This is a genomic window from Mycolicibacterium neoaurum (genome assembly GCF_036946495.1).
GTDB classification, from domain to species: Bacteria; Actinomycetota; Actinomycetes; order Mycobacteriales; family Mycobacteriaceae; genus Mycobacterium; species Mycobacterium neoaurum_B.
The window spans coordinates 4,008,002-4,062,661 of the sequence record NZ_JAQIIX010000002.1; the positions used below are offsets into that span (position 1 = coordinate 4,008,002).

At 67.2% G+C, this 54,660-nt stretch carries 60 protein-coding genes and 1 pseudogene (2 of these 61 only partly in view); 30 read left to right on the forward strand and 31 right to left on the reverse strand.

The window, feature by feature from the left end; all coding sequences use genetic code 11:
- Positions 1-1,232, reverse strand: partial view of a molybdopterin-dependent oxidoreductase gene (locus PGN27_RS24690; protein ID WP_335328480.1) — the 5' portion only. 1,129 nt of this gene lie to the left of the window's left edge; only the first 1,232 of its 2,361 coding nucleotides appear in the window; it begins with the start codon at positions 1,230-1,232; the stop codon falls past the left edge of the window.
- 115 nt (positions 1,233-1,347) lie between these two features.
- Between PGN27_RS24690 and PGN27_RS24695 the strand changes: the two genes are divergently transcribed.
- Both PGN27_RS24695 and PGN27_RS24700 read left to right on the forward strand, forming a co-directional pair.
- A complete protein-coding gene (locus PGN27_RS24695) occupies positions 1,348-2,505 on the forward strand; it encodes an acyl-CoA dehydrogenase family protein (protein ID WP_335328481.1) in 1,158 nt (385 codons plus the stop codon).
- Between the two features lie 117 nt (positions 2,506-2,622).
- Entirely contained in the window at positions 2,623-4,788 is a 2,166-nt protein-coding gene (locus PGN27_RS24700) for an LGFP repeat-containing protein (protein WP_335328482.1), read from the forward strand.
- 15 nt (positions 4,789-4,803) lie between these two features.
- On the opposite strand, the gene lexA is transcribed toward PGN27_RS24700, so the two are convergent.
- The 3 genes from lexA to PGN27_RS24715 all read right to left on the reverse strand — a co-directional run bounded on the left by lexA (position 4,804) and on the right by PGN27_RS24715 (position 6,444).
- Positions 4,804-5,478, reverse strand: a complete 675-nt coding sequence (lexA, locus tag PGN27_RS24705; RefSeq protein WP_335328483.1) for a transcriptional repressor LexA — start codon at positions 5,476-5,478, stop codon at positions 4,804-4,806.
- Between the two features lie 86 nt (positions 5,479-5,564).
- The gene (locus tag PGN27_RS24710) at positions 5,565-5,987 is read right to left on the reverse strand and encodes an organic hydroperoxide resistance protein (RefSeq protein WP_335328484.1); all 423 of its coding nucleotides are present in this window, start codon (positions 5,985-5,987) and stop codon (positions 5,565-5,567) included.
- A 25-nt stretch (positions 5,988-6,012) separates the two neighbouring features.
- Positions 6,013-6,444 carry a MarR family winged helix-turn-helix transcriptional regulator gene (locus tag PGN27_RS24715; RefSeq protein WP_335328485.1) on the reverse strand — a complete coding sequence of 144 codons (432 nt, stop codon included), beginning with the start codon at positions 6,442-6,444 and terminating at the stop codon, positions 6,013-6,015.
- 195 nt (positions 6,445-6,639) lie between these two features.
- On the opposite strand from PGN27_RS24715, the gene PGN27_RS24720 reads away from it, so the two are divergent.
- Together PGN27_RS24720 and nrdR are read left to right on the forward strand one after the other, a co-directional pair.
- Positions 6,640-7,152 (forward strand): LysM peptidoglycan-binding domain-containing protein, encoded by a 513-nt coding sequence (locus tag PGN27_RS24720; RefSeq protein ID WP_335328486.1) that lies wholly within the window; start codon positions 6,640-6,642, stop codon positions 7,150-7,152.
- A 100-nt stretch (positions 7,153-7,252) separates the two neighbouring features.
- Positions 7,253-7,717, forward strand: a complete 465-nt coding sequence (gene nrdR, locus PGN27_RS24725; RefSeq protein ID WP_023985646.1) for a transcriptional regulator NrdR — start codon at positions 7,253-7,255, stop codon at positions 7,715-7,717.
- 6 nt (positions 7,718-7,723) lie between these two features.
- Here the strand turns inward: nrdR and PGN27_RS24730 are convergent, their stop codons facing one another.
- The 4 genes from PGN27_RS24730 to sthA form a co-directional block, all read right to left on the reverse strand.
- Positions 7,724-8,413 carry a PhzF family protein gene (locus tag PGN27_RS24730; RefSeq protein ID WP_335328487.1) on the reverse strand — a complete coding sequence of 230 codons (690 nt, stop codon included), beginning with the start codon at positions 8,411-8,413 and terminating at the stop codon, positions 7,724-7,726.
- 25 nt (positions 8,414-8,438) lie between these two features.
- The gene (locus tag PGN27_RS24735) at positions 8,439-9,461 is read right to left on the reverse strand and encodes an alpha/beta fold hydrolase (RefSeq protein ID WP_335328488.1); all 1,023 of its coding nucleotides are present in this window, start codon (positions 9,459-9,461) and stop codon (positions 8,439-8,441) included.
- A gap of 28 nt (positions 9,462-9,489) precedes the next feature.
- Positions 9,490-10,479 (reverse strand): proteasome assembly chaperone family protein, encoded by a 990-nt coding sequence (locus PGN27_RS24740; RefSeq protein ID WP_335328489.1) that lies wholly within the window; start codon positions 10,477-10,479, stop codon positions 9,490-9,492.
- Between the two features lie 104 nt (positions 10,480-10,583).
- A complete protein-coding gene (sthA, locus tag PGN27_RS24745) occupies positions 10,584-11,999 on the reverse strand; it encodes a Si-specific NAD(P)(+) transhydrogenase (protein WP_335328490.1) in 1,416 nt (471 codons plus the stop codon).
- A gap of 250 nt (positions 12,000-12,249) precedes the next feature.
- On the opposite strand from sthA, the gene PGN27_RS24750 reads away from it, so the two are divergent.
- The 3 genes from PGN27_RS24750 (at position 12,250) to PGN27_RS24760 (ending at position 15,755) form a co-directional block, all read left to right on the forward strand.
- Positions 12,250-13,635 (forward strand): hemolysin family protein, encoded by a 1,386-nt coding sequence (locus tag PGN27_RS24750; RefSeq protein WP_335328491.1) that lies wholly within the window; start codon positions 12,250-12,252, stop codon positions 13,633-13,635.
- Positions 13,628-14,644, forward strand: coding sequence for a hemolysin family protein (locus PGN27_RS24755; protein WP_335328492.1), 1,017 nt, complete (start codon positions 13,628-13,630; stop codon positions 14,642-14,644). Before PGN27_RS24750 ends, PGN27_RS24755 begins: the two co-directional genes overlap by 8 nt.
- Positions 14,645-14,735: 91 nt before the next feature.
- Positions 14,736-15,755, forward strand: a complete 1,020-nt coding sequence (locus PGN27_RS24760; RefSeq protein ID WP_335328493.1) for a DUF4192 domain-containing protein — start codon at positions 14,736-14,738, stop codon at positions 15,753-15,755.
- Here PGN27_RS24760 and PGN27_RS24765 read toward each other — a convergent pair.
- The 3 genes from PGN27_RS24765 to PGN27_RS24775 form a co-directional block, all read right to left on the reverse strand.
- On the reverse strand, positions 15,752-16,453 hold the full coding sequence (locus PGN27_RS24765) for an iron-dependent transcriptional repressor DtxR (protein ID WP_335328494.1): 702 nt from the start codon (positions 16,451-16,453) through the stop codon (positions 15,752-15,754). The two genes, PGN27_RS24760 and PGN27_RS24765, sit on opposite strands and share 4 nt — an antisense overlap.
- 157 nt (positions 16,454-16,610) lie before the next feature.
- Positions 16,611-17,570, reverse strand: a complete 960-nt coding sequence (locus PGN27_RS24770; protein ID WP_030135098.1) for a sigma-70 family RNA polymerase sigma factor — start codon at positions 17,568-17,570, stop codon at positions 16,611-16,613.
- A 147-nt stretch (positions 17,571-17,717) separates the two neighbouring features.
- The gene (locus PGN27_RS24775) at positions 17,718-18,128 is read right to left on the reverse strand and encodes a DUF3099 domain-containing protein (protein ID WP_335328495.1); all 411 of its coding nucleotides are present in this window, start codon (positions 18,126-18,128) and stop codon (positions 17,718-17,720) included.
- 56 nt (positions 18,129-18,184) lie between these two features.
- Here PGN27_RS24775 and PGN27_RS24780 point away from each other — a divergent pair, with 56 nt between their 5' ends.
- Positions 18,185-18,421 (forward strand): DUF3039 domain-containing protein, encoded by a 237-nt coding sequence (locus PGN27_RS24780; RefSeq protein WP_030135100.1) that lies wholly within the window; start codon positions 18,185-18,187, stop codon positions 18,419-18,421.
- Here PGN27_RS24780 and PGN27_RS24785 read toward each other — a convergent pair.
- The gene (locus PGN27_RS24785) at positions 18,411-19,385 is read right to left on the reverse strand and encodes a YihY/virulence factor BrkB family protein (protein ID WP_335328496.1); all 975 of its coding nucleotides are present in this window, start codon (positions 19,383-19,385) and stop codon (positions 18,411-18,413) included. The two genes, PGN27_RS24780 and PGN27_RS24785, sit on opposite strands and share 11 nt — an antisense overlap.
- Before the next feature lie 61 nt (positions 19,386-19,446).
- Positions 19,447-19,638, reverse strand: a complete 192-nt coding sequence (locus PGN27_RS24790; RefSeq protein WP_023985651.1) for a DUF7455 domain-containing protein — start codon at positions 19,636-19,638, stop codon at positions 19,447-19,449.
- Positions 19,639-19,773: 135 nt separating this feature from the next.
- Here PGN27_RS24790 and PGN27_RS24795 point away from each other — a divergent pair, with 135 nt between their 5' ends.
- Together PGN27_RS24795 and PGN27_RS24800 are read left to right on the forward strand one after the other, a co-directional pair.
- Positions 19,774-20,130: a DUF952 domain-containing protein gene (locus PGN27_RS24795; RefSeq protein ID WP_335328497.1), complete on the forward strand. Its 357-nt coding sequence runs from the start codon at positions 19,774-19,776 to the stop codon at positions 20,128-20,130.
- 49 nt (positions 20,131-20,179) lie between these two features.
- Entirely contained in the window at positions 20,180-20,983 is an 804-nt protein-coding gene (locus PGN27_RS24800; protein WP_335328853.1) for an SDR family NAD(P)-dependent oxidoreductase, read from the forward strand.
- A 10-nt stretch (positions 20,984-20,993) separates the two neighbouring features.
- On the opposite strand, the gene PGN27_RS24805 is transcribed toward PGN27_RS24800, so the two are convergent.
- A complete protein-coding gene (locus PGN27_RS24805; protein WP_335328498.1) occupies positions 20,994-22,397 on the reverse strand; it encodes an RNA polymerase sigma factor in 1,404 nt (467 codons plus the stop codon).
- 185 nt (positions 22,398-22,582) lie between these two features.
- Positions 22,583-23,344 (reverse strand): polyphosphate--glucose phosphotransferase, encoded by a 762-nt coding sequence (gene ppgK, locus PGN27_RS24810; RefSeq protein ID WP_335328499.1) that lies wholly within the window; start codon positions 23,342-23,344, stop codon positions 22,583-22,585.
- A gap of 70 nt (positions 23,345-23,414) precedes the next feature.
- On the opposite strand from ppgK, the gene PGN27_RS24815 reads away from it, so the two are divergent.
- A complete protein-coding gene (locus tag PGN27_RS24815) occupies positions 23,415-24,215 on the forward strand; it encodes an inositol monophosphatase family protein (protein WP_335328500.1) in 801 nt (266 codons plus the stop codon).
- A 4-nt stretch (positions 24,216-24,219) separates the two neighbouring features.
- Here PGN27_RS24815 and cei read toward each other — a convergent pair whose 3' ends face one another.
- Positions 24,220-24,870 (reverse strand): envelope integrity protein Cei, encoded by a 651-nt coding sequence (gene cei, locus PGN27_RS24820; RefSeq protein WP_036461741.1) that lies wholly within the window; start codon positions 24,868-24,870, stop codon positions 24,220-24,222.
- A gap of 170 nt (positions 24,871-25,040) precedes the next feature.
- On the opposite strand from cei, the gene PGN27_RS24825 reads away from it, so the two are divergent.
- Entirely contained in the window at positions 25,041-25,343 is a 303-nt protein-coding gene (locus PGN27_RS24825) for a DUF4193 domain-containing protein (RefSeq protein ID WP_015306517.1), read from the forward strand.
- Between the two features lie 33 nt (positions 25,344-25,376).
- On the opposite strand, the gene PGN27_RS24830 is transcribed toward PGN27_RS24825, so the two are convergent.
- Complete coding sequence (locus PGN27_RS24830) at positions 25,377-25,865, reverse strand: DUF3093 domain-containing protein (protein WP_030135108.1); 489 nt, start codon at positions 25,863-25,865, stop codon at positions 25,377-25,379.
- A gap of 25 nt (positions 25,866-25,890) precedes the next feature.
- On the opposite strand from PGN27_RS24830, the gene dut reads away from it, so the two are divergent.
- Positions 25,891-26,355: a dUTP diphosphatase gene (gene dut / locus PGN27_RS24835; RefSeq protein WP_335328501.1), complete on the forward strand. Its 465-nt coding sequence runs from the start codon at positions 25,891-25,893 to the stop codon at positions 26,353-26,355.
- Positions 26,355-27,062: a DUF3710 domain-containing protein gene (locus PGN27_RS24840; RefSeq protein ID WP_335328502.1), complete on the forward strand. Its 708-nt coding sequence runs from the start codon at positions 26,355-26,357 to the stop codon at positions 27,060-27,062. Before dut ends, PGN27_RS24840 begins: the two co-directional genes overlap by 1 nt.
- Here PGN27_RS24840 and PGN27_RS24845 read toward each other — a convergent pair.
- The gene (locus PGN27_RS24845; protein ID WP_335328503.1) at positions 27,059-27,760 is read right to left on the reverse strand and encodes an alpha/beta hydrolase; all 702 of its coding nucleotides are present in this window, start codon (positions 27,758-27,760) and stop codon (positions 27,059-27,061) included. The two genes, PGN27_RS24840 and PGN27_RS24845, sit on opposite strands and share 4 nt — an antisense overlap.
- Before the next feature lie 109 nt (positions 27,761-27,869).
- Between PGN27_RS24845 and PGN27_RS24850 the strand changes: the two genes are divergently transcribed.
- Entirely contained in the window at positions 27,870-28,241 is a 372-nt protein-coding gene (locus tag PGN27_RS24850; RefSeq protein WP_019512968.1) for an OB-fold nucleic acid binding domain-containing protein, read from the forward strand.
- A complete protein-coding gene (locus tag PGN27_RS24855) occupies positions 28,238-28,903 on the forward strand; it encodes a DUF3159 domain-containing protein (RefSeq protein ID WP_335328504.1) in 666 nt (221 codons plus the stop codon). The genes PGN27_RS24850 and PGN27_RS24855 overlap by 4 nt, the downstream gene beginning before the upstream one ends.
- Here PGN27_RS24855 and PGN27_RS24860 read toward each other — a convergent pair.
- Together PGN27_RS24860 and PGN27_RS24865 are read right to left on the reverse strand one after the other, a co-directional pair.
- Positions 28,877-29,542 (reverse strand): potassium channel family protein, encoded by a 666-nt coding sequence (locus PGN27_RS24860; RefSeq protein WP_335328505.1) that lies wholly within the window; start codon positions 29,540-29,542, stop codon positions 28,877-28,879. The genes PGN27_RS24855 and PGN27_RS24860 overlap by 27 nt on opposite strands.
- Positions 29,539-30,207, reverse strand: coding sequence for a potassium channel family protein (locus PGN27_RS24865; RefSeq protein WP_335328854.1), 669 nt, complete (start codon positions 30,205-30,207; stop codon positions 29,539-29,541). The genes PGN27_RS24860 and PGN27_RS24865 overlap by 4 nt, the downstream gene beginning before the upstream one ends.
- Before the next feature lie 102 nt (positions 30,208-30,309).
- Here PGN27_RS24865 and PGN27_RS24870 point away from each other — a divergent pair, with 102 nt between their 5' ends.
- A complete protein-coding gene (locus PGN27_RS24870) occupies positions 30,310-32,313 on the forward strand; it encodes an APC family permease (protein WP_335328506.1) in 2,004 nt (667 codons plus the stop codon).
- On the forward strand, positions 32,310-33,485 hold the full coding sequence (locus tag PGN27_RS24875) for a class I SAM-dependent RNA methyltransferase (RefSeq protein ID WP_335328507.1): 1,176 nt from the start codon (positions 32,310-32,312) through the stop codon (positions 33,483-33,485). Before PGN27_RS24870 ends, PGN27_RS24875 begins: the two co-directional genes overlap by 4 nt.
- Before the next feature lies 1 nt (position 33,486).
- On the opposite strand, the pseudogene PGN27_RS24880 reads toward PGN27_RS24875, so the two are convergent.
- Positions 33,487-34,752, reverse strand: a pseudogene (locus tag PGN27_RS24880) (HNH endonuclease).
- Between the two features lie 92 nt (positions 34,753-34,844).
- Here PGN27_RS24880 and PGN27_RS24885 point away from each other — a divergent pair.
- Genes PGN27_RS24885 through PGN27_RS24895 form a run of 3 tightly spaced genes read left to right on the forward strand, consistent with a single transcriptional unit; the run spans position 34,845 to position 36,005 of the window.
- Positions 34,845-35,147 (forward strand): hypothetical protein, encoded by a 303-nt coding sequence (locus PGN27_RS24885; RefSeq protein WP_335328508.1) that lies wholly within the window; start codon positions 34,845-34,847, stop codon positions 35,145-35,147.
- Positions 35,148-35,193: 46 nt separating this feature from the next.
- Entirely contained in the window at positions 35,194-35,469 is a 276-nt protein-coding gene (locus PGN27_RS24890) for a helix-turn-helix transcriptional regulator (RefSeq protein ID WP_019511809.1), read from the forward strand.
- 2 nt (positions 35,470-35,471) lie between these two features.
- The gene (locus PGN27_RS24895; protein ID WP_335328509.1) at positions 35,472-36,005 is read left to right on the forward strand and encodes a hypothetical protein; all 534 of its coding nucleotides are present in this window, start codon (positions 35,472-35,474) and stop codon (positions 36,003-36,005) included.
- A 2-nt stretch (positions 36,006-36,007) separates the two neighbouring features.
- Here PGN27_RS24895 and PGN27_RS24900 read toward each other — a convergent pair whose 3' ends face one another.
- The gene (locus PGN27_RS24900) at positions 36,008-36,550 is read right to left on the reverse strand and encodes a TetR/AcrR family transcriptional regulator (RefSeq protein WP_335328510.1); all 543 of its coding nucleotides are present in this window, start codon (positions 36,548-36,550) and stop codon (positions 36,008-36,010) included.
- 100 nt (positions 36,551-36,650) lie between these two features.
- Here PGN27_RS24900 and PGN27_RS24905 point away from each other — a divergent pair, with 100 nt between their 5' ends.
- From PGN27_RS24905 to dxs, 3 genes are all read left to right on the forward strand, one after another.
- Positions 36,651-36,971, forward strand: coding sequence for a hypothetical protein (locus PGN27_RS24905; protein ID WP_335328511.1), 321 nt, complete (start codon positions 36,651-36,653; stop codon positions 36,969-36,971).
- Positions 36,972-37,042: 71 nt separating this feature from the next.
- The gene (nhaA, locus tag PGN27_RS24910; protein ID WP_335328512.1) at positions 37,043-38,344 is read left to right on the forward strand and encodes a Na+/H+ antiporter NhaA; all 1,302 of its coding nucleotides are present in this window, start codon (positions 37,043-37,045) and stop codon (positions 38,342-38,344) included.
- Positions 38,345-38,371: 27 nt separating this feature from the next.
- Positions 38,372-40,282: a 1-deoxy-D-xylulose-5-phosphate synthase gene (gene dxs / locus PGN27_RS24915; RefSeq protein ID WP_335328513.1), complete on the forward strand. Its 1,911-nt coding sequence runs from the start codon at positions 38,372-38,374 to the stop codon at positions 40,280-40,282.
- A 12-nt stretch (positions 40,283-40,294) separates the two neighbouring features.
- Here the strand turns inward: dxs and PGN27_RS24920 are convergent, their stop codons facing one another.
- Genes PGN27_RS24920 through PGN27_RS24930 form a run of 3 tightly spaced genes read right to left on the reverse strand, consistent with a single transcriptional unit; the run spans position 40,295 to position 42,629 of the window.
- A complete protein-coding gene (locus tag PGN27_RS24920) occupies positions 40,295-40,786 on the reverse strand; it encodes a phosphate-starvation-inducible PsiE family protein (protein ID WP_030135124.1) in 492 nt (163 codons plus the stop codon).
- Between the two features lie 6 nt (positions 40,787-40,792).
- Positions 40,793-42,046, reverse strand: a complete 1,254-nt coding sequence (locus PGN27_RS24925) for an HRDC domain-containing protein (protein ID WP_335328514.1) — start codon at positions 42,044-42,046, stop codon at positions 40,793-40,795.
- Position 42,047: 1 nt separating this feature from the next.
- Entirely contained in the window at positions 42,048-42,629 is a 582-nt protein-coding gene (locus tag PGN27_RS24930) for a DUF3000 domain-containing protein (RefSeq protein WP_030135126.1), read from the reverse strand.
- Between the two features lie 79 nt (positions 42,630-42,708).
- Here PGN27_RS24930 and hemE point away from each other — a divergent pair, with 79 nt between their 5' ends.
- From hemE to PGN27_RS24950, 4 genes are read left to right on the forward strand one after another with little or no spacing between them, the layout of a single operon-like run.
- On the forward strand, positions 42,709-43,758 hold the full coding sequence (gene hemE, locus PGN27_RS24935; protein WP_335328515.1) for a uroporphyrinogen decarboxylase: 1,050 nt from the start codon (positions 42,709-42,711) through the stop codon (positions 43,756-43,758).
- Positions 43,755-45,095: a protoporphyrinogen oxidase gene (locus tag PGN27_RS24940; RefSeq protein ID WP_335328516.1), complete on the forward strand. Its 1,341-nt coding sequence runs from the start codon at positions 43,755-43,757 to the stop codon at positions 45,093-45,095. Before hemE ends, PGN27_RS24940 begins: the two co-directional genes overlap by 4 nt.
- Positions 45,096-45,099: 4 nt before the next feature.
- The gene (hemQ, locus tag PGN27_RS24945; protein WP_335328517.1) at positions 45,100-45,792 is read left to right on the forward strand and encodes a hydrogen peroxide-dependent heme synthase; all 693 of its coding nucleotides are present in this window, start codon (positions 45,100-45,102) and stop codon (positions 45,790-45,792) included.
- A 53-nt stretch (positions 45,793-45,845) separates the two neighbouring features.
- Positions 45,846-48,176 carry a putative bifunctional diguanylate cyclase/phosphodiesterase gene (locus PGN27_RS24950; RefSeq protein ID WP_335328518.1) on the forward strand — a complete coding sequence of 777 codons (2,331 nt, stop codon included), beginning with the start codon at positions 45,846-45,848 and terminating at the stop codon, positions 48,174-48,176.
- On the opposite strand, the gene msrB is transcribed toward PGN27_RS24950, so the two are convergent.
- From msrB to PGN27_RS24970, 4 genes are read right to left on the reverse strand one after another with little or no spacing between them, the layout of a single operon-like run.
- Positions 48,133-48,552 carry a peptide-methionine (R)-S-oxide reductase MsrB gene (gene msrB / locus PGN27_RS24955; protein ID WP_335328519.1) on the reverse strand — a complete coding sequence of 140 codons (420 nt, stop codon included), beginning with the start codon at positions 48,550-48,552 and terminating at the stop codon, positions 48,133-48,135. The genes PGN27_RS24950 and msrB overlap by 44 nt on opposite strands.
- A complete protein-coding gene (aftC, locus tag PGN27_RS24960; protein WP_335328520.1) occupies positions 48,549-49,820 on the reverse strand; it encodes an arabinofuranan 3-O-arabinosyltransferase in 1,272 nt (423 codons plus the stop codon). Before aftC ends, msrB begins: the two co-directional genes overlap by 4 nt.
- Positions 49,821-49,855: 35 nt before the next feature.
- Entirely contained in the window at positions 49,856-51,460 is a 1,605-nt protein-coding gene (locus tag PGN27_RS24965; protein WP_335328521.1) for an alpha/beta hydrolase, read from the reverse strand.
- Positions 51,461-51,491: 31 nt separating this feature from the next.
- Positions 51,492-52,262, reverse strand: a complete 771-nt coding sequence (locus tag PGN27_RS24970; RefSeq protein ID WP_335328522.1) for a pyrimidine reductase family protein — start codon at positions 52,260-52,262, stop codon at positions 51,492-51,494.
- Positions 52,263-52,297: 35 nt separating this feature from the next.
- Here PGN27_RS24970 and zapE point away from each other — a divergent pair, with 35 nt between their 5' ends.
- Together zapE and PGN27_RS24980 are read left to right on the forward strand one after the other, a co-directional pair.
- Positions 52,298-53,335, forward strand: a complete 1,038-nt coding sequence (zapE, locus tag PGN27_RS24975) for a cell division protein ZapE (protein WP_335328523.1) — start codon at positions 52,298-52,300, stop codon at positions 53,333-53,335.
- Positions 53,336-53,337: 2 nt separating this feature from the next.
- The gene (locus tag PGN27_RS24980; protein WP_335328524.1) at positions 53,338-54,063 is read left to right on the forward strand and encodes an alpha/beta fold hydrolase; all 726 of its coding nucleotides are present in this window, start codon (positions 53,338-53,340) and stop codon (positions 54,061-54,063) included.
- Here PGN27_RS24980 and PGN27_RS24985 read toward each other — a convergent pair.
- The gene (locus tag PGN27_RS24985; protein ID WP_335328525.1) at positions 54,050-54,607 is read right to left on the reverse strand and encodes a GNAT family N-acetyltransferase; all 558 of its coding nucleotides are present in this window, start codon (positions 54,605-54,607) and stop codon (positions 54,050-54,052) included. The two genes, PGN27_RS24980 and PGN27_RS24985, sit on opposite strands and share 14 nt — an antisense overlap.
- Positions 54,571-54,660, reverse strand: the 3' end of a protein-coding gene (locus tag PGN27_RS24990) for a hypothetical protein (RefSeq protein WP_023985668.1). The gene runs 435 nt beyond the window's last position; 90 of the gene's 525 nt are visible here — the last part of the coding sequence; its start codon lies beyond the right edge, outside the window; it ends in the stop codon at positions 54,571-54,573. Before PGN27_RS24990 ends, PGN27_RS24985 begins: the two co-directional genes overlap by 37 nt.

Here is a 54,660-nt window from a genome sequence, read left to right on the forward strand (position 1 = left end):
AGCCGGATATCGGGATAGTTGAGCCGACGGCCGTTGTAGTCGAAGGGTTCACCCGGGTGCAGCAGCATATCGCTGACCGCCGCCACCGGAATGAAGGTGTGCACCCGGTTCGCGCCCTGCGGCAGCACCGGCAGCGGCTGGCGCAGCGGCGGCAGGCCCGGTTCGTTCATCGAACCGTACCCGTGTCCGAAACCCGCTCCGGGCACACCGATCTGGCCCAGCATGGCCGCCAATGTCAGACCCATCCAGGGTGCCTGTTCGCCGTGTCGGATGCGTTGCAGTGACCAGCTGACGGTGACCAGTGTGCGTCCGGCGGCCATCCGGTGCGCCAACGCGGTGATATCGGCGGCGGACAGTCCGCTGATCTCGGCCGCCCACGCCGGCGTCTTGGGCACCCCGCCGTCGGTCCCCAAGAGATAGCGCTCGAACCGGTCGTAGCCGGTGCAGTACCCCTCGAGGAATTCGCGGTCGGCCAGCCCCTCGGTGGCCAGCACATGCGCCAACCCCAACATGATCGCCACATCGGTTCCCGGCACGGGCGCGTGCCATTCGCATTCGCCCTCCACGTCATCGCGCAGCGGCGAGAACGACACGATACGGCCGCCACGATCGCGTAACCGGCGCAGTGCGTCGCGGGCCGGATGCGCCGACGTGCCACCGTGATTGATGCCGGTGTTCTTCAGTGCCAGCCCGCCGAAGGCCACCAGCAGATCCGTGTGCTCGACGATGACATCCCAGGACGTCGAACGTTTGAACAGGTCGTCATGGGTGCCCACGACGCGGGGCATGATCACCCCGGTGGCGCCCAGGCTGTACGAGTGCCGCGAGGAGGTGTATCCGCCGAGCAATTTGAGGAACCGATGCACCTGGCTCTGGGCGTGATGAAAGCGCCCCGCGCTGGCCCATCCATACGAACCGCCGTAGATGGCCTCGTTGCCGTGGGCGTCGATGACCCGTCGCAGTTCATCGGCCAGCAGTTCGGTGAGTTCTGGCCAACTGACCGCGATGAATTCGTCGGCACCGCGCCGTTCGCTGGGCCCGGGTCCGTCGCGCAGCCAGCCTGCCCGCACCGCCGGTCCCGTGATGCGGGAACGATGTCGCAGCGAGCCCGGAAGATTCCCCAGCAGGGGAGAAGGATCGGCGTCACCGAGGGCGGGCGTCACCGCCGTGATTTCGCCATCGACCACATCGGCGGAGAAATGGCCCCAGTGGGCGAGGCTGCTGCGTGGCACCGGGCCATCGTAGGGCGATCGACACCACGTTCGACCGACCAGCGACGTTCGACCAACCACCCGGTTGGTATATGTTGGTCGTCACCCAACCGATAACCAGTACCGGAGGTCACAGATGGGCGCCGTCAAATACGACCGCACCTTGTTCGAACCCGAGCATGACTTGTTCCGTGAGTCGTACCGTGCCTTCCTGGAGCGCCATGCCGCGCCCTTCCGGGAGGAATGGGAGAAGGCGAAGATCGTCGACCGCGAGGTGTGGCGAGAGGCCGGCAAGCAGGGCTTTCTTGGGATGGCGGTACCCGAGGAGTACGGCGGCGGCGGCAATCCGGACTTCCGCTACAACGTCGTCGTCACCGAGGAGACGAGCGCGGGCCGGCACAGCGGCCTCGGGTTCACCTTGCAGAACGATGTCATCGCGCCGTACTTGATCGAGCTGACCACCGAGGAGCAGAAGCAACGCTGGCTGCCCGGGTTCTGCAGCGGCGAATTGATCACGGCGATCGCAATGACCGAACCGGGCACCGGCAGCGACCTGCAGGGGATCAAGGCCCGCGCCGTCCGCGATGGTGACCACTACGTCCTCAACGGGTCGAAGACATTCATCACCAACGGTATTCACGCCGACCTCGTGATCGTGGTGGCCTGCACCGACCCAGACAAGGGCGCGCAGGGCTTCTCGCTGTTGGTCGTCGAGCGCGGTATGGAGGGCTTCGAGCGGGGCAGGCATCTGGACAAGATCGGTCTGGAGGCCCAGGACACCGCCGAGCTCTCGTTCACCGATGTGCGGGTGCCGGTCGAGAACCTCCTCGGTCAGGAGGGCATGGGGTTCCTCTACCTGATGCAGAACCTGCCTCAGGAGCGCATCAGTATCGCGATCATGGCGGCCGCGGCGATGGAGTCCGCGCTGGAGGAGACCCTGCAGTACACCAAGGAGCGCAAGGCCTTCGGTAAGCCGATCGGGAGCTTCCAGAACAGCCGGTTCCTGCTCGCCGAGCTGGCCACCGAGGCCACCGCGATCCGGGTCATGGTCGACGAGTTCATCAAACTGCACCTCGACCGGAAGCTGACCGTGGAGCAGGCCGCGATGGCCAAGTGGTTCAGCACCGAAGCTCAGGTTCGTCTGGTGGACCGGTGCCTGCAGCTGCACGGCGGCTATGGCTACATGCGCGAATACCCGATCGCCCGGGCGTTCCTGGACTCCCGGATCCAGACGATTTACGGCGGCACCACCGAAATCATGAAGGAGATCATCGGTCGCAGTCTGGGGGTCTAGCTGGTCCGACACGCCGTCGCCGCAGGTGGCGATATCCCACGAGTTCGCCGACAACTGTCGCAGAGTTGACGAACACGATACTTTCGTGGGGTTTTGCACGACTTCCGGGAGGACCGAATGACCAGGCAGCGAACCCGACTCGGCAGCTTTGCCGGGCGGGCGGCAGCAGTGCTGGTAAGTGCCGGGCTGATGGCCGCGACGGTGCTGCTGGCGCCGCAGGCGTCGGCGACACCGGAAGGCGATGCCGATGCGGCGATCACCGCCGCGTGGGAGACCGCCGGCGGCGGCGCGGAGGGGCCGCTGGGTCCCAAGGACGGCGGTGTCTATCCGGCGGGACCGGGCTTCGGCCAGAACTTCGCCGGCGGCAAGATCTTCTTCACGCCGCAGACCGGCGCCCACATCATGTCCGGGGCCATCCTGGAGAAGTACGAATCCCTGGGTGGTCCCACCGGTGACCTGGGCTTCCCGACCATCGACGAGGGGCCCGGCCGGGCGGCCGACAGCCGCAACGTGACATTCAACGCGCCGGACAACCCGGTGATCTTCTGGACGCCGGGCACCGGTGCGCGGGTGGTGCGCGGTGCCATCAACAGCGCCTGGGATGCCTTGGGAGGTTCGGCCGGCGTGCTGGGCGTGCCCGCCGACGACGAGACCACCGACGGCGATGTCGTATCGCAGAAGTTCACCGGCGGCCAGATTTCCTGGGATCGCAAGACGCGGGTCTTCACGACCACGCCGCCCGAGCTGGCCGGTCAGCTCGGCGCGGTGCAGGTGCCCTCTGATGCGGCATCGGCCATCGCTGCGGCACGACGGGCTGCCGGTGGTGAGCTCGGCCCACTCGGTGCCGAAGAGGGAGCCCAGTACGCGATCGGCGCCGACGGTGTCGGTCAGAACTATGCCGGCGGCAAGATCTTCTACAGTCCGGCCACCGGCGCCAACGTGGTGACCGGCCAGATCCTGGCCAAGTACGAGAGCGTGGGCGGGCCGACCGGTGATCTCGGGTTCCCGACCGCGAGCGAGGCAGACGGCGGACTGGCTCCGCAGAGCGCGGTGGTGCCGTTCGCCGCCGAGGACAAGCCGGTCATCTTCTGGACCCCCGACTTCGGTGCGGTGATCGTCCGTGGGGCCATGAACGCCGCCTGGCAGAAACTGGGTGGCGCGACCGGTGAACTCGGCGCACCCAAGAGCGATCAGACCGACAACGGCGGTGTGATCAACCAACAGTTCAACGGCGGATCCATCTCGTGGGACAAGGCGGCGAATCGGTTCAGCACCGAGCCCGCGGGATTGCAATCGCAGCTGGCAGGCCTTCAGGTCCCGGGAGCGGATTCCCCGCAGGCGCCCACGGACGGACCCCAGGCCAATGGCGGCGGCGACAGCGGCGACAAGTGGTACACCTGGCGGTGGTGGTGGTTGCTCGGCCTCATCCCGCTGGTGGGTCTGATCGCGGTGATCGCCGTGGCGGTGCTACGCAATCGGCGATCCGGTGACGAGGACCGCTTCGACGACGAGTACGACGACGATCCGTACGAGCGTGGCTATTACGGCTATGACGGACGCGATGACCAGCGCGATGAACACGGCGCGGACCAACCCGTCGATCGCGAGGGCGGCTACGGACCGCCGCCGCAGGATCCGTGGGCATCGCTACCGCCGGTCGGTTCAGCCGGCTCCTACACCGTCGATCCAGACGATGACAGGGTCGGTGAGTACGTGGCCGACGGGCATGACACCGATGCGGATGCCGCTGGTGGGCCCGAGACCGACAGGCCGGAAGGACTGTTGCAGTTCAACGACGACGAGGACGACGTCGACACGGCCCCGACCCGGATCGAGACGCTGACACCGGAGCCTGCCGAGTCCGTCTTCGCCGAGTCCGTCTTTGCCGAGGCTGACTTCGCGGAGCCGGATGTCGAAGAGTCGGACTTCGCCGAGTCTGAGTTTGCGCAGTCTGAGTTCGCGCAGTCGGACTTTGCGGAGCCCGGGTTGGGTGCGTCGGCCTTCGACTCAGAGCCGACTCCGCTCGCCCCGGAGCCCGAGGTGACCGGCGGACGTCACGCCGCCGCAGGCGGCGACGACGATGACGATGACGCCGGTTGGACCTCCATGCGACTGGCGACAACCGATCGCTACCGTGCCCCGGAGGGATATCCGATCAAGGCCGATACCAAGACCGGTCTGTACTGGGCGCCCGGCAGCCGCGGTTACCGCGATACCGAGGCCGAGATCTGGTTCTCCAGTGAGGAGTTCGCGCGCGCGAACGGCTTCGTCCGCGCCGACTGATCGGCTGCTGACCGGTCAGACCTTGCGGATGACGGTGACGACCTTGCCGAGCACCACGGCGTCGTTACCGTCGATCGGTTCGAACGCCGGATTGTGCGGCATCAGCCATACCTGACCCTTGGTCCGCTTGAAGGTCTTGACCGTGGCCTCGCCGTCGATCATCGCCGCGACGATATCGCCGTTGTCGGCCACGTTCTGCTGACGCACGACCACCCAGTCGCCGTCGCAGATGGCCGCATCGACCATCGATTCGCCGACGACCTTGAGCAGGAACAGCGATCCCTCGCCGACCAGCTCCTTGGGCAGGGGAAACACATCCTCGACGGCTTCCTCGGCCAGTATCGGTCCGCCGGCGGCGATCCTGCCCAGCACGGGAACGAAGGTGGGCTCCGGTAGCGCATCGGAGCCTGCGACCTCCGTGGCGACGATCGGGGTGACCGTCTCGTCGGCGCCGCGCACATCCACCGCGCGTGGGCGGTTGGGGTCGCGGCGCAGATAGCCCTTGCGCTCAAGGGTGCGCAGCTGGTGGGCGACCGAGGAGGTGGAGGTGAGCCCCACCGCATCCCCGATCTCCCGGATGCTCGGTGGGTAACCACGAGTGGTCACCGACGAACGGATGACCTCCAAAATGGTGCGCTGACGCTCGGTCAGCCCGGAGCGTGCCTCAGGGGTGTCGCTGCTATCGCTCATGTCGCCGAATGTAGTCGCAGGCGTCTCGATAATCAAACATGTGTTCGAGGCGTGTCGCCGCTCAAGTGTCGGTCGATCGGTCGAGGTCACTCATCGGTGACCGTCAGTGTCACCTCGACGTTGCCGCGGGTGGCGTTGGAGTAGGGGCACACCCGGTGTGCGGCCTCGGCGAGTTCGGTGGCGGTGTCGTGGTCCACATTGGGCAGCACGATCTCCAGTTCGACGGCAAGGCCGAACGCACCGTCGTCGGCGGCACCGAGCGACACCCTGGCGCCGACGGCGGAGTCGGTGACATCGGCCTTGTGCTCACGGGCGACCAGTCGGAGGGCGGAGTGGAAGCATGCCGCATATCCGACGGCGAACAACTGCTCGGGATTGGTGCCCACGCCGGAGCCGCCCATCTCCTTGGGAATGCTCAGGGCGACATCGACTTTGCCGTCGGAGGTGCGGCCATGCCCGTCGCGTCCTTCGCCGGTTGCCAGCGCTTCGGCGGTATAGAGCTTCTTCATCGGTGGTGTCCTTTCGTCGTTTCGGTCAGTGCGGGGAGCTGAGCTGGTCGACAAGACCTCGGAGGGCGTCGCGCAATAAGCCGATCTGCTCGGGTTCGGCATCGGTGGAGGCCAGTAGGCGTTGCGGAATGCAGGCGGCGCGTTCCTCGAGCGCGCGCCCGGCTTGGGTGAGGGCGACCTCCACGCGCCGTTCGTCGGCGCTGGTGCGGTGGCGCACCACCAGGCCGGCGGCCTCCAGTCGTTTGATCAACGGTGAGAGCGTGCCGGAATCGAGGTACAGCCGCCGACCGAGGTCCCCGACGGTGCTGGGTTCGTTCTCCCACAGCGCCAGGAGCACCAAGTACTGCGGGTAGGTCAGGCCCAGTTCATCCAGCAGTGGGCGGTAGGCCGCGGTCATCAGGCGGGAAGCCGAGTACAGCGCGAAACACAGTTGTTCGTCGAGGCGTGCGGCGGGCATATCCGTAACTGTAGCTTCCAATTCAATTGTGGGCAATTGAATTGAGAGGGTCAGGTACGCGGCGCTCGCGGCCGTCCACTTGTCGGTGGGTGTCGATATCGTTCGCTAACAGTTCGATCACGTGTTCTATCGTTCGAACAGATGATCGACTACAGTTCGAACAAAGAAGCGAACACACCTCAAGGAGGCAGGCACATGACAATTCTGGAAGCACGGAGCGATGTGCGTGAGCGTCGGACGTCCGGCCCCACCCTGCGGCAGGAAGTCCTGCGTCGGAGCCCGTCGGAGGCCGAGGTGTGGCCGCTGCCTCGAGATGTCGTGGTCCGGCGGCGTCGGCGGTCGCAGGAGCGCCGTCCCGGCGGTGCGCCCCTCGGTCACCGCGGCACCGGCGTGCTGATGTCGCGCGCCTCACACCGCAGGCCGATCACCCCGACTGCGACAGTGCTCCTGGCCCTGCTGGCGGGCGCCTTCACGCTGTGGCTGGGATTCGTCGCCCATCTCGGCGGTGCCGTTGCCGAGCAGCCGGTCGAGATGCCCACCCGGCTGTCGGTCGTGGAGGTGCAGACCGGTGAGACGCTCCAGAGCATCGCGGCACGGGTGGCCCCCGATGTGCCCGCAGACTCCGTCGTCGAGCGGATCCGTGAACTGAACAAGCTGGACTCCGGCACCGTGCGGACCGGGCAGACCCTGATCGCGCCGATCGGCTGAGATCGTGCGCACCGGCACGGGGTCGCATGGCATCCGCGGCATGCAGGTACGCTCAGAAGCGTCAAATCTGGTGCAGCTGTGGTGCGGCGAAGGAGCGGTGATGCACTGTCCGTTCTGTCGTCACCCGGATTCGCGCGTCGTCGATTCCCGTGAGACCGACGAGGGTCAGGCCATCCGGCGGCGCCGGTCCTGCCCCGAATGCGGCAGGCGCTTCACCACCGTCGAGACCGCGGTGCTGGCAGTCGTCAAGCGCAGCGGCGTCACCGAGCCGTTCAGCAGGGAAAAGGTCATCAAGGGCGTGCGACGGGCATGCCAGGGCCGTCAGGTCGACGATGACGCCCTGAACCTCCTCGCCCAACAGGTGGAAGACGCCGTGCGAGCAGCCGGCTCTCCGGAAATCCCCAGCAACGAGGTCGGGCTGGCCATCTTGGGCCCGCTCCGCGACCTCGACGAGGTTGCCTACCTGCGCTTCGCCTCGGTGTATCGATCGTTTTCCTCTGCCGACGATTTCGAACGCGAAATCGAGGCCCTGCGTGCCCATCGGCGCGTCAACACCGCCGGCTGAGGTCGTTCATTCGAGCCGGCGCCGTCCGTCGTCCACCACCCGACCGGCGATCTTCACCCACCCGGTGGGATCCCACCAGGTCCTGATCTGCGAACCCTCGCCCTGGGTGATCACCAGATCACGGCTCAGATGGTCGGTCATCCGGACTGCTGCCGCGCCGGTCGCCTCGTCCTCGGGGATCCCCAGATGTGGAGCGAACATGCGGGAACGCAGCGATCCCTTCTCGCGATCGGTCCACGCCCACAGGTAATGCTCCACATCACCGACATAGTCGGTGGGATCGGCCGCCAGCACCTGCTCGGGCGAGTCGAGCTCGTAGATCGCCAGTTCCGGCGCCCACTCCGAACGGGCGCTGATGGCGGTGAACTCGTCGTCGACGTAGTCGACCTGCACCAGTCCGGCAGGAACCTGCAGCGTCCGCACCGGGATACCGCGATCCTTCAGCCACCAGGATGTCCCGACGGTGGGGTGCCCGGCGAACGGTATCTCGGCGGCCGGGGTGAAAATGCGGACATGGGCGCTGGCCGCGCCCACCTCGGGGATATCGACGAATACGGTTTCGCTGTAACCCAACTCGGTCGCGACCCGTTGGCGGTCGGCCGGATCGACAGTCGCGGCGTCGATCACGCCGAGCGGATTACCGAACTTTCCGTCCGCATCGGTGAACACCCGCAACACATCGACATCGACGGCCATGCACCGATTCTAGGCGTGACTCGCGTCAGGTGGCGCTACGTTCGTCGGCGCCCATCGCGTCGAGCACGGCGACCCGGGTGTCCAGCGAGCCGGTGATGGTGCGTTCGCGAATACCGGTGCGCAGCAGGGCGCGCAACATCTCGTGGTCGTGCACCGACGGAGCGGTGGTGTTGATGAATCGCTCGAAGAGGTCGACGAAGCGCTTGGGATCATCGTGGAAGGGGAAGTGTCCGGACTTATCGAAGATGTGCAGTTCCGAGCCGGGCATGGCGGCATGTGCCAAGTGGGCATGGCTGACCGGGATGACCGAATCCTGCTTGCCCCAGATTAATTGCACCGGAACAGATTCGGTCAGATAACAGCGGTCGAGCATGGTGACCACCTGACCGCGCCAGTCGACGACAGCGCGAAGAGTCCTGGCGAACGCCGAGGACGCGGTGGGCTCGGGCAGGTCGGCAAGCACCCGCAACATATCCGGAAGATCGCGTCCCACCCCGGTCGAGCCGAACACCGTGCCGCCGACGCGTCCGATCGCCTGCAGGGCGGGCAGCACCAAGGGCACCCGCAGCAGCGCCAACGATTCGCTGACCCCCGGCAACGCCGCGATGCGCAGGGCGATGTTGACATCCTTGGTGACCCCGCCCGCGCCGACGAGCACCAGGCGATCCACGAACTGCGGGAACTGATAGGCGAACTGCATCGCCACCCCGCCACCGAGGGAGTGCCCGACGACCGTCACCCGATCGATATCGAGCACACTGAGCAGATCGCGCATCCCGTTGGCATAGGCGGCCACCGAATAGTCCGCACGCGGCTTGTCCGATTGCCCGTGCCCGAGTAGGTCCGGTGCGATCACGGTGAACCGTCGCGCCAGCATCGTCTGCACCGTGTGCCACGTGGTGGAGTTGTCACCGATGCCGTGGATGAGCAGGACCGCGGGACCGGACCCGGCGATCCGGTACGCCCGTCGGTAGCCGTGGATGGTCTTGAACTTCAGATTCGGAGTGACCTCACGCACGCTGCGCAGAGTGGTTGTGCGATCGGCCATCTGCGCCACTCCTCGCTGGTGAGAGGCTTCAGGTACGGTCCCCGCCGTCGGGGAAACTGTCCGGGAAGCCGCCCCGTTTGTTGTCGTCCTGCTGGGCCAGGAACCGTTCGAACTCCGCGCCCAGCTCGTCGCCGCTGGGCAGGTCCTCATCGCGGGCGAGCAGCGAACGGTTTTCCTGTGCGGCAACGAATGCATCGTACTGACGCTCGAGCGCGGCCACCACCTGGGCGACCTCCGAGCTGGCCTCGACCTGTTCGTTGATCTTGGTGTGCACTTCGATTGCGGCCTCGCCGAGTGCGGTCAGCGGGATATCCAGCGAACCGGCGCGTGCCGCCTCGGCCAACAGCGTCTCGGCGGCCGGGGGATAGGCGGTCTGGGCAAGATAGTGCGGCACGTGAACGGTGAAACCCAGTGCGTCGTGGCCGTGCTGGCCCATCCGCAACTCCAGCAGGCTGGACACGCTGGCGGGAACCTGCACCTCGCCCACCCACGGCGTATGACCGGCGATCAGCTCGGAGTTCGGCGAATGCGCGGTCAGCGTCACCGGCCTGGTGTGCGGCACCGCCATGGGGATGGTCCCCAGCCCGATCGTCTGGCGCACGCCCAGACGTTCGGCGAGCAACCGCACGGCAGTCACGAATCGCTCCCATCGCAGGTCCGGCTCCATCCCTGCCAGCAGCAGAAACGGCGTGCCGACACCATCACGCAGCGCATAAAGGTTCAGCTCGGGCTGGTCGTACGCGCTGAAATGATCGGTCTTGAACGTCATCAGCGGTCGTCGCGACCGGTAGTCCAGCAACTCGTCGACGGCGAAGGACGCCACCAGCTCGGTATCGAGGGTGTTCTTCAGATGCTCGGCTGCGAGCCGGATGGCATGTCCGGCGTCGGAGAATCCCTCCAACGCGTGAATCAGAACCGGTCCACTGCCATCGACGGCAGACAGCTGTGGTGCGGGGAACTCCAGCTCGTACATCCCATTCTGCTCGGGCTGGTAGTGCTGCTCGTGGGAATCGGACATCAGGTTCACCTCCTGTTCACTAGTGTCTCGCATGTCGCCGGAACACCGCATTACGGGTACCCCTGACATCTGCTCAACACCGCACAGGTAACGGTCCTTCCCCGTCAGCTCCGGAACTGGTTGAGCGCGCGCAGCTTGTTCATGACATCCAGCGCGGCCACCTTGTAGGCCTCCGAGAAGGTGGGGTAGTTGAACACCGCATCCACGAGATACTCGATGCTGCCACCACAGCCCATGACGGCCTGACCGATGTGCACCATCTCGGTGGCGTTGGTCCCGAAGATGTGCACACCCAGCAGGCGTAGATCCTCGGTCGATACCAGCAGTTTGAGCATGCCGTAGGAGTCGCCGGCGATCTGTCCGCGGGCCAGCTCCCGATACCGCGACACTCCGACCTCATACGGCACCGCATCCTTGGTCAGGTCCACCTCGGTGGCACCGACATAGGACACCTCGGGAATCGAATAGATGCCGATGGGCTGCAACTCGGTCATCGCGTGGCACGGCTCGCCGAAGGCGTGGTAAGCCGCCAGCCTGCCCTGATCCATCGATGTCGCGGCCAGGGCCGGGAAGCCGATCACGTCACCGACGGCATAGATGTGGTCGACCTTGGTCTGATAGTTGTCGTCGACGAAGATCCGGCCTCGGCCGTCGGCCTCCAGGCCGGCGTTGGGCAGGTCCAGCTCGTCGGTCTGCCCCTGCCTTCCGGCCGAGTACATCACGGTCTCGGCCGGAATCTGCTTACCGCTGGCCAGGGTGGTGACGGTGCCTGAAGGGCCGACATCCACCGCGGTGACCTCCTCGCCGAATCGGAACGTCACCGCCAGATCGCGGAGATGGAACTTCAACGACTCGATGATCTCCGGATCACAGAATTCCAGCATGTTCGAACGCTTCTCGACCACCGTGACCTTGGTGCCCAGGGCGGCGAACATCGAGGCGTACTCGATGCCGATCACGCCGGCACCCACGACGACCATCGATGTCGGGATGGTCTTGAGGTCCAGAATTCCGTCGGAGTCCAACACCCGTTCCGCGTCGAAATCGACACCGGCGGGTCGGGCCGGTTTGGTGCCCGTGGCGATCACGATGTTGCGGCCGCTGACGGTGACACGTTCGGCCCGGCTCGGGTCTTCGACGTGGACGGTGTGCGCGTCGAGGAACCGTGCGAGCCCCACATAGAGCTCCACGCGGTTGCGCATCAGCTGCGAGCGGACCACGTCGATCTCCTTGCCGATGACGTGCTGGGTGCGGGCCAGTAGGTCGGCCGGGGTGATCTTCTCCTTGACCCGATAACTGGCCCCGTAGAGCTCGCGCTGGTTCATGCCGGTCAGATAGATGACGGCTTCGCGCAGGGTCTTGCTCGGGATGGTCCCGGTGTTGACGCAGACCCCGCCGAGCATCCGTCCCCGCTCGATCACTGCCACCGATCTGCCCAGTTTGGCCGCGGCGATGGCTGCCTTCTGCCCGCCCGGCCCGGAGCCGATGACGACGAGGTCGTACTCCTGCGTGGAACCCATGGGTGCAGTCCTACGCGCGCAGTGGGGCATGCGCATCCGGGGACGGCAAAATTCGTGTGAACATTTCGCGTGTGTGCGCCGATCCCGCCATCGGCGGGAACTTCCTGGCAACGTCGTTCGTCTCTATTGCTGACGGAGTTTCCGACCACACAGAGAGCACAATGCGACGCGCAAAGCGTAAACCCCGAAGACCCCGCCGCCGGCTCGTTGAGACCGGCACCGAGAAGTTCTTCGTCGCCGGGGAGGCGACATGCTGACCGCACTCGGGATTCTCGTCGGCATCGTGGTGGTATGTGCCATCACCGCCCTGACCGGCTATTTCGTCGCCCAGGAGTTCGCCTATATGGCGGTTGACCGGTCACGGCTGAAGGCCCGCGCCCAAGCCGGTGACACCGGCGCCGCGCGCGCACTGCAGGTTACCCGCCGGACCTCGTTCATGTTGTCGGGCGCTCAGTTGGGCATTACCGTCACCGGGCTGCTGGTCGGTTATGTCGCCGAACCGCTGATCGGTAAGGGTCTGGGGGAGTTACTCGGCGGCGTCGGGGTGCCGCTGGCGGTGGGCATCGCCATCGGCACCGTCCTGGCCATGGTCTTCTCGACCGTGGTGCAGATGGTCTTCGGTGAGCTGTTCCCCAAGAACCTGGCGATCGCCCGGCCCGAACCCGTGGCCCGCTGGCTGGCGTTGTCCACGAACATCTACCTGGCTGTGTTCGGCTGGTTGATCAAATTGTTCGACGCATCGTCGAACCTGCTGCTGCGCGCCCTGCGCATCGAGCCGGTGCACGACGTAGAACACTCGGCCACCGCTCGCGATCTCGAACACATCGTCGCCGATTCGCGCGAGGCGGGGGACATCCCCGAGGAGCTGTCCACCCTGCTGGACCGCATCTTGGACTTTCCGACCCGCACCGCCGAGCACGCGATGATCCCGCGGGCCCGGGTCGATGTCGTCAACGCCGACGAGCCGGTGGGCGCGGTACTGACCAAGATGGCCACCGGTCATACCCGGTACCCGGTGATCGGCGCAACACCGGACGATCTGGTCGGCGTCGTCCACCTGCACGATCTGCTGGAGGCCGACGACCCGTCGGCACCCGCCGGTGAGAACTGCCGACCGGCGGTGATCCTTCCGGAGACCATGCCGTTGCCGTCGGCATTGCGCACCCTGAGCGAGGCAGGCGACGAGATGGCACTCGTGATCGACGAGTACGGCGGTTTCGCCGGTGTACTCACGATCGAAGATCTGGCCGAGGAAATGGTCGGTGAGATCGACGACGAGCATGACAAGGACTCGGCCGATGATGATGTGGTGCCCACCGATGGCGGTTGGTCGGTGCGCGGCGACGTCGCACTCGACGAGTTGAGCCGGGTCATCGGCCATGACCTGCCCGAGGGTGACTACGAGACCTTGGCCGGGTTGCTGATCGCCGAGTTCGGCGGTCTCCCCGGTGTCGGGGATGCCGTCTCGGTCGACCTCGGCGTCGAGCCGGCCGAATTGATCGCCGATCATCCGCCGTTGCAACGCCGTCTGGACGCGACCGTCCAGTCGGTCGAAAAACATGTTCCGGCAAGGGTTTTGGTGAGCCTGGTCGAACTGCCCGCCGAGGCCGTGCAGGAAGGCGCTGGTGATGAGTAACCCGTGGGTGGTCGTTCTGGTGACCGCGTCACTGATCGCGGCCAGCGCGTTCTTCGTAGCCGTCGAGTTCGCCCTGATCGCGGCACGGCGACACCGCCTCGAAGATGCCGCGCCGCACAGCCGTTCGGCCCGCGCCGCACTGCGGTCGGCCTCCGAGCTGTCGGTGCTGCTGGCCGGGTCGCAACTGGGCATCACCATCTGCACCCTGGCGCTGGGCGCCATCACCAAGCCCGCGGTGCACCATTGGTTGACCCCGGCGATCGCGGGCTGGGGTGCGCCGTCGTGGCTGGCCGATGTGGGCGGTTTCGTACTCGCCCTGATCATCGTCACCTTTTTGCACCTCGTCGTCGGTGAGATGGCCCCGAAGTCCTGGGCCATCGCCCATCCCGAACGGTCGGCAACCATGTTGGCGTTGCCGATGCGGGCGTTCATGTGGGTGACCCGCCCGCTCATCGGCACGCTGAACCGCCTGGCCAACTGGTGTCTGCGCAGGGTCGGCGTGGAACCTGTCGACCAGGTGGCCACCGGCCAGGATCCCGATGCGCTGCGGCACCTCGTCGAGCACTCGGCCACCGTGGGCACCCTGGACGAGCGCTATCACGGGCATCTGGTCAGCGCACTGGAGCTGGAGGCACTGACCGTCGGGGACATGCTGCGCACCGGTGCCGAGCCGAGCAGCGTCCGGTCCGCGGCGAGCACGGCGGATATCCAGGCGGAGTCGCTGCGCACCGGTCACCTCCGACTTGTGGTCCGCGACAACGGAGCCGTCCTGGGGGTCGTGCACGTGCGCGATACCGTGCAGGCCGGCCCGGGCACGACGGCCGCCGACCTCATGCGCCCGGCCCTGGAATTGACGGCCGATGTGCCCGCCTACGCCGCGCTGCGGACCATGCGGGAAACCCGCAACCATCTGGTGGTGGTGACCGATGCCGAGGGCAGCATCCTGGGCTTGATCACGCTGACCGACGTGCTCAAGCGACTACTGCCCACCGCCGACGCGGTGAGCTGAGTTATCCACAGTGCCGGATTGATCCACAGCGCACCCATGGCGGTCGCCCAGACGGCGCGAGTCGTCGGGGCATGCCGTGACGATCATCGGTATGACACAACAACCTCGCGGATTCGACGTCGGTCGGCCCGCATCGCTGATCGCCGCGCTGCCGGCGGTCCTGGGCTTCATCCCGGAGAATTCCCTGACGATAGTCACCCTCGACGGCGGCGAGATGGGCTGCGTCATGCGGGTGGACCTGACGCCCGGTCTGGTCGGCAACACCAGCGCGTTGGCCGAGGTGGTGGCAGGCTCGGGTCATGACGGGGCGGTCGCCGTGATCGTCGATGCAGACGATGCCGACCACGAGGAGCTCGCCGACGACCTCACCGAGTCGATGTCGGGGGAGGGTGTCGACCTGCTGGCGGTACTCGCCGTCGATAGGGTCGCCGCGGACGGTCGGTGGTACTGCGTGTGTGGATGCGGTGCGCACGGCGTCGTCGACGACCCGGACTGTTCCCCGCTGGCGGCCGAGGCAGTGCTGGGTGGGCGTCGGCTCTATCGGCGTCGTGACGAGCTGGAGGCCGTGGTCACCAGGACCGACCCCGAGCGCGGCGCGGGTCTGGCACAGGCATTGCGCTCGGCTCGGCGGGGCCAGCTCAGCACCACGGCGGCACGGCGCGCGATCGAATCGGCCATGACACTTGCCCGTCGGGTGGCGGCGGGTCAAGAGCCCGCCGATGCCGACATCGTCGTCGTGGTCGGTGCACTGCGCGATCCTCGTGTCCGAGACACGCTCTACGCCCTGGCTGTCGGCGATTCCGCGGCCGCCGCCGAGACGCTGTGGGCGACGCTGGCACGCCTGGTGCCGGCGCCATGGCGGCAGGAGGTGCTGACGCTGCTCGCCTTCTCGGCATATGCCCGCGGTGACGGTCCGTTGGCCGGGATCGCATTGGAGGTGGCCGTCGAGATCGACCCGACGCACCGGATGGCGACCATGCTCGACTGTGCGTTGCAGTCCGGGATGCGGCCCGAGCAGATCCGCGAGCTGGCGTTGTCCGGCTACCGGATCGCGGGGCAACTCGGGGTGCGGTTACCGCCGCGGCTGACCTTTGGGCGGCGTGCGGGTTAGACCTTTTCGACCTTCACCGCGTGCGCCATGTGATGGGGCAGCTCGACGTCCTGGTGGCCGGGCATCAGGATCAGAACGCCCTGATCGCCGGGATCCTCGCCGACCTGCACGGTCACCCGCGCATTGGGAACCACACCGGCATCCTTGAGCTTGCCGATCAGCTCGACATCACCCTGGACGTGTTCGGTCAGCTGGCGCACCACCACCGCGACCGGGGAGCCGGCGGGCAGCTCGGTCAGGCGGACCAGGTTCGCATCGCCGTCGGAGTCGGCACCGCCGAAGCCCAGTTCGGACAGCCCCGGAATCGGGTTGCCGAACGGAGAAGTGGTCGGGTTGTCGAGCACCTGCACCAGACGCCGCTCGACGTCCTCGCTCATGACGTGCTCCCAGCGGCACGCCTCGGCATGCACTTCCTCCCACGGGAGTCCGATCACATCGACGAGCAGCCGCTCGGCAAGGCGGTGTTTGCGCATCACGGAGATGGCCAGATTGCGGCCCTTCTCGGTGAGTTCGAGATGACGGTCACCGGCGACATGCAACAAGCCGTCGCGTTCCATCCGGGACACGGTCTGACTCACGGTCGGACCGCTTTGATCCAGACGTTCGGCGATGCGGGCCCGCAGCGGCACGACGCCCTCTTCCTCGAGGTCATAGATCGTCCGCAGGTACATCTCGGTGGTATCGATGAGGTCGTTCATGCCCTACCTTCCAGGCCCTGCTGTTACCACCCGAGTCTAGCTGGCCGGGGTCGTGAGCAGGGTTCCAACATCCCTTGTGAGCATCCGCAGTGCACCCACGACATCGTGATGCCCGCCGCGGAACGCGACGGGCATCACGGGGTGGGATGGTTTGGGATCAGCTGGCGTATGACCGCAGCCGCTCGGCGCGATCTCCGTTGCGGAGCTTGGACATCACTTCACGCTCGATCTGGCGGACCCGCTCGCGGGACAGCCCGAACAGCTTGCCGATCTGATCGAGGGTGCGCGGCTGCCCGTCGTCCAGGCCGAAGCGCAGCCGGATGACCTGCTGCTCACGCTCGTCAAGGGTGGCGAGCACGTACCGGATATCGGTGTGCAGCAGCTCGGAGATCACGGCGTTCTCCGCCGACATCGCCTCGGCGTCCTCGATGAAATCGCCAAGCGGTGCTTCCTCATCGCTGCCGACCGGCATGTCCAGGCTCACCGGGTCGCGGCTGTGCTCCAGCAGGTCGGTGATCTTCTCGACCGGGATACCCGACTCCTCGGCCAGTTCCTCATCGGTGGCCTCGCGACCGAGATTCTGGTGCATCTCACGCTTGATACGGGCCAACTTGTTGACCTGCTCGACGAGATGGACGGGAAGCCGGATGGTTCGGCTCTGATCGGCCATACCGCGGGTGATCGCCTGGCGGATCCACCATGTTGCGTAGGTCGAGAACTTGAATCCCTTGGCGTAATCGAACTTCTCCATCGCGCGGATCAATCCGAGGTTGCCCTCCTGGATCAGGTCCAGCAGTGGCATCCCGCGACCGGTGTAACGCTTGGCCAGCGACACCACGAGGCGGAGGTTGGCCTCCAACAGATGGCGCCGCGCTGCGTCACCGTCACGGACCACGGCCGCAAGATCGCGGCGCTTGGCCTCGCCGAGACGCTTCTTGGTGTCCAACACATGCTGGGCGTACAGACCGGCTTCGATACGTTTGGCCAGCTCGACTTCGTCGGCCGCGTTCAGCAGCGCGGTCTTGCCGATGCCGTTGAGATACACGCGGACCAGGTCGGCGGCGGGGCTCTGGGCGTCCAGATCGGAATCGATGCGGCTTGCGGTGGCGATCGCCATTTACGGCCTCCTGCTCGGCGGAACTGTCACTGCGTACAACGCCCGAGAGGGTTCGTGAGTTCCCGCTCGGTCCCAGTGGCATACCACCTGACCTGCGGGTTTAAACGGACGACCTGAGAATGTCCTGAGAAGTGGTGAAGAGGCTGCTCAGTCGGGAACGCCGCGGCCCGCGTGCGGACTGCCCGCACTCGGATCGGGACGCACGGGCGCCTGCAGCGCCGGACGCTCGGCGGTGGGGAACAGGGGAGTCCGTCGGCCCGATCGTGCATCGGGGTAGCGGCGCGGCTCGGAGGCGCTGCGCGGCGGGCGGTCGTTGGCGATCAGCACGGCGATCCACGGCAGCGGGATCGAGGCCACGATGATCGCCAGCGAGATCAATCCGTTGTGCCAGACCCCGTAGGCGATGGCGGCCAGCACCAGCGCGGGAATACGGAAGGACATCAGGGTCAGGTACTTGCGTACCCGGGCGCGGTGTTGCTCGTCATGGGGGAGCGCAGCGCGGGTGATGAGCACCGGGCGACCTTGGTCGTCGAAACTCAGCTCAGGGCTTTGTTTCATATCTTTACTCTCCCACACCCGCGACACCTCCCGCACCTGCCGGGCACAATGGTGGGATGCAGACCCAGACCATCGAACGGCCCGATACCGACGAACGCGTCGACGACGGGACAGATGACGATGCCCCCAAGGTTTTCCACTACGTCAAGAAGGACAAGATCGCCGAAAGTGCCGTCATGGGCACGCATGTCGTCGCGTTGTGCGGTGAGGTGTTCCCGGTGACCAAGGCCGCCAAACCCGGTTCGCCGGTGTGCCCGGACTGCAAGAAGATCTACGAGCAACTCAAGAAGTAGCGTCGCCCGGATCGGGCTGCGGCTCGGACCTGGCGGTGCCGGCCCGCGCGGTGTCGGTCTTGGTCGATATCCACTCGCGGACCCGGTCCGCATGCGTGGTCGGGGCCGGCCACTCCTCCTGGATGGCAGCGTTGAGTTCGGCGCCGATCATCACCGCGAAGCCCGCCAGGAAGGCGAACAGCAGGAATGCGATCGGGGTCGCCAGCGCGCCGTAGGTGTAGCCGGTGGCGGTGATCCAGGTCAGATAAAACCGAAGACTGAAGGTGGCGATCAGGAAGACGGCGGTGGCCAACACCGCGCCGACGACCAATCGGTGGGTGGGCAGCGGGCTGGGTAGCGACACGCGATAGAGCACGGTCACCACGACGATCAGCGCGATCACCAGGACCGGGTAGTAGCCGTACTGCAGCGCATGCGACCAGCTCTCCGGGATGTATTCGGTGATCTTGCGCGGTCCCAGCGCGATGAACGGGGCGGTCAGCACCGCGCTGACCAGCATGATCACGTAGAGACCGAGTGCGAAGAAGCGCTGCCGGACCGGATGGCGCAGCGGGGTCTGGTCATGCGCCTCGACGACCGAGTCGACGAACGCCGACACTGCCGAGGATCCGGCCCACAGCGAGATGACGAAGCCCAGCGAGACCACCTCACCCCGCGCCGAGCGCACGATGTCGTAGATCGTCGGCTCGATGATCTCGTTGACGACGTTCTGTGAGAAGAAGCGTTCCGACGTACCGATCAACTGCTCTTCAATGGTGGGCAGGGTGTCGGGTCCGAAAAGCGGCGCGAGATAGGCCAGACTGCCGAGCATTCCGAGCAGCAACGGTGGCAGCGAGAGCGCGCACCAGAATGCGGCTTGCGCGGACTCGGAGAAGATCGAATCGTCCCACGCCTTCGACAGCGTGCGTTTGAGGATGGGCCAGATGTGGTGGCGTGACGGTCTCGTCGAGGACTGCTCGCTCATCACTGGTCCAGCATTCCCGACGAAAGCACGCGCCGTCCCATGGGGCGGCGCGTGCTGTTCGCTATGCGTCGACCGGACTGACCTCGATCACGGCGGCCAGTTCGATCAGCTTCGCCTCGTGCTCGTTGGCGTGATGCTGGCAGAACAACAGCTCGGCACCGGAGGGCAGCTTGGCGCGTACGCGTGCGGCGGCACCGCAGCGGTCGCAGCGATCCGCCCGGGTCAGTTCCGGACTCATCAGGGTTGCGTTCACGGCGCTTCCTCCGTTCTGCCTGGGTGCGTATGTCTACTGTGTCAGACGTTTTCGGTTCTGGCCTTGTTCCCCGGGGGTTCACCGGTGTGTCGTGTCTCACTGCGCCGGCGTTACCGTACGGGCAACCTGGACAGCGTGAGTACCCAGAGCGAGCTCCTTTTGCACCTGTGCGCCGCCGAAGAATGGGAGCGGGCCCGCGCCGCCGGTGAGCACCGGCCGGCATCGCTGGACGATGTCGGGTTCGTGCACCTCTCCACTCCTGAACAGGTCCATCTGCCCGCCAATCGCTTGTTCGCGGGGCGGACCGATCTGGTGCTGCTGCACATCGACCCGCGGATGCTGACCAATGAGGTGCGATGGGAGCCTGGGGTGCCGAGCGATCCCGAATCGATGGTGTTCCCACACCTTTACGGCCCGTTGCCTGCTGCTGCTGTGACAAGTGTCACGCGGTATCTGCCGGCGGCCGACGGCCTCTTCGCCGCGCTCGGGTGAACATCTTCGGACACGCTGCCATGGTAGTCACCGGTACGTTGAGCCGGTGATGGCAGCGCAGCGGATCGCGGTGGTGACCGGGGCCAGTCGCGGTGCCGGGCGTGGCATCGCGACCGCACTCGGCGTACACGGATGGAAGGTCTACGCCACCGGACGGACCATCGAGGCCGCACCGCCCGGTGGCGTGGCGGTCCGGGTGGACCACGCCGACGACGCCGCCGTGGGCGAGTTGTTCGCGCGCGTCGGTGCCGAAGAGGGTGGGCTGGATCTGCTCGTCAACAACGCCGCCATGGTCCACGACGACCTGACCGGGCCGAAGCCGTTCTGGGACAAGCCGATCGGCCTCGGCGATGTGCTCGACGTCGGCCTTCGCTCGGCCTACGTCGCGTCCTGGCACGCCGCGCCGTTGTTACTGCGACGGCCCCGGGGACTGATCGCATTCACCTCGTCGCCCGGATCGGTCTGCTACATGCATGGTCCCGCCTACGGCGCGCAGAAGGCCGGGATCGACAAGATGGCGGCCGATATGGCGGTCGACTTCCGCGGCACCGAGGTGGCCACGGTGTCGATCTGGATGGGAATCCTGCTCACCGAACGGCTGCGGGCCGCCTTCGCGGGCAACCCCGAGGCGTTGGCGGCGACCGCCGAGCACGCCGAGACCCCGGAGTTCACGGGCCATCTGATCGACGCGCTGTTCGGGGATCCGGACCTGGCCGGCCTCTCCGGGCACACCCTGATCGGAGCGGAGCTCGGCGAGCACTACGGCATCACCGATGACGGTGGCCGCCGACCGCCGTCGCACCGCGCCTGGCTGGGCGCCCCGAGGACGCCCAGCGACACCATCGTCCGGTGACGGACCCGACCTAGTCGAGGTAGTCGCGCAGGACCTGGGAACGGCTGGGGTGGCGCAGCTTGCTCATCGTCTTGGACTCGATCTGACGGATGCGCTCACGCGTCACGCCATAGACCTGGCCGATCTCGTCGAGGGTGCGCGGCTGGCCGTCGGTGAGGCCGAACCGCAGCCGCACCACGCCCGCCTCACGCTCGGAGAGCGTCTCCAGTACCGACTGCAGCTGATCCTGCAGCAGCGTGAAGGACACCGCGTCAACGGCCACCACGGCCTCGGAGTCCTCGATGAAGTCACCGAGCTGGCTGTCGCCCTCGTCGCCGATGGTCTGGTCCAGCGAGATCGGCTCACGCGCGTACTGCTGGATCTCCAGCACCTTCTCCGGCGTGATGTCCATTTCCTTGGCGAGCTCTTCGGGGGTGGGTTCGCGACCCAGGTCCTGAAGCAGCTCACGCTGGATGCGGCCCAGCTTGTTGATGACCTCGACCATGTGCACCGGGATACGGATGGTGCGGGCCTGGTCGGCCATGGCGCGGGTGATGGCCTGGCGGATCCACCAGGTGGCGTAGGTCGAGAACTTGTAGCCCTTGGTGTAGTCGAACTTCTCGACGGCGCGGATCAGCCCGAGGTTGCCCTCCTGGATCAGGTCCAGGAACGCCATGCCGCGGCCGGTGTAACGCTTGGCCAGCGACACCACCAGGCGCAGGTTCGCCTCCAGCAGGTGATTCTTGGCGCGGTCACCATCGCGGCAGATCCACTGCATATCGCGGCGCTGGGCGGCGGGCAGCTTCTCACCCTTCTCGGTGAGCTCGGTCATCAACTGAGTGGCATACAGGCCGGCCTCGATGCGCTTGGCGAGTTCGACCTCCTCCTCGGCGTTGAGCAGCGCGACCTTGCCGATCTGCTTGAGGTAGGCGCGCACCGAGTCCGCCGAGGCGGTGAGCTCGGCGTCCTTGCGGGCCTGACGCAGCGCCTCGGACTCTTCCTCGTCCCAGACGAAGTCTCCGGAGGCCTTGTCCTTCTCGGACGGTTCGGCGATATCGTCGTCGCCGTCCTTGGCAGGCTTGGCCGCGGCGGGGGACGCGTCGTCGCCCTCGGCCTCTTCATCGGAGTCCGTGTCGGCGGTGTCGGCCTCGTCATCGGTCTCCAGGTCGTCGATCTCGACATCCTCGAGGTCGTCGCCGGGTTCGACGTCCAGATCCTCGGCGCCGTCGAGGTCTTCGCCGAGGTTCACGTCCTCGCCGGACTCGTCCTTCTTGCCTCGCGGCGACGCGGCCTTGGCCGGTGCCTTCTTGGCGGGCGCCTTCTTCGCAGCCCGCTTGGCCGGTGCCTTCTTGGCCGGCGCCTTTTTCGCGGCGGTCTTGGTGGCGGTGGCCTTCACCGGCTCATCGGTTGCCGGGCTTGCCTCTGTCGCTGCCACGTACACCCTCTCGGTAATGCTGGACGGTGACCGCACGCAGGCGTCACCGAAATTCGGCTATCTCGAATAGTGGCGTCGTATCTCTGCTTGGGATATCCGCCGCTATCAGTCGGTGGCGGCCGCCGTCGACCATTGTAACGACAGTGTGGTCCACCACCGTGCGCAGCGGCAAATCCGGTCGCGTGTTATTGCACGTGAATGCCCTTGGCGGCCATCGCCGCGCCGACGATTCCCGCCGAGTTGCGCAGCGCGGCGGGGACCACCGGGGTGCGGTTCTTGAGCATCGGGATCCAGCGGTCGGCCTTGCGGCTGATTCCGCCGCCCGCGATGAACAGGTCGGGCCAGATCGCGTTCTCGATGGTCACCAGCACCTTGGTCACCTCTTCGGTCCAACGCTGGTAGTTCCATTCCTTGCGTTCCTTGACCGAGGAGGCCGCGCGATGCTCGGCTTCCTTGCCGTCGACCTCGAGGTGGCCGAACTCGGTATTGGGCAGCAGCACACCGTTGTGGATCACCGCCGATCCGATGCCGGTGCCGAATGTCAGCAGCACGATCAGACCGGTGTTGTCCTTGCCCGCGCCGTACGCCTCCTCGGCGAGGCCGGCGGCGTCGGCGTCGTTGAGCACGGTCACGTGCTGGCCCTCCAGCACATCGCTGATCACCTCGGCGGCGTTGGTGCCGATCCAACCCTTGTCGACGTTGGCCGCGGTGCGCACGACGCCGTTGGTCACCACGCCGGGATAGGTGACGCCCAGGGGACCGGTCCAGCCGAACTCGCGGACCACGGCCGCCACGGTGGCCGCGACGGCATCCGGGGTGGCGGGTTGCGGGGTGGCCAGTTTGATCCGGTCGCCGATGAGGGTTCCGGTATCGAGGTCGACGATGCCCCCCTTGATACCGCTGCCGCCGACGTCGACGCCGAATCCAGTATTGGGCGAATCGGTCATTGGAACGCTCCTCAGCAGGGTCCGGCGGGCAGTCCGACATCACCCTAACGGGTTGTGGTGCGATGTATGCATGACTGATCCGCAGACGTTGCGCCTGGTGTCCGAGCAATTGGCCACGGAGGCGGCCACTTTCGTGCAGACCCGACGCGCCGAGGTGTTCGGTGCCGCTCCGGTGGCCGATGCGGTGCAGGCCAAGAGCACGCCGACGGACCCGGTGACCGTGGTGGACAAGGAGACCGAGCGGCTGCTGCGCGGACGACTGGCCGAATTGCGGCCCGGCGAGCCGATCCTGGGCGAGGAGGAGGGTGGCTCGGCGGTGGCCGAACCCGGCGTCCCGGTGTGGGTGATCGACCCGATCGACGGGACGGTGAACTTCGTCTACGGCATCGAGGCCTATGCGGTATCCGTCGGCGTCCAGATCGATGGTGTCTCGGTCGCCGGTGCGGTGGCCCATGTGTCGACCGGCGAGATCTACTCGGCGGCGGTGGGGCACGGCGCGACGGTCACCGGCGCCGGTGTGCAGACCGAGTTGCGGTGCAACACCATCGACGATCTGTCGATGGCGCTGGTGGGCACCGGATTCTCCTATGATTCGGCGAACCGGGCCAGGCAGGCCGAGGTGCTGTCCGCGTTGTTGCCCCGCGTGCGCGATATCCGGCGCATCGGGTCCTGTGCGCTGGATCTGTGCATGGTGGCGCGGGGACGTCTGGACGCCTATTACGAGGACGGCGTGCACCTCTGGGACTGGGCGGCCGGTGCGTTGATCGCCGCCGAGGCCGGAGCCGTGCTGCGACTGCCTGCCGGCGACGGCAGCGGTGCGCTGATGGCCGCCGCGCCCGGTGTCGCCGAGGCGTTGGCCGACCGGATCTGAGCGCTCAGCAGGTGGCGCTGTGAATCTTGGTCAGCAGCGCGGCGTCGGCCGGTTGGGTCGCGTCGGGACGCAGGCCGGCCAGCATCGCGTCGATATCGTCGCTGCGACTGAACTCGCTGAACTCCGTGCCGACCGCCAGATCCACGGTGTCATCGGTGCGGCCGTCCTGGAACAGCTCGGTGCACGGCGCGACGAGCCACACCGCGGCCGCGGCCGCCCGGCCCGCCTCGCCGAACCTGATCTGACCCTGGCATTCGAGCCTGCTGTTGGCATACACCGGGTCGTTGGCCGCGGTGGGCTGGGCGAATCCCAGACCCTGCAGCGCCCCGGACACATCGGCGGCCTGTCCGGCCTGACCACTGGCGTTGAGGACGCGCACCTTGGTATCGGCGAGGCGGGCGGGCATCACCTCGGCCATTTCTGTACGCGAGACAGGTTCGCCGAGTTGGGTCTGGGTCGCGTCGGCGGCAGGTGGTGGCGCATTGCAGGCCACGGCTTCGGGCACCACGGTCGACTGGTTGAGCGCGACGACCCAGATCACGCCGGTCACCAGGGCCAGCACCACGAACAGGCACAGCACCGGGATGACGTTGCGGCGACGGAACGGCCGACCGTGCTTGTCGAACGCCGTGCCGTCGGTGATGGATGCGACCACCACTGCACCTTAGAGGTATGCCGCGATGGTCGCTCCTACCAGGACGTTTGCGATGTGACATAAATCACAGTCAATCTGCACCCAATCGGGGCACGAATCATTTGGCGTAGGCGTTCGACGCTGGTACAAAGCCTTGCTGCACGACGCTGCATGAATTAGGAGGGGATTGAATGGCCACCGACTACGACGCTCCACGGCGAACAGAGACCGATGACGTCTCGGAGGATTCGCTCGAAGAGCTCAAGGCGCGACGCAACGAGGCCCAGTCGGCCGTCGTGGACGTCGATGAATCGGAGTCCGCCGAATCGTTCGAGCTGCCCGGCGCCGATCTGTCCGGCGAGGAGCTGTCGGTGCGGGTCGTGCCCAAGCAGGCCGACGAGTTCACCTGCTCGAGCTGCTTCCTGGTGCACCACCGCAGCAGGCTGGCCAGCGAGAAGAACGGCGTGATGATCTGCACCGACTGCGCCGCCTAGCGCCGCACTGACCCGCCCCGGTGATCCCGGCAGTCAGCTGCGCAGGGCGGCCAGCACCCGGTCCGGGTGTCGGCAACTGACCAGCCAATAGGGGGTCGGATCATCGGGATCGTCGAGCACTACCAACACCATCGGGCCGACCCAGGCCCGGTGCAGCACATAGGCCGCTGGGTCCAGTTGGCGACCCAGGGCCGACGATTTGGCCGATCGGGGAACCTCGGCCGACCGGGCGATCAGGTTCACCGGCAGATGCGCCGGACCCGCCCACAACTCGACCGGCGCCTCGTCGGAGGTGCCGTTCTGGACGACCCGGACTTCCATCCGTCCCATCCACATCAGCGCCGCCGCCGCGACGGGCAGCAGCACCGCATAGGGCACCCAGTCCGGCAGGGCCGCCACGCCCATGTTGACCTCGGCGGCGATCAGTGCGGCGAGGCCCAGTCCGGGCAGCCAGAACCACCACGGGACCCGGAGGCGCTCGCGGTAGCGCACGGTTTGGGCGATGGCGCGCGTATCGGACACGTGCCCAAGAGTAATCTTTGCGCCCGTGCCCTCTTCTCTGGCGGTCGTGCGATTGGATCGCGACCTTCCGATGCCCAGCCGGGCCCACGATGGTGATGCCGGCGTCGATCTGTACAGCGCCGTCGATGTGGATCTCGAGCCGGGGCATCGCAGCCTGGTCCCCACCGGGATCGCGGTGGCCATCCCGCACGGCATGGTCGGTCTGATCCACCCGCGGTCGGGATTGGCTACGCGCGTGGGTCTTTCGATCGTGAACAGTCCAGGAACCGTCGACGCCGGGTACCGTGGTGAGATCAAGGTGGCGTTGATCAATCTCGATCCGCAGCAGCCGATAGCGGTGCGACGCGGAGATCGCATCGCACAGTTGTTGGTGCAGCGGGTCGAGCTTCCGGAGCTGGTCGAGGTGTCGTCATTCGACGAGGCCGGGCTGGCTGACACTTCCCGTGGCAGTGGTGGCCACGGCTCTTCAGGCGGACATGCGAGTTTGTGATGACAGATAACGACGACGACGATTTCGACGGCCCCTTCGACATCGAGGACTTCGACGACCCGGAGTCCGCGACGGTGGCGCGCCTGGACCTCGGTTCGGTGCTCATCCCGCTGCCGGCTGCCGGTCAGGTGCAGGTCGAGCTCACCGATCAGGGTGTCCCGAGTTCGGTCTGGGTGGTAACACCCAACGGCCGGTTCACCATTGCGGCGTATGCGGCGCCGAAATCGGCGGGGCTGTGGCGTGAGGTGGCCACCGAGCTGGCCGAGTCGTTACGCAAGGACGGCGCCAAGGTGCGCATCGAGGACGGCAAGTGGGGCCGCGAGGTCGTCGGTGCCAGCACTTCTGTTCCGCAGGGGCAGCAGCCTGGCGTGGTGCGTTTCATCGGTGTCGACGGTTACCGGTGGATGATCCGCTGTGTCGTCAACGGGCTTCCCGAAAAGGTCGAGGCGCTGGCGGTCGAAGCCCGAGAAGCGTTGGCCGACACAGTCGTTCGTCGTGGTGACACACCATTGCCGGTGCGCACACCGCTGGCGGTGCAGCTGCCGGAGGCGATGGCCGCCCAGCTGCGTGCCGCTGCGGCCCAGCAGGCCGCCGCCCAGCAGGCCCAGGCCCAAGCTCAGGGACAGGTCCCGCCGGAACCGGCGGCGCGGCGCAGCGCGCAAGGCACCGCGATGCAGCAGATGCGCAGCACCATCACCGGCGGCTAGAGCCCGCGCAGCGCGGTCAGGCACGCCGCGCCGAGGCGCGCCGGGTCGGCCCCGATCTCGTCGAGGGTGACCGTCTGCAGTGCCGCGCGCGGTGCCGCGGCGGCCCACTCGTAGCCGACCTGGCCGGGATGGATCGGGTCGTCTATGGCCGCCGCGATGCCCATCGGTACCGTCAGTGTCCGCAGCTCATCGACCGTCGGTGCCACGTACCCGGCGGCCTCCTCCATCGCATTCGGTAGTCCCGGCCACTGCCCGGTCCATGACCGAGCCAACTCCTCGGCCAGCCAGGCCGGGCTCGACGCCCGCATGGCGCTGATCGTCGCCGCCAGTCCCTCGGTGCGCAGCTGATGTGCCGACGCGCGTGCGGCCAGCGCGGCCACGGCGTCACCGGGGTCCCCCGACCAGGCGGGCAGCGCGGCGAGCACCGCGACGGTGTCGTCCGGGTGCGCCAACGCCCAGTTCGCAGCGACGGCCGCGCCGATCGACACCCCGCCCACCGCGATCGGACCTGCCGCCTCGGCGGTCTCGGTCAGCGCCGCCAGGTAGCCGTCGATCAACCGGAGCGGGTCGGGAGCCGGGGTGAGCACCACCGCGCCCGCGGCGTGCAGCGGCTCGGCGAAGGCGCGATAGGCATAGTCGTCGTCGGATCCGGTGCCTGCCATCAGAACGGTCGTGACGCCTGTCAAGTCGACGGTCATCATCCGATCGTGCCGCGCCGATGCCCGGCGTGGCGAATCGGAACCAACAGGTCTACGGTGGCGTTGGTCAGTATGCGGATCGAAGACGATTCGCGGTGAGGGAGAGGTCATGGCTACCGCCGAGGGGTATCTTCGCCGGCTTACCCGCCGGTTGACGGAAGATCCCGAGCAACGCGATGTCGAGGAACTCAGCGACGAGGCCGCCGGCACCGGCGCGCAGAAGGCCATCGACTGCGAGCGCGGTCAGGAAGTCACCATGGTCGGCACACTGCGCAGCGTCGAATGCAACGGCAAGGCCTGCGCCGGGGGCGTCAAGGCCGAACTCTTCGACGGGACCGATGCGGTGATGCTGGTCTGGCTGGGGCAGCGGCGCATCCCCGGCATCGAGACCGGCCGCACCCTGCGCGTGCACGGGCGGATCGGCAAGCTCGACAACGGCGCGAAGGCGATCTACAACCCGCACTACGAGATTCAGAAGTGACGGAGGATACCTCCGAAGTCACCGCCGAGGAACCCGCCAAGAAGGGCGGCCAGGCGATCCTGGACCAGATGGGCGGCATCAGCGGCCTGATCTACTCCTCGCTGCCGGTCCTGGTGTTCGTGCCGGTATCCACCAAGTTCGGTCTGATGCCCGCGATCTGGGCGGCACTCGGGGTGGCGGCGCTCGTCCTGGTGTGGCGGTTGATCCGGCGTGAGACGGTGCAGCCTGCGGTGTCCGGTTTCATCGGTGTCGGGATCAGCGCGCTGATCGCCTGGTGGCTCGGTGAATCACGCGGCTATTTCGCCTACGGGATCTGGATGTCGCTGGTTTATGCCGCGGTGTTCACCGTCTCGATCGTGATCCGCCGACCGCTGGTGGGTTACGCCTGGGGTTGGTTCAGCGGTCACGGTAGGGACTGGCGCTCGGTGCGCCGGGCGGTGCTCGCCTTCGATGTGGCGACCTTCGCGTGGGCGGTGGTCTTCGCGTCGCGGTTCGTCGTGCAGCGCCACCTCTACGACGCCGACGATGTCGGCATGCTCGGCGTGGCCAGGATCGCCATGGGCTGGCCGTTGACCGGTGTGGCGGCCGTCATCACCTGGTTCGCCATCCGCGCCGCGCAGAAGGCGCTGCAGGACTCAGCGCGCCTGCGGCCGGAGGAGTAGCTGGCGCAGATCGTCTTCGGCCTCGGTGGTGGCCACGAACACCAGTTCGTCGCCACCCTCCAGCGGCTCGTCACCTTCGGGGACGATGACCCGCTGGCCGCGCAGGATGGTCACCAGTGACGCGTCACGCGGCAGATTGAGCCGCTTGACGGCCTTGCCGCCCCAGGGGGTGTCGTCGGGCAGGGTGATCTCCACCAGGTTGGCCTGGCCCTTGCGGAAACTCAGCAGCCGCACCAGGTCGCCCACCGCGACGGCCTCCTCGACCAGGGAGGCCAGCATGCGGGGGGTGGACACCGCGACGTCGACACCCCAGTTCTCGTCGAAGAGCCACTCGTTGCGCGGATCGTTGACCCGCGCCACCACCCGCGGCACCGCGAACTCGGTCTTGGCGAGCAGGCTCAACACGACATTGGCCTTGTCGTCACCGGTGGCGGCGATCACCACGTCGAACTCCTCGAGCCGCACCGACTCCAGCAGACTCAACTCGCAGGCGTCGCCGAGGCGCCAGTGCGCCGCCGGGATGGCGTCGACGTCGATGTGCTCGGGATCGCGTTCCAGCAACGTGACCTCGTGGTTGGCGATGAGTTCACGGGCGATGGACCGGCCCACGGCGCCGGCTCCGGCAATGGCCACCTTCATGCGTCGTCCTCGCTGGGCGGTAGAGCCGAGATCGCCATGGCCTCGGCGATGTGACCGGAGATCGCGGCGATGAAGACCTGGTCACCGGCCTGGATGATGGTCTTGGCGTCCGGGAGCAGACCGCTGCCCATGCGCAGCAGGAACGCGACCCGGCCACCGGTGGTCGTCTCCAGCTCGGTGACCGGATGACCGGCCCAGTCTTGATGCAGGGGCAGCTCGGCCACGCCGACGTTGCCCGACGGGTCCCGCCACTTGGTGGTCTCGGACTCCCTGGTCAGCACGTTGAGCAGTCGGTCGGTGGTCCACGGCACCGTCGCGACGGTGGGGATGCCCAGGCGCTCGTACACCGCCGCGCGTTTGGCGTCGTAGATGCGCGCCACGACGCGTTCGACGCCGAAGGTCTCGCGCGCGACACGCGCGGAGATGATGTTGGAATTGTCACCGGAGGAGACCGCGGCGAAGGCGCCTGCCTCCTCGATTCCGGCACGCAGCAGCACATCCCGGTCGAATCCCATGCCGAGCACGCGCTCGCCGGTGAACTCGGGGGACAGCCGGTTGAACGCGGTGGAATCGCGATCGATCACGGCCACCTCATGTCCGATCCTGGACAAGCCGTCAGCCAGCGATGCGCCGACCCGGCCGCACCCCATCACCACTACCCGCACACTCGGTCCTCTCTGGCCGTCGTCCAGGAATACCGCCACATCCAACACACCAATGTCCCGGCGCACCCGGAACGCTACAGCCAATCGCCGCTGCGCTTACTCTTGGCACTCGTGTCCAAGCTTTCGACCGCCGCCAGGCGGTTGGTCCTGGGAAGACCGTTCCGCAGCGACAAGCTGTCCCACACGCTGTTGCCCAAGCGGATCGCGCTGCCGGTGTTTGCCTCCGACGCGTTGTCCTCGGTCGCCTACGCACCCGAGGAGATCTTCCTGGTGCTCTCGGTGGCCGGCTTGGCGGCGTACTCGTTCGCCCCCTGGATCGGTCTTGCCGTCGCGCTGGTGATGATGATCGTGATCGCCAGTTACCGGCAGAACGTGCACGCCTACCCCTCCGGTGGTGGCGACTACGAGGTGGTGACCACCAACCTGGGTGGCACCGCAGGACTGACGGTGGCCAGCGCGCTGCTGGTCGACTACGTCCTGACCGTGGCCGTCTCGATGTCCTCGGCGATGGCCAATATCGGGTCGGCGGTCCCGTTCATCAACCAGCACAAGGTGTTGTTCGCGGTGCTGGCGATCCTGGTGCTCGCGGCGCTGAACCTGCGCGGCATCCGGGAGTCGGGCACCGCCTTCGCCATCCCCACCTATGCCTTCATGGTCGGGATCTTCGTGATGCTGGGGTGGGGCCTGTTCCAGATCTATGTGCTGGGTCACGAGCTGCGCGCGGAGTCGGCGTCCTTCGACGTGCAAACCGAGCACGGCGACCTGATGGCGGTGGCCATGGTGTTCCTGGTGGCGCGGGCGTTCTCGTCCGGCTGCGCGGCCCTGACCGGTGTGGAGGCCATCAGCAACGGTGTCCCGGCCTTCCAGAAACCCAAATCGCGCAACGCGGCCTCGACGCTGCTGATGTTGGGTGCGGTCGCCACCACGCTGTTCATGGGGATCATCCTGTTGGCCAAGGAGACCGGGGTGAAGATCGCCGAGCACCCGGAGACCCAGTTGGTGGGGGCCCCGGCGGGATATCACCAGAAGACGCTGATCGCCCAGCTCGCCGACGCGGTGTTCCACGACTTCCCGGTCGGCCTGTACGCCATCGCCGGGGTGACCGCGCTGATCCTGGTGCTGGCGGCCAACACCGCGTTCAACGGATTCCCGGTGCTGGGGTCGATCCTGGCCCAGGACCGCTTCCTGCCGCGGCAGCTGCACACCCGCGGTGACCGGCTGGCGTTCTCCAACGGGATCCTGTTCCTGGCCTTCGCTGCCATCGCCTTCGTGGTGGCCTTCCAGGCCGAGGTCACCCACCTGATCCAGCTCTATATCGTGGGCGTCTTCGTCTCCTTCACGCTCAGCCAGATCGGCATGGTGCGGCACTGGACGCGCTACCTCAAGGTCGAGACCGACCCGGCCGTGCGACGGCACATGATGCGTTCACGGGTGATCAACGCGGTCGGCTGCCTGTGCACCGGCACCGTGCTGGTGGTCGTCGTGATCACCAAGTTCATGGCCGGTGCATGGATCGCCATCCTGGCCATGGGATCGCTGTTCGTCTTGATGAAGATGATCCGCAGGCATTACGACACTGTGGCGCGCGAACTCGACGAGCAGGAAGCCGAACTCGAGGACGTGGTGCTGCCCAGCCGCAACCACGCCGTGGTGCTGGTGTCCAAACTGCACTTGCCCACCCGCCGCGCACTGGCCTACGCGCGTGCCACCCGGCCGGATGTGCTGGAGGCGATCACCGTCAGTGTCGACGATGCCGAGACCCGCGAGCTGGTGCACCTCTGGGAGGAGAGTGATGTCAGCACGCCGCTGAAGGTCATTGCCTCGCCGTACCGCGAAATCACCAGGCCGGTACTGGATTACGTCAAGCGGGTGACGCGGGAGTCGCCGCGCACGGTCGTCACGGTGTTCATTCCCGAGTACGTCGTCGGGCACTGGTGGGAACAGGTACTGCACAACCAGAGCGCGTTGCGGCTGAAGGGTCGGCTGCTCTTCGAGCCGAATGTGATGGTCACTTCGGTACCCTGGCAGCTCAACTCGTCGGAGCGGCTCAAGACCATGCAACCGCAATCTGCCCCCGGCGATGCACGCAGAGGATTTCTGGATTGATCGAGCTGACGCTGACCACCGGGCCGGCGGCCAACGGGGGCAGCTGTGTCGCCCGCCACGATGGGCGCGTGGTGTTCGTGCGCTACGCGCTGCCGGGCGAGGTCGTCCGGGTGCGTGTGGTCTCCGAGCGCGGATCCTATTGGCACGCAGATGTTGTGGAGGTCATCGAGGCCTCGCCCGACCGAATCGACTCGTTGTGCTCCATTGCCTCCACCGAGGGCTCGGGGTGTTGCGATCTGGCTTTTGTGCAGCCCGCTGCGGCGCGCCGGCTCAAAGGCGACGTGGTGGCCAACCAGCTGAGCAGGCTCGGCGGGTTCGAGTGGTCCGGGGAAGCCGAGGAGGTCGGAACGGGTGGTGTCACCGGTTGGCGCACCCGGGTCCGATTGGACGTCTCGGACGCCGGTCGTGCGGGCTTCCACCGCTATCACAGCGACGAGTTGGCCGAATCGCTGCATTGTGCGCAGCTGCCCGCCGGCATGCTCGAGGGCCTCGACGGATCGCGTTGGCCGCCAGGGGCGCAGCTACACATCGCCGTCGACGATCTCGGCCGCCGCCATGTCGTACAGGCCGGACCGCGCACCGGGCGCAAGGCGAGCACCCAGGTGGTGGAGGGCGACTACGAGGCCGTGCAGAAAATCGGCGGTCGGCGGTGGCGCGTTCCGGTGACGGCGTTCTGGCAGGCGCACAAGGATGCTCCGCGCACCTACAGCGAGTTGATCGGCAGCGTTGCCGGTGCGCAGCCGGGCGGCACGGCGTGGGACCTGTACGGCGGTGCCGGGGTGTTCGCGTCGGTGCTGGCCGACGCGGTGGGGGAGACCGGCCGGGTGCTCACCGTCGACACCTCCCGAGGTGCGGCGCGATCGGCGCGGGCGGCACTCTCGGATGCCCCTCAGGTATCGGTGGTGACCGACTCCGTACGCCGGGTGGTGGCCGCCGAACGTTCCCGTCCCGACGTAGCGGTGCTCGATCCGCCGCGTTCCGGTGCCGGCCGTGAGGTGATCGATGCGTTGGCCGGTGTGCCGCGTGTCGTTCATATCGGTTGTGAGGCAGCGTCGTTCGCACGGGATATCGGTGAGTACCGACGTCACGGCTACGACGTCGAGTCGCTGCGGGTTTTCGACTCTTTCCCGCTGACCCACCATGTCGAATGTGTGGCGGTGCTGACGCGCTGACTCAGGCTGCGCGGCGCATAGTGACGAGGTGTACGTCACGGCAGAGAACGCGTAACCCGCCGGCGATCGGCGGTGCGGTCGAGCGGTAGACGGCCCCGGTCGGGGTGGTGTGCTCGGCGACGTGCCGTCCGTGCGGGTCGAAGTAGGTCTTGACGCGCCAACCGGGTGCTTCTTTGGTGTAGTTGCACCGTTCGCAGCAGCCGCGGCCGTTGCAGGCGTCGGTGGGACCACCGCGCCGGTGTGGTTCGGCATGATCGATATGGCGAATTGGGGCGTCGCAGAACGGTGTTCGGCATGTCTGGTCGCGCAACCGGATGAATCGGGCCAACCCGTCGGGGAATGTGCGTGCCCGTCATTCCATGGCGACCAGCGCGCCGGTCCCGGGTGCCGCGTAGAGCCTGCGCAGTTCGACCCAGCCCTGCGCGTCGATGGCGTCGGTGATCAGCTTCCGGGCCACCTCGGCGGGAATCGGATCGAAATCCTGCACCACCGCGGCATCGTCGCTTGCGCCGATGAGCGACTCATCGGAGATCACCACGTTGACCGTCATCGGCACCGCCTCCGCGGCCGAGCGTCCGGTGATGCGTGCGTACATGGTGTCGGTCATGACCTGGCCACGCGGCCGGCCGTCGGGGTGGGTATCGGCCTCGCGTTTGAGGCTGGCGTAGCAGGCGATGCCCTGGGTCAGCGGCATCAGCGCGGTCACGTAGACCATGTTGTCCGGCGCAGGGCGGGTCGAGACGGTGCTGTCCCGGGGCGCTTTGCGTGCTCGGTCCACCACGGCGTGCGGATCGAGCCGGTAGGCGATCTTCTTGGCCTCGGCCCTGATGCGCTTGTTTCCCAGCCCGTCGAGCCGGGCGGGTTCGGCACACATCTCGTGGTCGAGCCGGCGGCGGTTCTCGACGGTCAGACACGCGGATTCGGCGACGATGATCGTGGCCCGCCACTCCGAGAGGACTCCGGCTTCCAGCGCTGCCAGGGTGTAGGGCATCTCGTGGACGAGCGCCTTGCCCAGGCCCAGGTGCCGGTCACCGTTCGTGGTCGAATCGCGGCGCGCCAGTGCGATCTCGGCGGGCAGGCCGCGCCCTCGCCGGGACGCGGGTATCCCAGCGGCGGCATCGGCATTGCGGCGCGCCGTCGCCCACAGGGCTGCCGCGCGCGCCTGTGCGGCTGCGGCCGCGGACTTGAGGCGTTCGCAGCGCTCGATGACGTCTCGCAGCTCCGCCTGGGACGCCCCGGGATCGATGTCGAACAAACTTTCGAACATGCCCATGACGGTACGCCGGGGCTCTGACAACCTCGACAACGCAGCGGTGAATTTCGCGTCAGTGGGTACTCGCCGCCTCGGGGTGAATGTTCATGAGAAAGATCTCAGGTACGACAGTCGCCTACGGCGGCTATGTCCTCTTCCTCGTCGGCTTCGTATCGCTGGGCCTGTTCGTCGCGGCACTGGCGGTCGGCAGCGATTACGCCATGGTGTGCGCCATCGTGTCGGTGGTGGCCTTTGCCGCGGCCGTCGTGGGGTTCAGAACGGGTGCGCGACGGTTCGGCAGCGTCTGGGCGAAACCGATCACCGACGCCGACCTGCGCATATACGAGGCCCGATATCGCGATCGGCGACCCCGCGGCGCGACCGGGCGCCGATCCTTACCCGCCGGATAGTTGTGTCGACTTGACGGAGCGTTGGGTTTTCCTAACAATAACTTGTATGAGTCCGGTGAAACGGGGTGAAACGCTCCCGATCCACAACCGCATCCGCGTCCTGCGCGCGGAGCGCGGCATGAGCCGGGCCGACCTGGCGGCTCTCATCGAGGTCAACCCGCAGACTGTCGGTGCGCTGGAGCGGGGCGATCACTACCCGAGCCTCGATCTCGCGTTCCGCATCTGCGATGTGTTCGACCTGCCGGTGGAAGCGGTGTTCTCGCGGACGGAGTTCGCACCGTTGTCCGGCCAGGTCTACCGACGCGACAAGGGAGGCGATTGACGATGGCTGAAGCGGATGTGATCGAGCGCTACCAGAACTTCCGGACCAGGCGGTTCCTGAAACAGGAACAGGTGTGGGAGAACGCGCTGCCGAGTTGGCGCAGCAGGCGGCGCAGGCGGATCCTCGGCGGCATCCTCATGGTGACGTTCGCGGCGATGTTCGGCGTCAGCGTGCTGTGCGCATTCGGGGTCTCCTGGGCGCCGCTGCTGTGGCTGCCCGCATGCGTGGTGTTCTTCCCGGCCTGGATCGCCATGCAGATCGTGTCCAGCCGTCGCGGCGACGCGCCGCAGGGCGCTCTGGACGAGTTCGAGATCGCCCAGCGCAACAGCGCTCGGTCGATCGGGCTCACCGTCACCCAGAACCTGGTCATGATCCCGGTGCTCTATCTCGTCTTCGGGTCTGTCATCACCGGGGGCACCGATCCCAACATGGCGTATGCGGGCGGCCTGATGGCGTTGACGACGTTGCTCATCGGCGGCTGCACCCCGGCGATCATCCTGGGCTGGACCCGCCCGGACCCCGAACCGGAGGTCTGAGCTCAGACGTGCAGCGCGGTCGACAACAGGTCGAACAGTCGAGCCTCCCAGTCGTCGACCCGTCCGGTGCGTGCTCGTTCGGCGACGTACGCGCCGACGATGGCGTCGATGAGCGCATCCGGATCGATTTCGGCCGAGATGCTGCCGTCGGACTTGAGCTCGTCGACGACGATGATCAAAGCCGCCCGTTGGTTGCCGAGGGCTTCCCGGAACAGTCCGCTGAACTCCGGGTCTTCGTCGGTCAGAAGTGAGGCGAAGCCGCCGAATCCGATGCCACCGTCGACTGCGGCGACGGCGTTGCGCACCAGCCAGTGCAGCCGGGCGGTGGTGTCTGCGCGGGGCGGTGGTGGCGCCGGTGTCATCAATTCCGAAAGGGCGCGGCGCAGCATGGCGCGCCGGTCCTGGTGTCGGCGGTAGATGGTGGTCTTGGCGATTCCCGAATGGGCCTGTACCGCTTGGATGGTCACCGCTGCGGGTCCCGCTGACCGCAGCAGGTGCAGCGCGGTTTCGGTGATCCGGCTGCCGACCTCGTCGGAATCCGCCATCGATGGTGTCCTCTCGGTCCTGGGAATGTCCTTCCTGCATTATGCGCTACGGTATACGTAGCGCTACGCAACGCGTAGCGTATCTCGGGAGGAGTGAACGATGAAGAAGTGGAAGGGCACGACCGTCATCTATGTCGGCTACGTCAGCCTGCTTGTCGGATTCCTGTGCCTCGGCCTGACCGTGGCGGCCCTGGCGGCGCGGAGTCCGTGGGTCATTGCGACCGCCGCAGTGATGGTCGGTGCTTTTGTCGCGGCCGTCGTCGGCGTGCGGAAGGGCCTTCGCAGGGGGGTTTCCAGCCTGTGGGCCGAAAAACGCCCTTCCGGTGACGCCGAGCGGTATCTGGCCAGTTACCGCGGCGGGCGGCGAGCCGCGCCTGAGGCAAGCATCGACGCGCCCGTCGTCGGCTCCCGAGCAGCCTGACACGGTAACCTCCGTACCGGTGTGCCGGGAAGTCTGGTCGGCGTTCATTTCGCGCTGACCAAGGGAGCTTCATGGACAACCGCCGACTTCTCACCCTCGGCTCATGGCCGGAGGCCAAACGGGTCTCGGAGATCCTGCGCAAGGAGACGGTCGGCGGTGTCATCCTGCTCATCGCCGCGGCGGCCGCCATCATCTGGGCCAACTCACCATGGGCGGACCGCTATTTCGCGATGCGGGACTTCGAGATCGGTGCCGAGCCGTTCGGGTTGCATCTGTCTCTGTCGATCGGGCACTGGGCCGCCGACGGGCTGCTGGCGATCTTCTTCTTCGTGGTGGGACTGGAGCTCAAACGGGAGTTCGTCGCCGGCGATCTGCGCGACCCGGGCCGCGCAGCGCTACCCATCGCCGCAGCCGTCGGCGGCATGGCGGCGCCCGCGCTGATCTTCGCCGCCATCGCGTGGCGCGGAGGCGAGGGCGCGTTGCACGGCTGGGCGATCCCCACCGCCACCGATATCGCGTTCGCCGTGGCCGTGCTCGCGGTGATTTCCACCCATCTGCCGTCGGCACTGCGGATGTTCCTGCTGACCCTGGCGGTGGTCGACGATCTGCTGGCCATCACGGTGATCGCGGTGTTCTACACCGATGATCTGGACATCGGCGCGCTCGCGGCGGCGCTCATCCCGCTGGCACTGTTCGCGCTCTGTGTGCAACGGGGCATCAAGGCCTGGTGGATCCTGATCCCGTTGTCGGTCGCGACGTGGGTGCTGATGCACGAATCCGGTGTGCACGCGACCGTTGCCGGCGTGCTGCTCGGGTTCGCCGTACCGGTGCACCGATCGGTCACCCGCGCCGGTGAGGACCTCGGTTCCGGAATGGCCGAGTACTTCGAGCACAAGACCCGCCCGTTATCCGCGGGCGTCGCTATTCCGGTGTTCGCCTTCTTCGCCGCGGGCGTCGCGCTCGGGGGATTCACCGGCTTGGCCCGTGCGCTGACGGATCCGATCACCTTGGGCATCGTGGCGGGCCTGGTGTTGGGTAAACCGATCGGCATCTTCTTGACCACCTGGACGCTGTCGAAGCTCACCCGCGCCGAACTGGACAGTTCGCTGCGCTGGATCGACGTCCTCGGGGTGTCGATGTTGGCGGGCATCGGTTTCACCGTGTCGTTGCTGATCGGTGATTTGGCTTACAGCGACGCGACACGCGAGGAGTTCGTCAAGGTCGGGGTGCTGACCGGTTCGCTCACCGCGGCGGTCGTCGCCGCAGTGGTGCTGGCCACCAGAAATGCCGCGTACCGCCGAATTCAGGAAGCCGAAACGGCCGACGACGATCATGACGGAGTGCCCGACATCTACCAGCCTCGACAGGACTGACCCATGGTGCGTGGGTAAGCTGGCGGGATGCTTAAACAGATCCGCGGACCAGCAGATCTACAGCGCCTGTCGCAGTCCCAGCTCACCGAGCTGGCCGGCGAAATCCGTGAATTCCTGATTCACAAGGTAGCTGCAACCGGCGGACATTTGGGCCCCAACCTCGGAGTCGTCGAGCTCACCCTGGCTCTGCACCGGGTGTTCGACTCGCCACACGACCCGATCATCTTCGACACCGGGCATCAGTCCTATGTCCACAAGATCCTGACCGGCCGCGCCGCCGACTTCGATCAGCTGCGCATGAAGGACGGGTTGTCGGGTTATCCGTCGCGCGCCGAGAGCGAGCACGACTGGGTCGAGTCGAGCCATGCGAGCACCGCGCTGTCCTACGCCGACGGGCTGGCCAAGGCCTTCGAGCTGTCCGGGCACCGCAATCGCCATGTCGTCGCCGTCGTCGGGGACGGGGCGCTCACCGGTGGCATGTGCTGGGAGGCGCTGAACAACATCGCCGGGTCCGACCGCCCGGTGGTCATCGTCGTCAACGACAACGGACGCAGTTATGCGCCCACCATCGGTGGCCTTGCCGATCACCTGGCGGCGTTGCAGCTGCAGCCGGGCTACGAGAAGTTCCTCGAGCGTGGCCGTGATGTCGTGCGCGGGGTCCCGGTCATCGGTGAGATCTGCTACCAGTGCATGCACAGCGTCAAGGCAGGCCTCAAGGATGCGCTGCAGCCGCAAGCCATGTTCACCGATCTGGGCCTCAAGTACGTCGGCCCCATCGACGGTCATGACGAGCACGCCGTCGAGGCGGCGCTGCGGCACGCGCGGGGATTCAATGCACCAGTGATCGTGCACGTCGTCACCCGCAAGGGCATGGGTTACGCGCCGGCCGAGGCCGATGTGGCCGAGCAGATGCACGCCTGCGGTGTCATCGATCCGGTGACTGGTCTGGCGACCTCGGAATCGGCCCCCGGCTGGACCGGAACGTTCTCCGACGAGCTCATCCGTATCGCCCGGAGGCGGCGCGATATCGTCGCGATCACCGCGGCCATGCCCGGGCCCACGGGGTTGAGCGCCTTCGGTCAGCAGTATCCCGATCGCCTGTTCGATGTCGGTATCGCAGAACAGCATGCGATGACGTCTGCGGCTGGGCTGGCGATGGGCGGGATGCACCCGGTCGTCGCGGTGTATTCGACCTTCCTCAACCGCGCCTTCGACCAGATGCTGATGGACGTCGCGCTGCACAATCTGCCCGTGACGATCGTGCTCGACCGCGCCGGCGTGACCGGACCCGACGGTGCCAGTCACAACGGCGTCTGGGACATGTCGATCCTGGGGATCGTGCCAGGGATGCGGGTGGCGGCCCCGCGCGATGCGGCACGGCTGCGTGAGGAACTGGGCGAGGCGCTCGAGGTCAAGGACGGTCCGACCGCGATCCGATTCCCCAAGGGTGCTGTGGGCGAAGATATTCCGGCGTTGGAGCGGCGCGACGGCGTCGATGTCCTCTCTAAGCCCGGGCCGGGACTGACCGAGGACGTGCTGCTGATCGCGGTCGGGTCATTCGCCCAGATGGGCCTGGCCGCCGCTCAACGTCTGCAGCAGCAGGGGATCGGCGTCACCGTCGTCGATCCGCGCTGGGTGCTTCCGGTGCCCGAGGCGTTGCAGGCCATGGCAAAGGCGCACAAGCTGGTGGTCACCGTCGAGGACAACGGCCTGCACGGTGGTATCGGATCCTCGGTGTCGGCGGCGTTGCGTCACAACGAGATCGACGTGCCATGCCGGGATGTCGGCGTCCCGCAGGAATTCCAGGTGCACGCGTCGCGCGGTGAGATCCTCGCCGAGATCGGTCTGACCGATCAGCACATCGCCCGACAGATCACCGGGTGGGTCGCCGCGCTGGGATCAGCGGTGGGGGACCGGGTCGAGAACAGCGTCGACTAGCGGCATTCCCGCTCAGTCGTCCTCGTCGGGCGGCGCCGCCAGCCGGCGTTGCCGCAGTACCCACGCCGCGATCGCCAGGACCAGTACGAGTGCGCCGAGCACCCCGGTCTGCACGATGGTCCTGGCGAATTCGGGCCCCTGGCCGACCAGCTTCGCCGCCTCCACCGACTGCACCACGATCTCCTTGATGCAGGCCAGGATTCCGACGATCAGAAACGGTTCGACGGCGATCTCGTGGGATCGCAGGCTGGTGCGTACCGCGTAGAGCAGTTCGACGAAGATGAAGATCAGCAGGACGCCGTCCAGCAGCTCCAGCATGACGTTGGAGGTCGGCGCGTCCAGTAGCGAGAACATCGTCTTGACCTGGGCGACCAGCAGGGCCACCGCTCCGGCCACCAGGATCACCGCGATACCCCAGTAGACGGCGTCCTCGACGATGCTCAGGACGCGGTCGGCGAACCGCTGGCGGTCCTTCTCGTCGTGCGTCTCTTCTTTCTCGGCCAATGTCGGCTAGCCGTCGGACGGTGGCGTCAAGGCTTCAGTCAACACCGGCACCGTCAGTTCGCGCTGCCACGGGCGCGCGCCGGCCTGCGTCAGGTAATCCTCCACTGCTGCCCGCACATCGGGCACCGGCTGCCAGTCCCAGCACAACCGGCGCACGGTATCGGGCGTCAGCAGATTCTCGGTGGGCACCGACACGCGTTCGGAGAGTTCGGAAAGGGCGGCGCGCGCGGCCTCGAGGCGTTCGGCGGCCTCCGGCTTGCGCCGCGACCAGCGGGCGGGCGGCGGCGGACCGGTGGTGGGCTCGGCACCCGTAGGGGGATCCGGGTCGGTGCGGGCCCTGGCCAGCGCGTCCAGCCATACCTGCGCGCTGCGGCGCTGTCGACTGCCGCCGAAAACCGGCAGGGCGGTGAGCTTTTCGACGGTGTCGGGGTCGCTGGTGGCGGCGCTGACGATCGCGGCGTCGGGCAGGATACGTCCCGGCGCGATATCGCGGCGCTGGGCAATGCGGTCACGGGTGATCCACAGTTCACGCACCGCGGCCAGGGCCCGTGGGTCGCGCACCTTATGGATACCCGAGGTCCGCCGCCAGCGGTCGCGCCGGGTGACCGTCGGTTCGGCGGTGCGCAGATGCTCGAATTCCTGTGCCGCCCAGTCGGTTTTGCCCTGCTCGGCCAGCACCGCGGCGAGCGCCTCGCGCAGCTCCAAGAGCACCTCGACATCCAGTGCCGCGTAGTTCAGCCAGTCGGCGGGCAACGGGCGCTTGGACCAGTCGGCGGCGCCGTGCCCCTTCACCAGACCGAGGCCCAGCAGCCTGCGCACCATCTCGGCGAGGTTGACCCGCTCGAAACCGGCCAGCCGCGCACCCAATTCGGTGTCGTAGAGTCGGGGCGGTGTCATGCCCAGCTCCGCCAGGCATGGCAGATCCTGGTCGGCCGCATGCAGCACCCACTCGTCGGTGCCGAGCACCTCGGCCAGCGGCGCCATGACCTTCAGTGTGTCGCCGCCGTGATTGACAGGGTCGATCAGCACGATGCCGGACCCGGCGCGCTTGATCTGAATAAGGTAGGCGCGGTTGGAGTATCGGAAGCCCGACGCGCGTTCGGCGTCGACTGCGAACGGGCCTGATCCGGCGGCGAGCAGATCGGCGGCCTTGACCATGTCGCTGGGGTACAGCGCAACCGGCGGCACGCCGCCGGCGGGTGCCAGCAGGGGAGTCGCCTCGGGTTCGGGCGCAGCCCCGGAGTCCTCTGATTCGGTCATGTCAGGCGCGGGTGCGGGATCCCAAGCTTGTCACGCCGGCCGGTGGTAATCCGGCCGCATGCTCCAAGACCTCGCAGAATGCCTGCACGTGCGGGCCGAGTTCCAGATCGGTCGCCGTCCATGAGGCGCGCAGCTCGAGCTGATGGGCGCGTGGTGGTCCGGAGATGTCGCCGTAGCGCACCGAGGTGGTGGCGGTGACCGTGCCACCGAGGGCGGTGACGGCCTGTGCGTGCGCTGCCAGCGCGTCGGCCAGCCAGCTCCATGCAACCTCCGGGAGCAGCGGATCGACGGCCTCGGTGGAATCCAGGTCGGCCTGGATATAGGCAACCAGTCGCATGGTGCCGTCCCAGGCCTCGGCGCCCTCAGGATCGTGCAGCAGGATCAGCCGGCCGAAGGCGTCGCCGTCGGAGCGCTCCGGCACGACCGCGACGTCCGGGTGGCGGACCTCGGCGCCCAGCGCGTAGCTGAACGGTGCCAATCGCTGTGGGGGGCGGATCGGACCCAGCTCGATCTCCGGCCGCACGGTTGCGGCATTCATCGCCGCAACTGCGGTCCGGAACTGAGCCGGTTCGACGGATGTCACAGTCAGCGACGCTAGCCCCAACTGCTCTCAGCCTTGCGCAGGCGCGCCGTCTTTCGGGCGCGTGGCAACATAGGTGCCGATGAGCACCCGTCGTGACCTGCCAGAGTCGCCATTTCTGGCCGCCGCTACCGGCCGCAACCCGTCCCACACCCCGGTGTGGTTCATGCGGCAGGCCGGGCGTTCGCTGCCCGAATACCGTGCGCTGCGCGCCAACCACAAGATGCTGGAGGCCTGCTTCGACGCCGAGCTGGTCTGCGAGATCACCCTGCAGCCCGTCCGCAGGCACAAGGTGGACGCGGCGATCCTGTTCTCCGACATCGTGGTGCCCCTGCGGGCCGCCGGCGTGGCATTGGACATCGTTCCCGACGTCGGGCCGGTGATCGAGCATCCGATCCGCACGCCGGCCGACGTGGCCGCGCTCACCCCACTGGAGCGTGCGCAGGTGGCGCCGGTCAGCGACGCGGTGTCGATGCTGGTCGCCGAGCTCGGCGAGGTTCCGCTGATCGGATTCGCCGGCGCCCCGTTCACGCTGGCGTCCTACTTGGTGGAGGGCGGACCGAGCCGCAACCACGAGAAGACCAAGGCGATGATGCTCGGCGAACCACAGACTTGGCACGCCCTGATGACCTCGCTGACCGATCTCACGATCGGCTTCCTGGAGGCGCAGCTGGATGCCGGTGTCGACGCCATCCAGCTCTTCGATTCCTGGGCGGGCACGCTGTCGCTGGCCGATTACCGCTCCTACGTTCTGCCGCACAGCTCGCGGATCTTCGCCGCGTTGGCGCCCCGTGGCGTGCCGATGACGCACTTCGGGGTCGGCACCGCCGAGCTGCTCGGTGCCATGGGTGAGGCCGGGGCGACGATGGTCGGGGTGGACTGGCGGACCTCCTTGACCGCGGCGGCGCAGCGCGTGGGTCCCGGAAAAGCGCTGCAGGGCAACCTTGATCCGGTGACATTGTTCGCCGGCTGGCCAGCCGTCGAGCGTGCCGCGCGTGCCGTGGTGGAGGATGGCCGGGCCGCGGTGGCCGCTGGCGCGGCCGGACACGTCTTCAACCTCGGTCACGGTGTGCTCCCCGCCACCGACCCCGAGGTGGTGACCGACCTGGTCTCGCTGGTGCACTCGTTGTGACCACCTACTGCGTTGTCGGCGGCGGCATCTCGGGATTGGCCGCTGCCTATCGGCTGCGCGTCGCTGCCGGTCCGGATGCCGAGATCACCCTCTTCGATCCCGCCGACCGGCTCGGCGGGGTGCTGCGCACCGAACAGGTCGGTGGCATGACGATGGACCTGGGCGCCGAGGCGTTCATCACGCGCAGGCCCGAGGTTCCCGCGCTGCTGGCCGAATTGGGACTGACCGACCGCCAGGTCGCCAGCGCCGGTGCGCGGCCGCTGATCTACAGCCAGGGCAGGCTGCACCCGCTGCCCACCGGCACCTTGCAGGGCGTGCCCGCGAATGCCGAATCGGTGGCCGGATTGGTCGACGAGGCGACCGTCGCACGGATAGCCGACGAACCACGCCGCCCGCTGAACTGGCGGCCGGGCGCGGATCCGTCGGTCGCCGAGCTGATCGGGGATCGCTTCGGCGCCCAGGTGGTGACCCGGTCGGTGGAACCGCTGCTGACCGGTGTGTACGCGGGGTCGGCCGAGACCATCGGCGTGCGCGCGGCATTCCCTGCGTTGGCGGCCGCCCTGGACCGCGGTGCCCGCAGCCTCACCGAGGCGGTGCGCACCGCCCTGCCTCCGCCACAGCCCGGCCCCGTCTTCGGTGCGCTCGACGGCGGTTACACGGTGCTCGTCGAGGAGCTGGCCCGCCGCGCCGGGGTGCGCTGGGCGCAGGTCGGCATCGAACGGGTCGCGCGGTCCCCGCGCGGATGGGATCTGGTCGACGACGAGAGCGGGCACTGGTCGGCCGATGCGGTCGTCCTGGCTGTGCCCGCGCCGCGGCTGGCCCGCCTGATCGAACACGTCGCACCGCGCAGCGCGGCGATCGCGCGCGCAATCCCGGTGGCCTCCACCGCACTGGTGGCGCTGGCCCTGCCCGGCGGCACACCACTGCCGGACCAATCCGGCGTGCTGGTCGCCGGCGGCGAGGCGTTGCACACCAAGGCCATCACGTTGACCTCCCGCAAGTGGGGCAGGCGCGGCAATGTCGAACTGGTGCGGTTGTCCTACGGCCGGTTCGGGGACAGTCTGGCCCGCAGCGTCGGTGATGACGAGTTGCTGAACTGTTCGCTCGCCGACCTGCAGCAGGTGTTCGGGATCGTCACCGACACCGTCGATTTCCGGGTCCAACGCTGGATCGAGGCCATGCCGCAGTACGGCCCCGGCCACGCCGATCGGGTGGCCGAGTTGCGCGCCGGGCTGCCGCCGACATTGGCCGTTGCCGGTGCCTATCTCGACGGGATCGGGGTGCCGGCATGTGTGGGGTCCGGCACGACAGCGGCGGCACGGCTGGTGGCAGGATAGCTCTATGGCCAAGCTCGATTACGACTCGCTCAACTCGATGACCCGGTACATGATGATCTCGGTCTTCGCCGTCCAGCCGGAGGCGCTCGATGCGGATCGCAGTGCCGTCATCGACGAGACCGCGACCTTCCTCAAGCAACAGGAGGAGGGTGATGTCGTCGTCCGAGGGCTCTACGACGTCTCGGGTTTCCGGGCCGATGCCGACTACATGATCTGGACGCACGCCGAGCGGGTCGAGGACCTGCAGGCCACCTACAAGGCCTTCCGGCGTACCACCCTGGGGTTGGCCAGCGATCCGGTGTGGAGCGTCGTTGCCCTGCACCGTCCTGCGGAGTTCAACAAGAGCCACGTCCCGGCGTTCATCGCCGGTGAGGATCCCGGCGACTACATCTGTGTGTATCCCTTTGTGCGGTCCCTGGATTGGTACCTGTTGCCCGACGACGAGCGCCGCAAGATGCTCGTCGAGCACGGGATGGCCGGCCGCGAGTACCCGGACGTGCGTGCCAATACCGTGCCGGCCTTCGCCCTCGGCGATTACGAGTGGATCCTGGCCTTCGAGGGACCGGATCTGGCCCGCATCGTCGAGCTGATGTGGAAGCTGCGCTATACCGACGCCCGTCGCCATGTCCGGGAGGAGACGCCCTTCTTCACCGGCCCGCGGGTGGGTGTCGAACACCTGTTGAACGCCCTGCCGTGAACCCACCCACCGACGGGATGCGCGTCGGTGGCACTGTTTGCTAGCGTTTGACGATGCCGACAGTCGCCCGGGTGGGGGGCGGGGCCGCGGTCGCCACCATCGCGTTCTCCGTGTGGCTGCTCACCGGGTGGGGGTCGCCCGACGTGCGGGTGGCCGTCGAAGATCTTGCGTTCATCGTGCTGTCTGTCTTCGTCACCGGTTGCTGCGTGTGTGCCTTCCGGCGTGCCCAGGCCCGCCAGCGGGTGGTCTGGGGTTGTGTCAGCATCGGCATGGTCGGCTACACCGTGGGCTCGGTGATCTGGGCGTATTACGAGGTGTGGCAGGTGGCCTCGCCCTTCCCATCGGTCGCCGACGTTGCCTATCTGGTGTTACCGATCTTCGTGTGCATAGGTTTGCTCGCGGTGCCGCATGCGGCGTCGGGGTACACCCACGGCAGGTTGGCGCTCGACGGCGTGATCGTGGCGGTCGCGTTCTTCCAGATCGGCTGGTGGACGGTCGTCGACACGCTCCTGCAAGCCGACGGGACCGGTCGTTTCCTACTGGGGATCGCGCTGGCGTACCCGATGCTGGACCTCGGCGTGCTGACGGTGGCGGTGCTGGTCCTGGCCCGGGCACCCGCGGGCCAACGTCAGTCGCTCGCCCTGCTGGTCGGCGGTATGACGCTGATCGCCGTCGGGGACGGCATCTTCGTCTTCACCAACACCCATGACAACGACTCGTGGGTGCCCTTCTCCAGCATCGGATGGGCACTTGGGCTGTTGCTGATCGCGCTGGCGGCCCTGACCTCCCGCCGACACACCAGCACGCGGGCCGATACCGATCAGCCGATCACCCGCGGTGCCATGTGGCTGCCCTATATCCCGATCGTGCTGGCATTGGCCGCAGCGGCGGCGCACTTTGCTGGATCGCCGGGAGTGCCGCCGGCATTGTTGATCTCGGTGCTGTTGATCGTCCTGGTGCTGGTGCGTCAGTTCATCGTGGTGGGGGAGAACAGCAGACTGCTGGAAACGGTGGCCGCACAGGCGATGCGTGACCCACTGACAGGCCTGGCCAATCGTGCCCTCTTACAGGACCGGCTGGCGCATGCGATGGCGCTGCACGAGCGTGACGACGAGGCCGTGACGGTGCTGTCGATGGACCTCGACGATTTCAAGCTCGTCAACGACGGCTTGGGGCATCCGGCCGGCGATTCGCTGCTGATGCAGGCCGCGGAGCGCATCGTCACCTGCACACGGGCCGGCGATACCGTCGCCCGTATGGGCGGCGACGAGTTCGTCGTCCTGATGGAGGGTGACGAGGCCGCCGCGCGGTTGGTCGCACACCACGTGGTGGCCGCGTTCGCCGACCCGTTCGTGGTCGACGGATATGAGCTGCGGCTGTGTCCCAGCGCCGGGTTGGCGGTCGCGAATTCCGAGGGTCCTCGGCTCACGGCCGACGATCTGCTCAAGCGGGCCGATCTGGCGATGTATGCCGCCAAGCGCGGTCGCATCACCGGGGTGCACATCTACTCCGAGGACGACGTGCCCGTCGGCATGGGGGATCCGGTGCAGTTGCGTCGGGGGGCTGCCGACAGCGCGCACGACAGCGCGGTGGCGTTCCAGATGCTGGGCCAGCTGCGCCATGCGATCGACAATTTCGAGCTCACGCTGGTCTACCAGCCCAAGTTCGACCTGGTCGACGGATCGATCATCGGGGTCGAGGCCCTGGTCCGGTGGCCCCATCCCGACCGCGGTCTGCTCGGGCCCGACCAGTTCCTGCAACTGGTCCGCGATCACGGGTTGATGCGCCCCATCAACGAATTGGTGCTCGAGCAGGCGCTCGGCCAGGTGGCCATCTGGCGCGATCTGGGGTTCCGGGTTCCGGTCGCGGTCAACATCTTCGCACCCTCGCTGTCCGATTTCGGGCTGCCGGATCGCATCCAGCGCGCGTTGCGGGCACGGGATCTGCCGTTCGAGAGCCTGACCGTAGAGATCACCGAGGATCTGCTGCTCGACAACCGCGAGGTGGCCGCCACGGCAATCGACCAATTGCGCGCCAGCGGTGTCCGGGTGGCCATCGATGATTTCGGCAGCGGTTATTCGGCCCTGGCGTATCTGCGGGATCTGCACATCGACGAACTGAAGCTGGACAAGGGATTCGTCACCACCATCACCGCGGATCGCCGGGCCGGTGCCATCGTGCGGGCGGTGATCGACCTGGCCCGTGAACTCGGCCTGAGCACCGTGGCCGAGGGCGTGGAGAACGCCGAAACCGCTTCGCTGTTACGGGAGTACGGCTGCCAGGTGGGCCAGGGCTACTTCTTCAGTGAACCGTTACCGCCGGCGCAGCTGCTGGCGCTGCTCAGGACCCGGCGGCAGGAACGAGACGCAGCGATATGGAATTGATGCAGTACCGCTGGTCGGTGGGCGTGGGGTAGCCCTCGCCCTCGAAGACGTGCCCGAGATGGCTGTGGCAGTTGGCGCAGATGACCTCGATGCGGGTCATGCCCAGCGAGTCGTCCCGCTTGAGGATCACCGCGTCGGAGGCGGCGGGATCGTAGAAAGACGGCCACCCGCAGTGGGATTCGAACTTCTCGGTGCTGCGGAACAGCTCCGTCCCGCAGGCCCGGCACTGGTAGACCCCCGCGGTTTTGGTGTCGGTGTACTCGCCGGTGAACGGCCGCTCGGTGCCCGCGCGGCGCAGCACCTGGAATTCGGCGGGGTTGAGCTTCTCGCGCCATTGGTCGTCGGTCAGCTCGATCTTGGGACCAGGGGTCGTCATGATTTCACGCTAGCGCGCCGATCGGCATCCGTCATCCACGGCGGATCGATACCGGAATCCAGCCTGCCGTCGGCCTTTGCATCCAGGTAGCGGAAGTACAGCACGCAGAACACGACGATCAGCAGCAGCGACCAGCCGTAGGTGATCTTCATGTACTCCAGGAAGCGTCCGGTGGTCGGCCAGTGCGCCAGCAGCCAGCGGTCCATCGTCATGAACCCGTATACCGCGAGCCAGGCCGGCCAGTTGTGCAGCACCGAGTTGCGCAACACCACCGTCATCAGGAACGGGAACAGCATGGTCGAGTAGTAACCCTGACCCAACGAGAGCACCAGGAACGAGGCGGTCAGCAGCACGCCGGATGAGGTCAGCAGCCAGAACAGCGGGTCACGTTCGCGGTAGTACTTGTAGAGCAGGTAGAGGCTGCCTGCGGCCAGCAGCAGGAACAGGATGCGCAAGGACAGGATCAGCCACATCGGCAGGCCGTAGTAGATGCCGTTGCCCAGGATCGAGGAGTTGAAGTAGTCGCGGGTCTCCATGATGTAGGGCAGCGTCCGGCGCACGAAGCTCATCGGATCCGACACCAGCGGCCAGGCGGCGGCGTTGAAGACCAGCGGAACACCGAAAGCCGTGATCAGGGTGTAGAACTGGCGGTTGAGCACCGGCAGCAACAGCAGCGGCGCCAGGGATGGCTTGACCACCAGCGTCAGGCCGATCGCGGCGCCTGCCAGCAATTCTGCGTTGCGGCCACCCTTGAGCAGGAACCGGAAGAACAGCACCGCGCCGAGCAGCATGCAGCCGTTGATATTGGTGAAAACCAGTGTGTTCGTGACCGATTCGGTGCAGAACATGGCCAGCACCAAGGCGGGTGCCGCGACCGAGGACAGCGTGTAGTTGAACATCCGCAACAACAGGTATGCCGCGATCAAGAACGCGATCACATTGAAGGTGATGTACCAGTAGCGGGCGGCATCGACGGGCAGGTATCCGAATGGGGCGAGCAACAACGTTCCGCCGGGCGGGTACAGGTAGTGCGGGTCGACGTGGTTGAAGTTCTCGTTGTAGATGTCCCAGCCCATTTTGAAATTGATGACGGCCCGGTAGACCGGCCCGAAGTCATCGGTGATGTAGCCGTTGGTGCCCAACACATAGCTGCGGTGGATCACCGAGAGGATGGCGATGGGCCACAGAACCGACCGCAGGATCGTTGCCGTCGACGGCGGTGAGGTGCTGGGACGGAACGCGTTCAGGACGGACTGCTGGAACGACACCTGCGCAATTTACACCGGGCGTCCTGACGGTCCACTCAGGCAGGGCAGAACGTGTCGGTCTCGGGCAGGGTGCCCTTTTCCAGATAGCCGATCACCGGGGGCAGCGCGCAGGGCGAGTAGATGCTGGCGCCGTGTCCGATGCCCTGGAAGATCACCCGCTTGCTGTTGGAGCCGGCATTGATGATGGTGGCCGCGACCGCGGCGACACCTTCGTTGCCGATGACGGGATCGTTCTGCACACCGAGCAGCAGGGTGGGGATCTTGAGGTCCTTGGGGTCCTCGCCCGCCGAACCGCTGGGCCAGCTCAGGCAGTTCACCATGCGCAGCGCGCCGACGGTGCCGAACTGGGGGTAGGTGCGGTTCCAGGCGACGACGAGTTCGCGGACGCGGTCAGGGGTGGGCCGGTTGAGCGCATCGCTGCAGCTGTTGACGAACTGGCCGTCGGTCTGACGAAGATCCTCGGCCTGGGCGATCAGGTCGGTCATGGCCCCGGTGTCGCCGCCGCGGGCAGCGGCGATGGCGCCACCGAGGGCATTGGTCGCGGCCACCCGGTCACCGCGGGGGAAGGCCAGCGTGGTGGTGATGGCGTCGGCGACCGCCGCCTCGGAAGCGCCGTTGGGTCCCCGTCCCTCGCGGGCGGCCTTGAGCAGCGCGTCGACCTCGCCCTTGGGGTCCGGGCTCAGCGGGCAGTTGATGGCGGTGCACTGCGCGGCGAAGGCATCCAGCGCCGCCTGCTGACCCTTGACCTTCTGTTCGGCGGCGGCCTCGGCGCCGATCGCCAACGGCAGGGGGGAGTCCAGCACCAGGCGGGAGACCTTGTCCGGGTGTGAGCCGGCGTAGGCCAGTGCCACCTGGGCGCCGTTGCCGATCCCGAGCAGCGCGATGGTCGGCACGTCCCAGGTGCTGCGCAACCGCTCGATGTCCTCGGCGGCGTGGGCGTTGTCGTAGGCCGAGTCACCGGGGGCGATGGTGTCGGTGCAGGTCGTGGTGGCGGTCTGGGCGATCGCCCCGAGTTTGGCCACGGGGTCGTCCCCGGGCTCGAACTGGGTCTGGTCGATCATCTCCTGGCGGTCGAAGAGGTCGCGGCAGTCGATCGCTTTGGACAGTCCCATGCCGCGGCGATCGACCGCGACGATCGGGTTGGTCTTCAGGATGTCGGTGCCCGACCGGGACAGCCAGACCGGCAGCTGGGTGGACGACGGCAGGTCGCTGCCCGTGGTGAACACCAAGGGGCCGGCGTCGGCCGGGGTGGCGCTGGTGCGGGCCCGCACCACACCGATCGGGATCGTGCCGTTGGCACCCTTGATGGGGTCGAGGTCGGCGTCATAGGTCGCACATTCGAGGGTGACACCGGGCACCGGCGCCACGGCGGCATCACGGAATGTCTGTGCGGTGCAGTCCGACCAGTTCAACGCCCGGTCGTTGTCGGCGCTCGGTGCTTCCCACGCCGGTGGTCCGGAGACCGTGGGTGTGGGTTCCGGAGCACCTTGTGGGCCGGCGCCCTCGTCGGTGGCAAAACGTGGGTTGGCTGCCAGCAGGGGTGCACATGAGGTCAGCACCACGGCGACCGCGGAAACCCCGAGTGCCCTGATCGCTGGACGGACTCGTCGAGTCGCCGCGCTCCTGCCCGCCGTAACCATGCCGACCACAGTAGCGATCACGCACGCCGGATCAGTCACGGCTGTAGCGCGTGTACAGATAACCTTCGTCATCGGTGAGGGTGTGCCGTCTGCGCATCCGGGTGATCGCCTCGTCATGGCCGTCGGTGATGCGCTTGGCCGAGCCACCCACCAGGGTCGGCGCGATCGTCAGGCACAGTTCGTCGAGCAATCCCGCGGAGATGAGCGCGCCGAGCAGGCTGGGGCCACCCTCGGTGAGCACTCGCGGCAGGCCCAGCCCGGCCAGCGTGTCGAGTGTGGTGGCCAGGTCGACGGCACCGGGATCACCGGGGGCCGAGCAGTCGTACACCTGCGCCAGCCCGGCGAAATCGGCGCGCGCCTGCTCGGCGGACTCGTGGGTGGTCAGGATCAGTGGCGGCACCTCGGTCTGGGTGAACACCGGCAAGCTGTGGTCCAGCCGTCCGCTGCGGGTGACCATGGCGATGGGTGGCACCTCGGCCTGGCCGCGGGCGTTGCGCGCCTGGCGTTCGGCCGCACCCAGCTGCGCACCGGAATAGCCTTCGACGCGCACCGTGCCCGCGCCGACGAGCACCACATCGGCGAGCTCGCGCATCAGCCGGTAGAGCGCGCGGTCCCCGTCGCCGCCGAGGACACCGGATTTCCCGTCGGCGGTCGCCGCCCCGTCGAGGCTGGTGATGAAGTTGGCCCGCACCCAGCAGGAATCGAGCTTCTCGGGGTAGGCGTACAGCTCGGAAAGCCCGGCACCGGCAGCATCGACCGGGGCCAGCGTTGTGAAATCCGTCCCAGCGGCGCTATCCGACATGGGTTTCATTGCAGCACGTCGATAAGGTGCACGACATGCAAAGCGGCGCCGGGGTCGATGGTTTGGTGGATCGGCACCCCAAGGTGACGCCGGAACAGCTGGTCGCGCGGCTCGTGCCGCCGCCGACCTTCGCCGATGTCAGCTTCGACACCTACCGTCCCGATCCCGCCGAGCCGTCGCAGGCCGCGGCGGTCGAGCGGTGCCGGGAGTTCTGCGAGCAGGCACTGCAGCGGCGGGCCGGCAAGAAGAAATTGTTCGGTAAGCGGGAGGTGCTGCCCGGGGTGGGGGTGTACCTCGACGGCGGGTTCGGTGTCGGCAAGACCCACCTGCTGGCCTCCACCTACTACGCGCTGACCAAGGCCGATGTGGCGCCGACGGCGTTCGCGACGTTCGGCGAGCTGACCCAGCTGGCCGGGGTGTTCGGTTTCACCGAGTGCATCGAGCTGCTCAGCCAGTACATCGTCATCTGCATCGACGAGTTCGAGCTCGACGACCCCGGCAACACCACGCTGATCTCCCGGCTGCTCTCGGCTCTGGTAGAGCGTGGGGTGTCGATCGCCGCCACCTCCAACACGTTGCCCGAGCAGCTGGGTGAGGGCCGGTTCGCCGCACAGGATTTCCTGCGCGAGATCAACACGCTGGCCGCCATCTTCACGACCGTGCGGGTCGAGGGTCCCGACTACCGGCACCGCGGTCTGCCGCCGGCGCCGGAGCCGCTGTCCGATGACGAAGTGCGCTCCCGCGCCGTCGGCGTCGACGGAGCGACGCTCGACGATTTCGACGCGCTGTGCGCACACCTGGCGACGATGCATCCCTCGCGCTACCACGCGCTGATCGACGGGGTCCGTGAGGTGTTCATCACCGGCGTGCACCCGATCACCGACCAGAGTGTCGCGCTACGACTGGTGGCACTGACCGACCGGCTCTACGACGCCGGCGTTCCCATCCTGGCCTCGGGAACCAAGCTCGACACGATCTTCAGCGACGAGATGGTGGCCGGCGGCTTCCGCAAGAAGTACCTGCGGGCCACCTCGCGGTTGTTGGCACTCACGGCCGCGGCGCAGTCGGGCTGAGCATGCCGGCCGTTCCGCCGGTGTTGCTGATTCCGGGCGCCGGTGCCCGCGGCGATGGCTTCTATCCCGGGCTGCCGGAATCGCTTGCCGCCGAGCCGGGTTGCCGCTCCGTCATCGCCGAGGGAGCGGTGCCGTTGGCGCAGGCGGCCAACCATCTGCACGAGCTGATCGCCGAAGTGGGGCCGGTCGTCGTGGTCGGGCAGAGCCTCGGGGCAGTCATCGCGCTGCTGCTCGCACGCGATCATCCCGCCGACGTCGCCGGGCTGGTCCTGCTCGATCCCACCCCCATCAACGATGTGGTCCTCTGCAGGCGCGTCGAGCGCGCTGTCCGATCGGTAGCGGCGATGGCCCGAATACCGGTCGTGCATCGTGCGCTGCTGGCCTGGGGACTGAAATCCACCGCCCGGCAGGCCCGCGGTTTGCGACCGGACTGCGCGGCGGCCCAGATACGCATTGCCGCCGAGGCGGATCTGGTTCAGCTGGGCCGCGAGGTGACCGGGTTGACCGCAGTCGCGGCCGGTTTCGACATGTCCCAGGTGCCCAGGGTTCCAGCCGCCGTGGTCACCGCGGAGCGTCCGCCCAAGGCCACCACGCGGGTCGCGCATCAGCGCATCGCCGAGGCGCTGGGCGTGCCGTTGCAGTGCTGGCCGGGGTCGACACACGCGGTACATCTGACGCACCCCGAGGACACGGTGGCGGTCGTCCGTGACGTGCTCAGCCGAGTCTGATCACCATCACGTAGTCGTTCTCGATGTTGTTTCCCAGCCGGAACGTCTTGGTCCCGGCGATCTCGAAACCCGATTTCGCGTAGAACCGTTGTGCTCGGGCGTTGTCCTGGTTCACCCCGAGCCACACGCATGCCGCGCCGAGGTCCGTGCAGTGTTCCAGGGCGTGTGTCATCAGCGCGGCGGCGACGCCGCGGCCATGGGCTTCGGGTGCGGTGTACATCTTGGACAGTTCGACGGCAGGCCGTAGCGCGACGGCGCGTTGCACGTCGGGGTCGTCGGGCTCACCGCGAATCAGCATGGTGTAGCCGAGGATCCGGTCTGCGTCGCACGCGATGAGCACGATGCGATCCGGGTCGCGCAGATAATTTCGGAAGGCCTGCGGTGAGAGGTGGGTCGCGACGAACGCGGCCACATCGGCGGGGTCGGCACCGGGCGGGCAGGCCAACGGGAAGGTGGTGGCCGCGACCGCGGCCAGCTCGTCGACATCTGCGGCCGTGGCGGCCCGGATCACGGCAGGGGAGAACCGGGCTGCCAGATGTTCCACTGCGCCAGGTGCGTTCCGGTCTGCGGGTTGATCATCACCACGTTGGTGACCAG

Excerpts from the sequence above, each read along its gene's own strand:
- PGN27_RS24825 (WP_015306517.1), top strand. The coding sequence starts at position 25,041 with ATGGCCACCGACTACGACGCTCCACGGCGAACAGAGACCGATGACGTC.
- PGN27_RS24710 (WP_335328484.1), bottom strand. The coding sequence starts at position 5,987 with ATGAAGAAGCTCTATACCGCCGAAGCGCTGGCAACCGGCGAAGGACGC.
- PGN27_RS24720 (WP_335328486.1), top strand. The coding sequence starts at position 6,640 with ATGACAATTCTGGAAGCACGGAGCGATGTGCGTGAGCGTCGGACGTCC.
- PGN27_RS24785 (WP_335328496.1), bottom strand. The coding sequence starts at position 19,385 with ATGAGCGAGCAGTCCTCGACGAGACCGTCACGCCACCACATCTGGCCC.
- sthA (WP_335328490.1), bottom strand. The coding sequence starts at position 11,999 with ATGGGTTCCACGCAGGAGTACGACCTCGTCGTCATCGGCTCCGGGCCG.
- PGN27_RS24770 (WP_030135098.1), bottom strand. The coding sequence starts at position 17,570 with ATGGCGATCGCCACCGCAAGCCGCATCGATTCCGATCTGGACGCCCAG.
- PGN27_RS24900 (WP_335328510.1), bottom strand. The coding sequence starts at position 36,550 with ATGGCGGATTCCGACGAGGTCGGCAGCCGGATCACCGAAACCGCGCTG.
- PGN27_RS24800 (WP_335328853.1), top strand. The coding sequence starts at position 20,180 with ATGGCAGCGCAGCGGATCGCGGTGGTGACCGGGGCCAGTCGCGGTGCC.
- PGN27_RS24980 (WP_335328524.1), top strand. The coding sequence starts at position 53,338 with ATGCCGGCCGTTCCGCCGGTGTTGCTGATTCCGGGCGCCGGTGCCCGC.
- PGN27_RS24905 (WP_335328511.1), top strand. The coding sequence starts at position 36,651 with ATGAAGAAGTGGAAGGGCACGACCGTCATCTATGTCGGCTACGTCAGC.
- PGN27_RS24895 (WP_335328509.1), top strand. The coding sequence starts at position 35,472 with ATGGCTGAAGCGGATGTGATCGAGCGCTACCAGAACTTCCGGACCAGG.
- PGN27_RS24750 (WP_335328491.1), top strand. The coding sequence starts at position 12,250 with ATGCTGACCGCACTCGGGATTCTCGTCGGCATCGTGGTGGTATGTGCC.
- PGN27_RS24970 (WP_335328522.1), bottom strand. The coding sequence starts at position 52,262 with ATGTCGGATAGCGCCGCTGGGACGGATTTCACAACGCTGGCCCCGGTC.
- PGN27_RS24950 (WP_335328518.1), top strand. The coding sequence starts at position 45,846 with ATGCCGACAGTCGCCCGGGTGGGGGGCGGGGCCGCGGTCGCCACCATC.
- PGN27_RS24730 (WP_335328487.1), bottom strand. The coding sequence starts at position 8,413 with ATGGCCGTCGATGTCGATGTGTTGCGGGTGTTCACCGATGCGGACGGA.
- zapE (WP_335328523.1), top strand. The coding sequence starts at position 52,298 with ATGCAAAGCGGCGCCGGGGTCGATGGTTTGGTGGATCGGCACCCCAAG.
- PGN27_RS24885 (WP_335328508.1), top strand. The coding sequence starts at position 34,845 with ATGAGAAAGATCTCAGGTACGACAGTCGCCTACGGCGGCTATGTCCTC.
- PGN27_RS24700 (WP_335328482.1), top strand. The coding sequence starts at position 2,623 with ATGACCAGGCAGCGAACCCGACTCGGCAGCTTTGCCGGGCGGGCGGCA.
- PGN27_RS24965 (WP_335328521.1), bottom strand. The coding sequence starts at position 51,460 with ATGGTTACGGCGGGCAGGAGCGCGGCGACTCGACGAGTCCGTCCAGCG.
- PGN27_RS24775 (WP_335328495.1), bottom strand. The coding sequence starts at position 18,128 with ATGAAACAAAGCCCTGAGCTGAGTTTCGACGACCAAGGTCGCCCGGTG.
- PGN27_RS24850 (WP_019512968.1), top strand. The coding sequence starts at position 27,870 with ATGGCTACCGCCGAGGGGTATCTTCGCCGGCTTACCCGCCGGTTGACG.
- nhaA (WP_335328512.1), top strand. The coding sequence starts at position 37,043 with ATGGACAACCGCCGACTTCTCACCCTCGGCTCATGGCCGGAGGCCAAA.
- hemE (WP_335328515.1), top strand. The coding sequence starts at position 42,709 with ATGAGCACCCGTCGTGACCTGCCAGAGTCGCCATTTCTGGCCGCCGCT.
- lexA (WP_335328483.1), bottom strand. The coding sequence starts at position 5,478 with ATGAGCGATAGCAGCGACACCCCTGAGGCACGCTCCGGGCTGACCGAG.
- nrdR (WP_023985646.1), top strand. The coding sequence starts at position 7,253 with ATGCACTGTCCGTTCTGTCGTCACCCGGATTCGCGCGTCGTCGATTCC.
- PGN27_RS24760 (WP_335328493.1), top strand. The coding sequence starts at position 14,736 with ATGACACAACAACCTCGCGGATTCGACGTCGGTCGGCCCGCATCGCTG.
- PGN27_RS24815 (WP_335328500.1), top strand. The coding sequence starts at position 23,415 with ATGACTGATCCGCAGACGTTGCGCCTGGTGTCCGAGCAATTGGCCACG.
- PGN27_RS24735 (WP_335328488.1), bottom strand. The coding sequence starts at position 9,461 with ATGGCCGATCGCACAACCACTCTGCGCAGCGTGCGTGAGGTCACTCCG.
- PGN27_RS24755 (WP_335328492.1), top strand. The coding sequence starts at position 13,628 with ATGAGTAACCCGTGGGTGGTCGTTCTGGTGACCGCGTCACTGATCGCG.
- msrB (WP_335328519.1), bottom strand. The coding sequence starts at position 48,552 with ATGACGACCCCTGGTCCCAAGATCGAGCTGACCGACGACCAATGGCGC.
- hemQ (WP_335328517.1), top strand. The coding sequence starts at position 45,100 with ATGGCCAAGCTCGATTACGACTCGCTCAACTCGATGACCCGGTACATG.
- PGN27_RS24780 (WP_030135100.1), top strand. The coding sequence starts at position 18,185 with ATGCAGACCCAGACCATCGAACGGCCCGATACCGACGAACGCGTCGAC.
- PGN27_RS24840 (WP_335328502.1), top strand. The coding sequence starts at position 26,355 with ATGACAGATAACGACGACGACGATTTCGACGGCCCCTTCGACATCGAG.
- PGN27_RS24925 (WP_335328514.1), bottom strand. The coding sequence starts at position 42,046 with ATGACCGAATCAGAGGACTCCGGGGCTGCGCCCGAACCCGAGGCGACT.
- PGN27_RS24845 (WP_335328503.1), bottom strand. The coding sequence starts at position 27,760 with ATGACCGTCGACTTGACAGGCGTCACGACCGTTCTGATGGCAGGCACC.
- ppgK (WP_335328499.1), bottom strand. The coding sequence starts at position 23,344 with ATGACCGATTCGCCCAATACTGGATTCGGCGTCGACGTCGGCGGCAGC.
- PGN27_RS24860 (WP_335328505.1), bottom strand. The coding sequence starts at position 29,542 with ATGAAGGTGGCCATTGCCGGAGCCGGCGCCGTGGGCCGGTCCATCGCC.
- dxs (WP_335328513.1), top strand. The coding sequence starts at position 38,372 with ATGCTTAAACAGATCCGCGGACCAGCAGATCTACAGCGCCTGTCGCAG.
- PGN27_RS24695 (WP_335328481.1), top strand. The coding sequence starts at position 1,348 with ATGGGCGCCGTCAAATACGACCGCACCTTGTTCGAACCCGAGCATGAC.
- PGN27_RS24740 (WP_335328489.1), bottom strand. The coding sequence starts at position 10,479 with ATGTCCGATTCCCACGAGCAGCACTACCAGCCCGAGCAGAATGGGATG.
- PGN27_RS24890 (WP_019511809.1), top strand. The coding sequence starts at position 35,194 with ATGAGTCCGGTGAAACGGGGTGAAACGCTCCCGATCCACAACCGCATC.
- PGN27_RS24765 (WP_335328494.1), bottom strand. The coding sequence starts at position 16,453 with ATGAACGACCTCATCGATACCACCGAGATGTACCTGCGGACGATCTAT.
- PGN27_RS24715 (WP_335328485.1), bottom strand. The coding sequence starts at position 6,444 with ATGCCCGCCGCACGCCTCGACGAACAACTGTGTTTCGCGCTGTACTCG.